This window comes from Pseudomonas sp. 10S5 (assembly GCF_035019745.1).
GTDB lineage: Bacteria > Pseudomonadota > Gammaproteobacteria > Pseudomonadales > Pseudomonadaceae > Aquipseudomonas.
Window position 1 is genome coordinate 1 of sequence record NZ_JASJVL010000017.1, and the last position, 56,863, is coordinate 56,863.

Here is a 56,863-nt window from a genome sequence, read left to right on the forward strand (position 1 = left end):
TTTGTTGTAAGCGCCGCGAATTTTGAACGAGAACACCGGCTGCAAGTCTTCGCGCTTAAGCAGTACCGCATTGCCCAAGCGCTCGGAAAGCTGGCGAGCGGCCTGCAACGGGGTTTCAACGGCTACGTCGTAAACGCGCGAGGTGAGGATTTTTTTGACGTAATGCTTGAGCAGGTCGGGATCGAGGGGCGGTGACATGTCTGACTCCAGATGCGAGCTGTGTGGCTCAGGAGACAGAAGAAAAACCCGCCTCGTGGGCGGGTTGGGTGCGAACGTCGGCTAACCCGCCATGACTGGAATGGCGGTAATAATAATCTTGCCGACGAAATGCTGAGTTGAATTCATGGCCCGAAGGTATTCCGGATACGGTGGGCGAGTCAAGCCAGGATGGGGTTCACCGCAAGATCCTTCGCGAAGACGTCAGATCAGGCGTATTCATTTTTTCGTCACGTTGGCACTTTAAGGTGAAAGCCGTGGTCAGTCATTTCAGCGATTTTAAATTCAATAAAAAGGTGAGCGCGATGGATGAATACCAAGAAGAACTGCTTGAATACCGGGCTTCAGAACTCGACCCAGTAGAACCTGCCGATGACGCTACCGAGCTGTAAGCGTCAACCGGCTTGACGTTGGCTGCGGCGGAACTCTCCGGGTGTTTGCTCGTTCCAGCGTTTGAACGCACGTTGAAACGCCTCGGCGGAGGCAAAGCCCAGCAAATAAGCTATTTCTCCAAAAGCCAGTTCGGTGTCGCGGATATACGTCATCGCCAAGTCGCGACGCGTGTCATTCAAAATAGCTCGAAACTGCGTGCCTTCTTCGGCCAGCTTGCGGCGCAAGGTCCAGGTCGGCAGCTTCAGCCGTGCGGCCACTTCCTCCAGATCCGGTTCTCGTCCTCCGCTCAACAATGGCCCAAGTAATTGAGTGATGCGTTCACGCAAGCTCCGAGTGCGAGTCAATTGCTCTAATTCCTTTTCGCACAACACCAGCAAATGCCGCCACGTGCTGGGGCAATGTTCCGGATTACGCAACGCCAGGCTTGTTTGGCTTAAGCGTAACTGGTTCAGTTCAGCTCCAAAACTCACTGCGTTGTCGCTTAAATAACCGTACGCCTCCACATAAGGTGGCTCCGAAAATTCGATTTCGATTTTTTCAGCCAACAAAGGGTGGCCTGAAAGGGTCGACAGTTGCTGAATCCAACTCGCCAGAATCGAGTCCACGACGAAGCGGTTGTAGGCGTTGTAGGGGCTGATGGAGTAAAAGCGCAACCACGCGCCACCGGCATCCTCATGAAAGCTGGATTGCCCGCGATAGTTGGAGCCATACAATGCTTCAAAGCGAATAAGGCAGCGAGCCGCCTCACGCACGGTGGGCGCTTGGGCGGCGGTAACGCCGGCCAATCCGACTTGGCTGATACGGCTTAATTGACCCATGCGTAAACCCAATCCTGGCTCACCCGTCAGTTGGATCGCAGCATGGCCCAAACGCATGTAACGCGGGATCGACAGTCGCGCGCCTAGCTCAGCCAAGCGCGCAGGGTCCAGGCCGTATTGCTCGAGCAGTGGCTGCGGGTCTTGGCCATAGCATCGCACGGCGTCTGCCAGGCTATGAACAAAGCCGACAGACAAGTCCCCTAAACGCACCCGTAGTGACGTCATTAACCTATAGCCACAGGTTGATCAGGCGAGCGATATGCCCTGGCTGATCGTCGCTGAATTGATCGCCACCGGTCAGGCTATGGCGACTGGCGAAACTATGACCGGAACTGCCTTTATCCCAGAACTGACCACGCATGAAGACACTGAGTCCCGCATGTGCAGTGCTGGCTGGCTCAACCCCAGTTAGCGTTAGTTGGTGCCAAGCGTCACCTTCGCTGATTTCTCCTGGTTTGAGGCTGGTGCTGGCGGGGGTCGATGCGCTGCGAAACCCCCTCCACGGTTTGGACCACAGACCGTTGCCAGCCACAAAAGCAGGTACCGCGATCAGCTCGGCACCTTTGGCGTTCAATTGTGCGTAGTTGTCTGGGTACCAGCTGTCGCTACCCACCAACACTCCAAGTCGTCCGGCAGGTGTGTCAATGACATTTAAATCGGTGTTTGCTGCCGGTTTGATGTAGTCGCGTTCGGTGAAGCTTGGGTATACCTGGCGCTGGGGTTGGCCGATAGGCAAGCCGTCACTGCCAAATACTACGCTGCTGTTGTAAAGCGCACCGGACCCGATATGCAGTTGGCCCTCGCTGATACTGGGGTCTGGCAGCACAATAGAGCCCGCCACCAAGGTCACACCAAACGTTTTAGCCAAGCCACCAAATAGCGTCTGGTAATCCCTCGCCATGGCCTGGGCATTCATCCGCAAATAAGCATCATCGAATCGGTTACGTCCCTTGGCCTGATAAAGCGCGTAAAGGAATCGCAGCGGATTACTCACCGATAGCCAATTCATTGCCTCCTTGACCGTGGTCGATTGATACAGCTGATCCTTTTCGCCGCTGACAAACAGCCAAGTGCCTACATGCTCGGGCAGAATCACGATGGTTTTGCTGTTGATCAGTCCTAGATCGCGGGCTTGCTGAAGATAGGCAGCAAGTTTGCGTCTTAAATGGTCGCGGCTTTGATAGTCACTGGGCGACAGTTCCGTCTGGATACCCAACAAGTTGCCGTGCTCGCGGGGTTGACCTTCATTCACCGTCAGTTGAATGCGCAAATCGGAGAGATAGAGGCCCACCGGGCGCTGCCCGGTCCAGACGGCGTAGCTGATGATCATCGCGATCAGCAGCAGGCCAACGAGAAAATTGAAGGTTTTATGCAAGGGGGACACAAAGAGCAGCCGTGTGCAGAGTTCGCCGACTAGGTTAGGGCGCTTGGTGGCGCTTGCCAACCCTCGCTGTACGATTGGATCAATAAGTTGTCACTTTCAGCCATTGAGTGTGTTCCGTTAGCTCTTTAATGTCAGCGTTATGAACCAGTGAGGTACGCGTGTACAGTTTTCGCACGGTTACGTAAGACCAATAATTGACGGTGGTCTCATTGAGGCTCCCGCATCCCGTGATCCCGCTCGATGGAGTCTCTATGTCCGCCGCCTTGTACCCGCATCTGTTGGCCCCGCTGGACCTCGGCTTTACCACGTTGCGCAACCGCACGTTGATGGGTTCGATGCACACCGGGCTTGAGGAAAAGCCCGGCGGATTTGAACGCATGGCTGCTTATTTTGCCGAACGCGCGCGCGGCGGTGTCGGCCTGATCGTTACCGGCGGTATCGGTCCCAATGACGAGGGCGGGGTATATTCCGGCGCGGCCAAGTTGACCACGGTCGAGGAGGCTGCAAAACACCGCATCGTTACCCAAGCGGTGCATGAAGCGGGCGGCAAGATCTGCATGCAGATTCTCCACGCTGGGCGTTATGCCTACAGCCCGAAACAAGTAGCGCCGAGTGCGATTCAGGCGCCGATCAATCCGTTCAAGCCCAAAGAGCTGGACGAGGAAGGCATTGAGAAACAGATTCAGGATTTCGTCACCTGTTCGACCTTGGCGCAAATCGCCGAATACGACGGTGTCGAAATCATGGGCTCGGAAGGTTATTTCATTAACCAATTTCTTGCCGTCCACACCAACCACCGCACCGACCGTTGGGGTGGAAGTTACGAAAATCGCATGCGCCTACCGGTGGAAATCGTCCGCCGGGTGCGCAAGGCGGTAGGCCCGAATTTCATCATCATTTTTCGCCTGTCGATGCTGGACCTGGTCGCTGGCGGTAGCGTCTGGGAAGAAGTCGTGCAGCTGGCGCAGGCCATCGAGCAAGCGGGCGCCACTATTATCAACACTGGTATTGGCTGGCACGAAGCGCGGATCCCGACTATCGCCACTAAGGTGCCGCGCGCGGCCTTCAGCAAAGTCACGGCCAAATTGCGCGGCTCGGTGAAGATCCCGCTAATCACCACCAACCGTATCAACACCCCGGAAGTCGCTGAGCAGATCCTCAGTGATGGCGACGCTGACATGGTTTCCATGGCGCGACCCTTCTTGGCGGACGCAGATTTCGTCAACAAGGCCGCGGCCGGGCGCAGCGACGAAATCAACACCTGTATCGGCTGCAACCAAGCCTGTTTGGACCACACCTTCGGTGGCAAGCTCACCAGTTGCCTGGTCAATCCACGGGCGTGTCACGAAACGGAACTCAATTACTTGCCGACAAAGCTAATTAAAAAAATCGCGGTGATCGGTGCCGGTCCTGCGGGATTGGCGGCGTCAACGGTGGCTGCAGAGCGCGGGCATCAGGTGACGTTGTTTGATTCGGCCAGCGAAATTGGTGGGCAGTTCAACATTGCCAAGCGTGTACCGGGCAAAGAAGAGTTCTCTGAAACCCTGCGTTATTTTGCGCGCAAGCTGCAAACCACCGGGGTTGAGGTGTGCCTGAACACACGGGTAGCGGTCAGCGATTTAATCGGGGCTGGCTATGACGAAATTATTCTGGCCACAGGTATTGCGCCACGTACACCGGCCATTCCCGGTGTCGAGCATGCCAAAGTGCTTAATTACCTCGACGTGATTCTGGAACGTAAACCCGTCGGCAAAAGCGTCGCGGTGATTGGTGCCGGTGGGATTGGCTTCGACGTCTGCGAATACCTGGTGCATCAAGGCGTCTCCACCAGTCTTGACCGCACGGCATTCTGGAAAGAGTGGGGCATCGACGTTGCTCTGGAAGCCCGAGGTGGCGTGGCCGGTATCAAAGCCGAGCCGCATGCGCCTGCACGTCAGGTGTTCCTGTTGCAGCGCAAGGCCTCCAAAGTCGGCGACGGCTTGGGTAAAACCACCGGCTGGATTCACCGCACCGGCTTGAAGAACAAGCACGTGCAAATGCTCAACGGCGTCGAATACCTGAAAATTGACGACGCTGGCCTGCACATTCGCATCGGTGAAGGCGAGCCGCAGATTTTGCCTGTGGATAACATCGTCATCTGTGCGGGGCAGGACCCGTTGCGTGAACTGTATGACGGGCTCATTGAGGCCGGCCAGAATGTGCACTTGATCGGCGGCGCAGACATTGCCGCTGAACTGGATGCCAAGCGGGCGATCAATCAGGGCTCGCGTTTGGCTGCGGAGCTGTAAGACTCCGCACCAAAATCTGTAGGAGCCAACGTGTTGGCGAGGCGCCGTGTCAGGTTGACCGCGTAAAACCTCTCGCCAACACGTTGGCCCCTACAGATGGCCGCTTTCTGTAAACTCCGCCACTATGTTCCCAGCAATTCCCAACCCGCCCAACGCACCCCTCGAACCCTTGCATCTGCCGTGGCTAAAGCGAGCAGGCATTGAGGTGGCGGTTTTGCGCCTGGACCTCATCGACCCGCTGATCTGCGGCAACAAATGGTTCAAGTTGACCCATCACCTGACCGCCGCTGCACAGGCCGGGGCCGAGGGCGTGATCAGTTTGGGCGGTGCGTATTCGAACCATTTGCACGCCTTGGCCGCTGCAGGCAAACGTTTCGGCTTTCCCACGGTGGGCCTGTTGCGCGGGCATGCGCTGGACTCGCCGACGGTCAACGATTTGATGGCGTTCGGCATGCGCGTGCATTGGTTGGGTTACGCCGGTTATCGCGAGCGCCACGCGCCGGGCTTTTGGTTGCCATGGCAAAAACGCTATCCGCAGTTGCATCCGATTCCAGAAGGCGGCGGTGGCCTGCCCGGTGCCTTGGGTTGTGCGTCATTACTGAATCAGGTACAGGAGCAGATCAGTCAAGTAGGCTGGAGCGACTACCATGGCTGGTGGCTGGCGGCAGGTACCGGCACTACGTTAGCTGGATTAGTATTGGCCGAAAATGGTGCGCATCCGGTTTACGGCGCGCTGGCCGTGCCGGATGACCACGGTGTGGCTGAAAACGTCGTTGCGATGCTTGGACAAGCCAACGCGGGTTATTACCTGCTCGACGCCAGTCGCGGCGGATTTGCCAAAACCGATCCGGCCCTGCTGGACTTCATCGTCGCCAGCGAAGCGGAAAGTGGCCTGCCGTTAGAGCCGCTGTATACCGGCAAAGCGCTGCTGGCGCTGCACGATCAGGTCGCGGCGGGAATGTTTCCCTCTGGCACGCGATTGATCTTCGTGCACACCGGTGGTTTGCAGGGGCGAAGGGCGATGCAGGTTTACGAATGAATCCGAGTTTCTGCGATTTGCACCTCAACAAAATGCTGAATCAACGAAACCTGCGGCTCTTTGCGCGCAGCTCTTTGAGTTTTTTGTTCATGCGTTGAAGCTTCTCACTGGGTTTGGCCCATATCCCGGTCGGATTTATGGATCTCGCCCTATCGGGTGTATAGACGCCATCCTCCGTTTACGAGGGCGGCGGTCATGATGCGTTGGCAAGGCCCGAATAGCGCAGAGTCTGCTGATTCAAACAGGGAATCTGCTACGTCCGTGGAGGCACTCCGCAGCAGCATCTCTTGGCCCGAGGGATGTTCGATGCTGATCAACCAGCGTAAATGTGCCACCAGCTGTACCCATGGCCCCTCACTGATCAATAGATAACCCCAGTGTCGATCAAGGTTTTCCAGGAACTGAGCAAGTATTGGATCGTATTCCCCTTTGATCTGAACCAGACACGGCGACACGTCCTTGAGCGCACCAAAGCGGGTACCGAGGTAAAGTACGTTGACGCAAGGAGAGTCAACCCACTGATACAGACGCTTCAATAGATCCTCGACCTGCACCGCGTCCAGCAGCAAGCCAACAGTTTGATGCCAAGGGATATCGTCAGGCAGCGCAGTTCGTGAGTGTGTGCCGGGGCCGAGTTCATGCGCACAATCCTTCGCGTTTGACGAAAACAGCGACTGTGGCTGGATTCCTTATCTAACGATGTCGGTAGGGTGCGATACGATATGTAGGAATTTTCCGAACAAAAAAAGCCCCGCCGATCAGGGCAGGGCTTAGTCAGCAGAGCGAAACAATCAGATCGTTTCAGCCCACAAGTCGTACTCGTCAGCTTCGGTCACCCGGCACATCACTTTATCGCCCGGCTTAAGGTCTTGGTCGCTGTCGATGTACACGGTGCCGTCGATTTCCGGGGCATCGAAGAAGCAGCGACCGACGGCGCCGCCGTGTTCGTCTACCTCATCAATCAGCACTTCGATTTCGCGGCCGACTTTCATTTGCAGGCGAGCAGCGCTTATTTCTTGCTGATGCGCCATGAAGCGATCCCAGCGATCTTGCTTGATCTCATCCGGGACGTGATCGCCCAGGGCGTTGGCTGACGCGCCTTCAACCGGCGAGTATTGAAAGCAGCCTACGCGGTCGAGTTGCGCTTCGGTCAGCCATTCAAGCAGGTATTGGAAATCTTCCTCGGTTTCGCCCGGGAAGCCGACGATAAAGGTCGAGCGGATGATCAGGTCTGGGCAGATTTCACGCCAGTTTTTGATCCGCGCCAGGGTTTTATCTTCAAAGGCTGGACGCTTCATGGCCTTGAGAATTCTAGGGCTGGCGTGCTGGAACGGGATGTCGAGGTACGGCAGAATTTTTCCCGCGGCCATCAACGGAATCAGTTCGTCCACGTGGGGGTAAGGGTAAACGTAGTGCAGGCGCACCCAAACGCCCAAGGAACTGAGGGCTTCGCACAGCTCCGTCATCCGGGTTTTCACTGGTTGGCCATTCCAGAAACCGGTGCGGTACTTGATGTCGACGCCATAAGCGCTGGTGTCTTGAGAAATGACCAACAGCTCTTTTACGCCGGACTTGACCAGGCGCTGAGCTTCGTCCAACACATCGCCCACCGGGCGGCTGACCAGTTTGCCGCGCATGGACGGGATGATGCAGAAGCTGCAACTGTGGTTGCAGCCTTCGGAAATCTTCAGGTAGGCGTAGTGGCGCGGCGTCAGTTTGATGCCTTGCGGCGGCACCAGATCAATCAGCGGGTTGTGATTGAGGTTAGGCGGCGCGGCGTCGTGAACGGCCATGACCACTTGTTCGTATTGTTGCGGCCCGGTGACGGACAGCACGCTTGGGTGGACCAAACGAATCGCGCTTTCTTCGACGCCCATGCAGCCAGTCACGATCACTTTGCCGTTTTCAGCCAGGGCTTCGCCGATGACTTCCAGAGATTCTGCTTTGGCTGTGTCGATAAACCCGCAGGTGTTGACCACCACCACGTCGGCGTCTTGGTAGGTGGCGACGATTTCGTAGCCTTCCATGCGCAACTGGGTAAGGATACGCTCGGAATCGACCAGAGCCTTCGGGCAACCCAGAGAAACGAAGCCAACCTTGGGGGCGGACGGCGTGGTGACGGTGGACATGGCGAACCTCGGCATTTGGGATGACGCCGGGCAAACGGCCGGGCGTCGACGGGCGCTTGGTGCGCCTCTGATCAAAAAGTGCGCAATTCTAGCGGTGAGACTGAAGATTGACCAGCTTTATGCAGAGAATTACGACGAGTGCTGCGCTATGCTTCGCGGCGTTGCGTCCAATCATGGCGATGGCGTTAATCAGTGTTTGTAAAAACGGAGCTTGCTTAAGCACATCACTGTGTTTTAGGGGCCCAGGTCTTGGTGGTAGGAGTGGTTAATGGGTCAGGCAATTAGTCAGGTAGAGGCGGAGCATCATCCGGCAAAGCCGTTGAGTTTGTTGATTGCAGCCGTCGGGGTGGTCTACGGCGATATCGGCACCAGCCCGTTGTATACCCTTCAGCAGGTATTTACTGGGGGGTATGGGGTTCAAGTCGACCATGTGGGTGTGCTTGGTATTCTGGCGCTGATCTTCTGGTCGCTGATTTGGGTGGTTTCGCTTAAGTACGTGTTGTTCATTCTGCGTGCTGACAACCAGGGTGAAGGCGGAATCATGGCGTTGACCGCGCTGGCGCGTAGGGCGTCGTCTTCGTATCCAAAGTTGCGCAGTACTTTAGTGGTCTTCGGCTTGTTCGGTGCTGCGCTTTTCTACGGCGACAGCATGATTACCCCGGCCATCTCGGTACTGTCTGCTGTGGAAGGCCTGGAACTTGCGTTCAAAGGCGTCGAGCATTGGGTTGTGCCGCTGTCGCTGGTTGTGCTGGTTGGACTATTTTTAATTCAGCGGCACGGTACGGCGCGGATCGGAATTTTGTTCGGTCCGGTGATGGTTATTTGGTTCCTGGTCTTGGCAGCGTTGGGTGTCTACGGAATCATGCAGAACCCCGAAGTGCTCAAAGCGCTTAACCCAATTTGGGCGGTGCGGTTCTTTGTGGCTCATCCGGGCATTGGCGTCACCATTCTGGGCGCAGTCGTTCTGTCACTGACGGGCGCTGAAGCACTGTATGCCGACATGGGGCACTTCGGTCGCAAGCCTATCGCCCGCGCATGGTTTGCATTGGTGTTGCCAGCGCTGGTGTTGAATTACTTTGGCCAAGGTGCGCTGTTGTTGGACAATCCCGAAGCCGCACGTAACCCGTTCTATCTGTTGGCGCCGAGCTGGGCGTTAATTCCGCTGGTTTTTTTATCGACATTGGCCACCGTAATTGCTTCGCAGGCAGTGATTTCGGGGGCTTTTTCCATGACGCTGCAGGCGATTCAACTCGGTTATATTCCCCGGATGCACGTTCAGCACACGTCCAGTTCCTCCCAAGGACAGATTTATATTGGTGCGGTGAACTGGTCACTGATGATCGGCGTGATTTTGCTGGTGCTCGGTTTTGAGTCCTCCACAGCGTTAGCCTCTGCCTACGGTGTTGCGGTGACTGGGACAATGTTGATCACCACGATTTTGGTCGCGGCAGTCGTTCTATTGTTGTGGAAATGGCCACCGCTGTTGGCGATACCGGTTTTGCTCTGTTTTCTGCTAGTCGATGGGCTGTTTTTTGCCGCAAACGTGCCAAAAATCGTACAAGGTGGCGCGTTCCCGGTATTGGCTGGGATTGTATTGTTCATCCTGATGACTACGTGGAAGCGTGGTAAGCAGTTGCTAGTCGAGCGGTTGGAGGAGGGTGGCCTGCCTCTGCCCATCTTTATCAGCAGTATTCGCGTACAGCCGCCCCATAGGGTGCAAGGAACGGCAGTGTTCCTGACTGCCCGTCCCGATGCTGTACCGCATGCCCTGTTGCATAACCTGTTGCACAACCAAGTACTTCACGAGCAAGTGGTTCTGCTGACGGTAGTCTATGAGGACTCCCCGCGAGTGCCGGCGAGCCGCCGATTTGAAGTTGAGGCCTACGGCGAAGGCTTTTACCGTGTGGTATTGCACTTTGGGTTCATCGATGAGCCGGACGTGCCAGCGGCGCTTAAGTTATGCCACCTGGCCGAGCTGGATTTCGCCCCGATGCGCACAACCTACTTCCTCAGCCGCGAGACGATCATTGCCTCCAAGTTGGATGGCATGGCCCGCTGGCGTGAGGCGCTGTTCGCCTTCATGCTGAAGAACGCCAACGGTAACCTTCGCTTCTTCAACCTGCCGTTTAACCGAGTGATTGAACTGGGTACCCAAGTCGAGATGTAGGGCCTTCGGCAGCTGCGAGCTTCAGGCGGTAAGCCCCAAGTTAGAAGCGGCAGGATTCATACTTGCCGCTTGAAGCTTGAAGCTGCTTTTAAGCCTTCGGCCCTTTCCCTTGCCGCTTATCGATAGCATTAGTCATGCGTTTGGCTAGCGCAGGGTAGTTCTCATCGAAGTGGTGGCCGCCTGGTAGCATGAGTTTTTCGCCCACGGCTGTTGTTTCAGTGCAGCCACTTTCAGCCGTTTCTTCAGCGCCATACACGCATAGCACTTTCTCAGGTGGCAGTTTGGCCATCTCCGGACCGGTAGGCGCTTCTTTACCTGCTGTACCCAACCAGCCTTGTACCTGAATCTCAAAGCTGCCACTGCGCGCAAAAGCCAACAATACGATGGAGTCGACACGCTTTTGCTCATCCGGCGCCAATCGGTTGTAAATTGCGGGCAGTACATCGGCACCGAACGAGTAGCCCATTAGTACGAAGCGCTTAGTGCCCCATTTCTGGCGGTAGTGATCCATCAATTCGGCTAAATCCAGGGCGGTTTGCTCCGGCGTTTTGTGCTCCCAGTAATAGCGCAGTGTATCTATGCCTACTACGGGGTAGCCCATTTTGGCCATTTCTCCTGCCACGTCTCGGTCGAGGTCACGCCAACCTCCATCGCCTGAGAGGAAAAGTGTCACCGTGTCGGTCGTAGCTCCTGCCGGAACCTCGACTACAGGGATCTTCAAACCGCCGTTCTGATCATCCAAGACCAATTGTCGGCGCAGTTGGCTGTTGAATAGTTGCGGCAGGTGCACATCGTAATCGCTGATGCTGTTTTCAGCGTTGGGCTGATCACGCACCAAAGTTGCGGCCGCGTCATCCGGTCCATCGTTCCATGCAACGAACCAGTGACCGTGCGCCGCACTTTTTGGCACGTTGTCTACACATGCAGGCGGGTCAAGGCTAAAACCTACAGATACGGCTTTTGCATTGTCATCGTTTTGCCCTGCCAGCCAACGCCAGGCTAAGGTCGCGCCCGGTCCGACTCCCCCTACCAGCGTCGCCGGACCGTCTAGCTTCGTCAAAGCGGCAGCTAGCGTCTTTTCCTGCAGTGCGCAATTGTCCTTGGGCAGCGTGACTTGAACGACCTGTGCGGTGCCGTCAAGGCTCAGCGCCAGCAGCTGTTTATCGGTCAGCCCTTCATCGGCCAAAACAGCCAGACCTACCAACGCTTTGGGCTGGGTGCCGGGGGAAACACGGGTCAGCGCCGAACCATCTTCAAGGGTCAGATGTTCCAGAACCGGCTGAGGAGCAGGGCGGTTCCACAGCCAAAAGCCAAGTACCAGTGCGAGAACAATCAGGGCTGCAAGCAAAAAGCGCCAGTAGCGTTGAATCATTAGCGTTTCACCAATCCAGTCAGGCCGCCTGCAATCAGGGCGGCGGTGTCAGCCAATGCCACGAGCGGATCAAGTCCGGCGGGTACGGCCATATAGCGAGGTTCCCAGTCAGGCTGGAATTTATCTTTGAAGCGGCGCAGACCTTGGAAATTGTACAGTTGTTCGCCACGGCGAAAGACCATCGACCCAAGCCGCTGGGTTAGAGGAGCGCCACGACGAGGTTGCAAGCCCGATAGTGGCACCATGCCCAGGCTGAAGCGACCATAACCCTGTTCTTTGTAATGCAAAATCAAGCCGACCATCATGAACTCCATGGTTAGCTTTGGTGCGTCTGGGTGTGCGCGCATCAAATCCAGGCTGGCCAGTTCGTGCCTTGAGGTTTCCAACAGATTAGCGAATGCTACTGGCTTGCCTTCGAAATGGATAATCGCAATGCGGAAATGTTGTAAATAAGCTGCACTGAAGCGTCCTAGAGAGAAGCCTTTTTCCCGAACATTCTTACCGGTCAGCCATGCGTCGGAGATCACCTTCAGCTCCTCCAGGGGTGCCTGGCCGACCTCATAAATCTTCAGCGACAAACCGTCACGGCCACCTCGGTTCCAGGTATAACGCAGGTCTTTCATCTCTTTGCCCTTTGACTCGATGTCAAAACGCTGCAAGTCGACGCGGGCCTCCTCACCCAACTTGATCGCGGTCAGGCCGATATCCATATAGAAGGGCAGATTCTCTGCGCGTACCTGATAAAACACTGGGCGGGCATGGTGCAGATCGCACAAATCGCGAAATTGCCAGATTAGTTCTGCGCGTTGTTGCGTAGGGCCAATAGGGTCGTACAGCGCCACCAGGCTTCGACCACGACGGGCGTACATCATAAATGCCTTACCGCTAGGGTGAAGAAGTAACGCCTTATCGCCGGTCATTACAAGCCCGCCGTCCGGCTGGTCGGAAGCATTCACGATTTGTGCAGCCTTGGCCAGTTCCTCTACGCCGGGTAACGTAATCACGGGACGTGCGGTTCGCAGTAGCCAGGTCAACGAGACGACGACTAACAATACCGCGCTGCCCAGCGCAGATCGCAAGGCGCGCGGTGCATCCGAGTTAAGCGTGAATTGCCACCACAGCTCCTGACTGTAAGGCACGTCTTGGTAGGCAAACAGCAGTAACCAGATTGACGCTGCGAGCACGCATACGCTTGCCACTAGATAAAGCGGTGAGAACGGAAGTTCTAGCAGTCGGCTTTGGCGATAGAACGAGCGACGGAAGATTGCCAGCAGCACGGCTGTGGAGACCAGTAGACTCGCCTCCTCCCAATCGAACCCTTTAAGCAATGACAGCAGAGCACCGGCCACCAGCAGCACAGTGGTGAGCATCCACGCCGCAGAAAGGCGCCGACGTAAACCTTGGGCCAACAATAGGCACAACACGCCAATCAGGCTGGCACCGAAGTGGGAGGCGTCAATTAAACGATGCGGAATCAAGAAGCCCAGGTGGCGCAAGCGTGAGTCAATTTCTGGCGTGGCACCCGAAAACAGCAGAACCACACCAGACAGAAAAACCAATAGGGCCAGGATGGGTGCAGCCAGACCCGACGCGACGCGCATTGCTTGACGGGTAGGCAGCAAGCGTTGTGCTTCGGTGTACAGCAATGCCAGACATGCCAGCAGCAGAGGCAACACCACGTAGATCAGGCGATAGAGTAACAAGGCTGCAGCCAGCGGTGCAGAGCCCAACTGGTCGGCAAAAGCGGCCAGTAGAATCGCTTCGAACACGCCTACGCCACCTGGAACATGGCTAAGTACGCCAGCCGCTAAAGCCAATAGATAAACCAGCACAAACGCGCCAAATGGAGGAGCGTCGGGCAGCAGCAAATAAAGCACTGTCGCGGCGGCAGCAACGTCCAGCGCAGTGATAACCAGCTGCATCAAGGTCAGGCGCAGACCCGGCAGGCGGAGCGTCCGGCGTCCGGCACGAACCAGTAAGTTATGGGGGATCGGTTGCTCTGGCAGGCGACGGCGATAAATACCGACTGCCAGTAACGCGCTGAGTAACAGGATACTGATCGCGACTACCGCCAGCAGCGTCACGGACAGGTGCAAGGCAGCCGATGCAGCTGGCAAATTGCTCAGCGTTGCCAGCGCTGCCAGCGGCGGCAGTGCGCAGCCCAATGAAAGGCTCGCAAACAAAGTCATACGTGCGACTTCTGTCGCACCTAACCCATGGCGCGCATAAAGCCGATAACGGACAGAGCCCCCTGAAAGCAATGACAGGCCAACGGCGTTGCCGATTGCGAATGCGGTGAAACCGCCAAGGATCAGGGTTTTCGTGGGCAGTTGTATGTTGGCGTATCGGCTAGCCGACCACTCATAGCCCAGCAGCACAGTAAATCCGACAACGGCCGCAGCAAAAGCACCGGCAAGCGCAACCTTGGGCACGCTCAGCAAGGAATCGTGCAGTGCATACAGGTCGAGCTCGCTCAGCAAGTGGCGGCAGGCGATAAGTGCGATGGTGAACAATAACAACGTCACCGCCAGCCCCAATGGCTGGCGATATTTGCTCATCAGCTCCAGCCAGCCTAGGCGCGCGGGCGCGATTGGATGGGGGGGCGTGACAGTTTCATTGGTTTCTTCGGACGAGGCGCGCATCAATCACTCCTTGGATCGTGCGCGACAGGATGGAGGTATACAGCCAAGTTACCAATCCCTACGCAAAAAATACTTTCGAAATATTAGCGCGTCATAGTTTAACGAGCGAATGTAGCGGATTCGTTTCAGTCGACACTTTAACCGATGGTAGACGCCTATCCTTGGAATCGACACTCTGACAAGCTTTTTGGGCTGCTGTTCCTGAGACTTTCCGGCAGACACAAAAAAGGCCACTCTTTCGAGCAGCCTTTTTCGATGTTTGGTTGCGGGAGCCGGATTTGAACCGACGACCTTCGGGTTATGAGCCCGACGAGCTACCAGACTGCTCCATCCCGCGTCTGTGTGGCGGCATTCTACAGCCCAATTGCAGGGTGTCAATCAATAATGCTAAACAAATGATAAATAAATGAAAACGAGCTGACTGGACGGTTAAATTGGCTGCTTGGCAATCGTAAAAAACCGTCGGCTTTATATTCTTTCAGTTGGAACCGAGTCGCGTATCGGGATCGCTTCGTATTTCATTGCGAACAGGTTCACTCCCACTTTATGGACTCCATCCAATTCCAGTTAGTCATTAGCTCAATGGCGTATGTATTGCTTGACGGGGAGGCTGCCAAATCGCAGATACAAAAAAGGCCACTCTTTCGAGCAGCCTTTTTCGATGTTTGGTTGCGGGAGCCGGATTTGAACCGACGACCTTCGGGTTATGAGCCCGACGAGCTACCAGACTGCTCCATCCCGCGTCTGTGTGTCGGCATTCTACAGTGGAACGATTGAGTGTCAATGGTTAATTTTAGAAAACTGCTTTTCCTTCAATTGCTTAGCTCGGATGTCTATGTTCGAGAGCAGGCTTTGAGTCTTGCTACTAAGCTGTGTCAGATAATTCATGGCCCATTGCAGCACTCTGACAGGTCGCTCGTAGCATCGTGGATGCCAGCGTCCTCTCTGGGTGAGATACTGCCCGGCCCACAGCCTGCAAACCGCATCCCATGACGCAGCGCAAAATTATTCACGTCGACTGTGACTGCTTTTATGCCGCCATTGAAATGCGTGACGACCCCCGTTTAGGCAATAAACCTTTAGCGGTCGGCGGGTCAGCGGATCAGCGAGGAGTCATTGCGACGTGTAACTACGAAGCGCGTGCTTATGGGGTTCGTTCGGCGATGTCGTCTCGGCATGCGTTGAAGTTGTGTCCCGACTTGACCATCGTCAAGCCCCGAATGGAAGCTTATAAAGAAGCATCTCGCGAGATCCACATGATTTTTCGCGATTACACGGATCTGATTGAGCCCTTGTCGTTGGACGAAGCGTTTCTTGATGTATCAGAAAGTGGTTTGTTTGCAGGCAGCGCCACTCGTATCGCTCAAGAAATTCGCCGTCGAGTCTCTAACCAGCTACACATCACAGTGTCGGCGGGCGTAGCCCCCAATAAATTTCTGGCGAAAATTGCCAGTGACTGGAAAAAGCCCAACGGATTATTTGTGATTACGCCGGACCAGGTAGAAGATTTTGTCGCCATCTTGCCGGTCACTAAGCTGCATGGGGTGGGCAAAGTAACTGCGGACAAAATGGGCCGATTGGGAATCGTAAGTTGCAACGATCTGCGCGATTGGAACAAATTGGCATTAGTGCGCGAATTTGGCGCATTTGGTGAACGGTTGTGGAATCTAGCGCGGGGTATCGATGAGCGACCTGTTCAAAACGACAGTCGGCGCCAGTCCGTCAGCGTAGAAAATACCTACGACACGGATTTGCCCGATCTGAAAAGTTGTCTGGAGAAACTTCCAGGCCTACTCGATACCCTGGCGGGGCGAATTGCGCGAATCGGTGAGGGCTACCGGGCCGGCAAGCCCTTCGTCAAAGTAAAATTTTACGACTTTACCCAGACCACCTTGGAGCAGTCCGGGGCAGGGCGTGATCTTGTGAGTTTTGAGCAATTGCTAACACAGGCCTTTGCTCGAGGTGCCAAGCCGGTGCGTTTGCTTGGTATCGGAGTGCGTTTGCAGGACTTGCGGGGGGCTCACGAGCAGTTGGAGCTGTTTGCCGTTTAATCGTCTGCCTGTGGGTCTGCAACCAAACGGCCTGCGTCTCGAGTTAGCGATCTGAGGAATTGCTTTTGCAGCTCTGGGTCGTTGTGGGTCAATTCAATGAGGTTTTGTTCCAGCTCGCTGGCCTGTTCTTCTAGACCTAATTCTGAAAGCCGTTTAACCCTATGAACCCATTGACTGACGCCGTCTTCTTCAAGGTCGTCGTAAATTAGAGCGTGAGCTTCGAACAGTTTGCCCCGCAGCGAGCTGCTGATCGGTAAGGTCGCATCGGCTCGGACGCTGTCGCGCTCATCTTCGACGTTGATTTGTAAGCGAGCGAGGCGAGTAAGGTCTTGCTCGGCAAACGGAGCACTCAGCAGATTCAAGCGCAATCCTCCGTTGCGATCAGTCGCCAACCTAAAGGTTTGCGCGCTGGCCATAATTTCGACCGGACGTTCATTCCATGGAAGGCTCGTGTGTTCGATGCGTTTATTGCGCCGAGTTTCATCGATATTGGCGAGATTTTGTTGCGCTCGTCCATAGGACTGCACGTTCATGAACGGATTGACTCCAGCTACACCGAAATCGATCCAGTCTTTGGTCACCGTGCCGGGCAAGTGGCCGAACATGAATACATTGAGAATATTAGCTCCCGTGCCTGCGACCAAGGCCAGGGCGCCCAGCGGAATCTCATACAGTTCACGCCAGGGCTGGTACGGCGTGTAGCGATCATAATTGCGGGTGACTTCGAACTCAGTGACTTCGAACGTCTTTTGTTCAGTGATCCGAATACGGCGTTGTGGTAACTCCAGCAACTTGGGTTCGCCGATGTCGACATGCAGAGTGTGCTCAAGCAATTTTCGCTCAACGCGCTCTTCGTGTTCGCTACGTTGAGACAAATGATTGGCGCAACCGCTAATGACCAGAGTGCCGCAGAGTGCGGCGCAGCGTAGGCTTAAAGTGCTTCGCTTGAGCATGTGATCTCTTGATGCATAAAGGCGAGTCTTGATTCGTCATGCTAATAGCCGAGACGCGCACGTTGTGGACGTGCGCGTCGTCAGCGCTTATCGGCGGATACGAGCTTGAAGAAAGGACAGTGCATCAGCGACAGGCAGTGCTTGAGGTTCGGCTTCGGTACGACCCTTGTATTCAAGATTGCCTTCCGCTAAACCACGGTCGCTGACGACAATGCGGTGCGGAATGCCGATCAGTTCCATATCGGCAAATTTGTTGCCCGGACTGGTTTTTTTATCCCGATCGTCCAGCAACACTTCAAAGCCAGCGGCGGTCAGTTCGGCATACAGCGTGTCTGTAGCTTCTCGAACAGCCTCGGTTTCATAGCGCAATGGCACCAAGGCAATCTGGAAAGGTGCCAAGGCATCATTCCAGATGATCCCGTTTTCATCGTTGTTCTGTTCGATGGCAGCAGCCACCACGCGAGAAACACCGATGCCGTAACAGCCCATAGTCAACGTGACAGGCTTTCCGTTTTCACCGAGCACTTGGCACTTCAGGGCTTCGCTGTATTTCGTCCCGAGCTGGAAGATGTGCCCGACTTCGATGCCGCGTTTGATTTCCAACGTGCCGTTGCCGTCAGGGCTTGGATCGCCGGCCACGACGTTACGCAGGTCGGCTACCGCTGGAACAGGTAAGTCGCGTTCCCAGTTGACTCCGAAATAGTGTTTATCGTCGATATTGGCACCGATGCCGAAGTCGCTCATCAGTTCGACAGAGCGGTCAATGACACAGGGCAATGGCAGATTCAATGGGCCAAGTGAACCCGCGCCCGCGCCAATGGCGTCGCGCAGCTCGGACTCAGAGGCCATGACCAGAGGGCTGGCGACTTGGGGCAGATTGGCGGCTTTAATTTCGTTGAGTTCGTGATCGCCACGAATGATCAGTGCAATCAGCTTGCCTTCTTCTGCCGCATGCACCACCAGGGTCTTGATGGTTTTTTCGATGGGCAGATTGAAGCCCTCGACCAACTGCGCAATGGTTTTTGCATGTGGCGTATCGACCAGGCGCATCGCTTCAGTGGGGGCCTGACGCAAGTGTTCGCGAGGAACGGCCTCGGCTTTCTCGATGTTGGCGGCGTAATTGGAGCTGTCACTGAACACGATGTCGTCTTCGCCAGAGTCAGCCAATACATGGAACTCGTGAGAGCCCGCGCCGCCGATGGAGCCGTTATCGGCCTCAACCGGGCGAAAATTCAGGCCCAGTCGGGTGAATACGTTGCAGTACGCCTGATGCATTCGATCATACGTGGCTTGCAATGACGCTTGATCGGCGTGGAAGGAGTACGCATCTTTCATGATGAATTCGCGACCGCGCATTAAGCCGAAACGGGGGCGGATTTCGTCACGAAATTTGGTTTGGATCTGATACATGTTGATAGGCAACTGTTTATAGCTATTCAGCTCGTTACGCGCCAGATCCGTAATGACTTCTTCGTGGGTTGGGCCCGCGCAGAATTCTCGATCATGTCGGTCTTTCATGCGCAGCAGTTCCGGGCCGTATTGCTCCCAGCGGCCAGACTCTTGCCACAATTCGGCGGGTTGAATACCGGGCATCAGTATTTCAAGCGCGCCAGCAGCGTTCATTTCCTCACGAACGACCGCTTCGACCTTGCGTAATACACGCAAGCCCATGGGGAGCCAGGTATAGAGGCCAGAAGCAAGTTTGCGAATCATGCCAGCGCGCAGCATTAGCTGATGGCTGACGACAACTGCGTCGGAAGGCGTTTCTTTCTTTGTGGCGAGCAAATATTGACTGGTGCGCATGGTAGGCCGTTATCGGTTGCTGAGACTAGAAATGACCGAGCATTGTACGGTGGTGATTTGATCGCGTACAGGGCGCGGCGGGGCAGCGAAACCGGAAAAGCGAGGTTTTAAGCCCATAAAAAAACCCGGCATTGCCGGGTTTTTTTCGAAACGAGTTAGCTGACTGCGATTACAAGATCGAGATCGGGTAGTCGACGATCAAGCGGAACTCTTTGGTGTCGCCGTCGATCTGGCCAGCGTCGGCAGTGTGCCAAGCTTGACGGATACGGAACGAGAGGTTTTTAACTGGACCAGTCTGAACAACGTACTTGGCTTCCAGGTTGGTCTCGTGGTGCGACACGTCAGTTGCATTGGCGTTGAAATAACCGCCGTAACCGCCGTTCGGGTTAACTTTGCTGTAGTCGATATCCCAACCGTATACGTAACGAGTCATGAAGCTCAGACCTGGAACGCCATAGGAGGCTAGGTTGATGTCGTAACGCAACTGAGCAGATTTTTCACCCGGGCTGTTAAAGTCGGAGTACTGGATCGAGTTGGCAAGGAAGATCGAGTCGCCACCACGGTTGTTATCGCCAACACCAACGTAGTCAAATGGCGTGTTGCCATTAATCTTCTGGAACGCCAAGGTTACGGTGTGTGCAGTCATGAACGAGTAAGCGGCTTGCAGCGAGAACGAGTTGTTGTCGATGCGGCCAAGTTTGGCGCTGCCGGTATCACGCGTCAGGTAGTAGTTGAAGTCAAACGCTACCGACTGAGTATCAGTGATTGGCAATACGTAGTTTACGTTGGTGTAGTACTGGTTCCAGATATCTTCCAGCTTACCGGCATACAACGAAGCCGAAAGGCTGTCACTGATGGCGTACTTGCCACCTGCGTAGTTTATAGAATTGGCGTGTGCGCCAACTGTGCCGTATTCGGACCACAATTCGCCGTCGCTATTCATCTGGCTTTCGCTGGATGCCGAGGTGAAGTGACCTGCTTCTAAGTCAAGGCCCTTGATCTCGCTGCTCATCAGCGTGATACCAGTCGCGGTTTGCGGCAAAACGCGCGAGCCGCCGATAGCGAACACTGGAGAGGTCGACGGTTGCTGCTGGCCGATTTCCAACAGGGTTTTGGAAACGCGCACTTTCAGTGCTGCGCCCGCTTTACCCATGCTGTTTTGAGTCTTGCCATCGGCGCTGAGAGCTGTGTTGTTTGTACCCGTTGTGCCGTCGCCACCATCAAGCTTGACGCTCAGGTAACCAAACGCGTCAACGCCAAAACCTACAACGCCCTGAGTGAAGCCAGAGCTCAAGTTTGCGCGGAAACCTTGAGTCCAGTCGACGGAGTCATGGCTGCCGTTTTTGTTGTCGCGGTTAAAGTAGTAGTTCCGCAGCAACAGATTCAGCGATGTATCTTCTACAAAACCCTTCGCATCAGCTTGGTCAGTGACGAACGCTGCCGCCGATGCCAATTGAGTCATACCCGCAGTAACTGCTAAGGCGATTGCGCTCCACTTCATCACTTTCATCGTGACTTGCTCCTTTGGTTTTTAATAAGTTACCGCCATCCCACCTGTTTTTTTATCTGGGAGGCTCTTTCTTTTTTGTGTCGGCGCAAACTTATATCACGCTGACCATGTTGGCGATAGTTGCAAATCTATCCTTTCGTTATCTTTACGGCGATGTCGCAAATGTAGGTTGTACATGTCGCAAATACACAGATTCCCGCTAACAAGCTCCGCAACTACAACAGCGATTTTTGAACGCTTAAGCATAGGTACAAACAATCTATGAACAGCCATTCGACACACTCCTGCAGCCAGCGTTTCCGTTACTTGCCGTATCCAAGGCTTCGCTTTAAGTCGGCACCTCTTCAAACTCTTATGTGTGACATAGCAACAACCGTGCACAAAGTTCCTAAGCATTCACTTTTTTTTCACATTTGGTCAATCCACTAATAAATATATTTTCTAAGTTGTTGTTTTTAAACAGTATTATTTATTTTTTCTGTGATATGAAAATTTCACAAAGCCGCCATGATTTTGAAAAAAAGACGTTGAAACGTTACCTAAGTGACGTTTGAACTGGGTAAAACGCGGATGGGGTAGCACTGCTCCACTTCGGATGTGAGTCGTTTTGGTGCGTAGTCCGGTGGTTGTGCTTGATGTTGGGCTATGGTCATGGGGACAGCCGGATCAATGATGGGCTAACAGTTTTCCGTACAGCGAAAACGACCGGTTCGCTTTCAGGTGGTCGCTTGCGTAGGGATTGCACCGTTCTCAGAAGCGTATCGCGCAGTGTCCTGGAGAGTAAAAATTGATCTATATCGGTGCAGCCGTATCGCTAACGTGCAGTGCTGGTGCGTGAAGGGCTCACCCCACCTCGGTGGCTTGTCAGATTGCCAGTGATCAATGAACTATACGCGAGTATCCTGCTCGGCATTGTTCAGTGTTGCCTTGCTTCAAAAAGTCGGGCTCAAAACTAACCGATTGATCAGGAGTCCTGCGGTGTTCGTCTTAGATCCGCGTCTTGCGCAAGATACAGTGGCCATCGGAGACTTTCCGTTGTGCCGTTTATTATTATCCAACGATTCAAATTACCCATGGTTCATTCTTGTACCGCGTCGGTCGGGTATCAGCGAATTATTTCAGTTGGCGGCATCTGATCAATTACAGCTGTGGCAAGAAGCGACGTTGCTGGCACAGTTACTCAATGACGCTTTCAGTGCCGACAAACTCAACGTGGCCACACTGGGTAATGTCGTCAGTCAACTCCACGTGCATGTTATCGTGCGCCTTCGCAGTGACCCGGCTTGGCCTGCCCCTGTTTGGGGTAAGCACCCAGCGCAACCTTATAGTCGTGAAGAACTCGCGGCTGTTCGGCATCGGCTGCAGAGTGTGTTGACGACTGATTTTCGTTTTGAAGAGGAGCGGGTATGAGTCTTGAGCAACGTATCAATGAGCTGGAAAGTCGTCAGGCTTTTCAGGACGATACGATCCAGTCTCTAAATGATGTGCTGGTCAGCCAGCAACGGGTGGTCGAGCGCCTGCAATTACAGATGGCTGCATTGCTCAAGCGTCAGGAAGAAATGGGCAGCCAGTTCGATACGTTCGAGGAAGAAGCTCCCCCTCCGCATTATTGACGCACTTGCTCGGTGCGATAAAAAACCCGCTCTCTCTCGAGATAAGCGGGTTTTTGTGTTTCTGTTGATACGTTAAAAGTTTTAGCGGCGGGGTAAAGCTGCGATTACATCTTCAGCCTGCAGGCCTTTGTCGCGGTTCATTACCGAGAATTCCACACGCTGACCTTCTACCAGAACGCGGTGGCCCTCGCCTCGGATGGCACGGAAGTGCACAAAAATGTCGTCGCCAGAGTCTCGGGAGATAAAACCGAATCCCTTGGATGTGTTAAACCACTTGACTGTTCCGGTATCTCGGTTGGTCATGTCATGGCTCAGCGCAGACGGCGAGGGGGACGATTGGTAGAAGCTGACGGCCAGATGCAGCACGACGCCAATGAAAACGCTGAGCAGACTTACTGTGATTGCCGGTTGCCCAGCAATAGTCTGCAGCGGAACGAGCAAGGTCAAGGTTTGGAGGATGACGGCGAGCACCAGTAGCGCGCTGACCAAATTTTGTAGCTGATGACGTGGGCCCCGGTTCCAATAAGGAATTACTGGAGCCAGCACCAGGTTGAGCAGACCGAAAAGCGCCAGATAAAGAGCATCGGGTTGCAGGAGGTACGAAGACAGCGCTTCGCTACGCAGGCTTGGGATAAAGGAAAGCAGCAGGGCCGCTGCTCCCGTTAGCAGATGGACAATTTTCAACATTTTAATAACTCACATTGAGACGGATCACGAGGAAATAGCTGATTACGCTCGGTACGCTTCTAAATAAAAGGAGGCGTGCTGCACGAGCGATGGGGTCAGCCTATGCGCTACATCAAAACGGCAGGTCAGTAGCGACACGCGTGTATTTAACAGCAAAGCTGTGGGCTACTCAAATCAAGCGCTAGGCGCAGGCTCAGTGCTGTTCTATAGATCCATAAATGTAAGACGGCAGTTGGTCACCAGTGCCCGCCCTAGAGCGGCAGTTCGCTTTAGCGTCCGTTGAGCGCCAAGGCGAAAACGTCAGTTCAAAAATGACAAGCGCTTTCGTCGTTTGGCCGACTTCGCTGGCGGTGTAAGCGGCATGACGACGTTTTGGAGGTGGGCGATAGTCTAATCGGTGGCTGCGTTGCCTGGGTTCTCTTGGTAGAGTGGTGCTGCATGTGTCACGTTACACCATCATATAAAGGGGAAAAGCATGGCAATCGATATCGGTATAAGCGAAGAAGATCGCAAAGAAATTGTAGACGGTCTTGCTCGTCTACTGGCAGATACGTATGTGCTTTATATGAAGACTCACAACTTCCACTGGAACGTGAGTGGTCCAATGTTCCGTACCTTACATTTAATGTTCGAAGAACAATACAATGAACTTGCTCTGGCGGTAGATCTTGTTGCTGAGCGAATCCGGGCACTGGGCTTTCCCGCACCCGGTACTTATGCGGCCTACGCGCGCCTTACTTCTATTAAAGAAGAAGAGGGAGTGCCAAGTGCTGAAGACATGATCAAGCAATTGGTTCAAGGACAAGAAGCCATTTCACGTACCGCTCGCAGTATCTTTCCCTTGGTCGACAAGGTGAGCGATGAGCCGACTGCCGATCTCTTGACCCAACGTATGCAGGTTCATGAAAAAACCGCATGGATGCTTCGTTCGTTACTTGAAACAAAGTAATAAACAATTCGCGAGTGACACCCTGATGTCACTCGCCACCTTTGGCGCTCTGACTGTGTTCGCTTCGTCTTCAACTGCCCTCAACCACCTTCAGCCTGAGGGTCTGCAGCTTTTGTCACTAATGGCGGCACCTCGTTGCACGAACCGGCAGCCCCTCCGTATCGCAGCCGTCAAAATATAACTATTGATGACATCGACCTTAATGATTTGAGTTAACGATTATCGACTTTCTATAATCCTCTTAGAAATGTCGCACTGTCCTACACATCTGAAATGCATCTTCGACTGGCTAGAAATCGTTCGTTGGCTTTACATGCAAGTGGATTTTGCATTTGTTTGTGCTCAAGGGAATTGTTTGCTAACTACAGGGGAGAGTCGAAAATGGTTCAGCGCAGCGGGTTTCACAATAAAGATTTCAGTCGTTACGGGAAGATACAAGATGATCCCTTTGTTGAAGATTTTAATATGAATCTAGCACGGCCTCATTCCAAGTCCGTTCGCTTGAATGGACTAGCAACGTGTTTGCGCCTAGAGGAGGTGTATTGGAATATTCTAGCTAACATTGCCCGTGCCAATAGTTGCTCAGTTAATGCGGTACTCTCGTATGTCGATCGAGAAGTGCATCTGCGCCATGGTGGAGTAAAAAATTTTAGCGGCCTGATTCGAGTGGTCTGCGTGGCCTACCTGTTGAAGGCCGAATCGATGTCCATGTCACCAGCCTGAGGGCAGGGCTATGGTCTGGGGAGCAGTTATGTCGTGGCGATCAGGTTGGGCGGGCTGCGCAGTGTCAATTTACCCTATATAATCCCCCGCCTTACTATGGGGCGCAGGCCGTCGGGTTGAACTGCACGCCAGGGTTCTTGCAGTATTGAGCGAAAGCTAAGGGCGAGAGCTCCACCGAATTCCGAATTCCGAGAAGTGAAAACACGATCATGATGCGCAGCCATTATTGCGGCCAACTAAACGAGAGCCTGGAAGGTCAGGAAATTACCCTTTGTGGATGGGTTCACCGTCGCCGTGATCACGGCGGGGTGATTTTCCTCGATATACGTGATCGTGAAGGCTTGGCTCAGGTGGTGTTCGATCCCGATCGCGCTGACACTTTCGCCGCCGCCGACCGTGTGCGCAGCGAATACGTGGTCAAAGTCACTGGCAAGGTTCGTGCGCGTCCAGCAGGTGCGGTAAACGCAAACATGGCTTCTGGTGCTATCGAAGTGCTGGGCTATGAACTTGAAGTACTGAACGAATCGGAAACCCCGCCGTTCCCGCTGAATGAATTTTCTGACGTGGGCGAAGAGACGCGTTTGCGCTATCGATTTATCGATTTGCGCCGCCCCGAGATGGCTGAGAAGCTTCGTCTGCGTTCGCGCGTAACTACCAGCATCCGTCGCTATCTGGACCAGAATGGCTTCCTCGATGTCGAGACGCCAATTCTGACACGTGCCACCCCGGAAGGCGCTCGCGACTATTTAGTGCCTAGCCGTACACACCCAGGCAGCTTTTTTGCGTTGCCGCAATCGCCGCAGCTGTTCAAACAATTGTTGATGGTTGCCGGTTTTGATCGCTACTACCAGATCGCCAAGTGTTTCCGCGACGAAGACCTGCGTGCCGACCGTCAGCCGGAATTTACCCAGATCGACATCGAGACCAGCTTCCTCAATGAAGCCGACATTATCGGCATCACTGAAAAGATGATCCGTCAGCTGTTCAAGGAAGTTCTGGATCTTGAGTTCGGTGACTTCCCACACATGACTTTCGCCGAAGCCATGCGCCGTTATGGTTCTGACAAGCCTGACCTGCGTAACCCGCTGGAATTGGTAGACGTTGCCGACCAGTTGAGTGCCGTGGAATTCAAGGTGTTCAGTGGCCCGGCCAACGACCCGAAAGGCCGTGTTGCCGCGTTGCGAGTACCGGGCGCCGCCAGCATGCCGCGCAGCCAGATCGACGACTACACCAAGTTCGTCGGCATCTATGGCGCCAAGGGCCTGGCCTATATCAAGGTCAACGACCGCGCCAAAGGGGCCGAAGGCCTGCAGTCGCCAATCGTCAAGTTCATCCCTGAGGAAAACCTCAAGGTCATTCTGGATCGCGTTGGCGCCGTCGATGGCGACATTGTGTTTTTCGGCGCAGACAAATCCAAGATTGTCAGCGAAGCATTAGGCGCGCTGCGGATCAGGATCGGTAACGACCTGAAGCTGCATACCTGTGAATGGGCGCCAATGTGGGTTGTTGATTTCCCAATGTTCGAAGAGAACGACGACGGCAGCTTCACTGCTTTGCACCACCCGTTCACTGCACCGAAATGCAGCCCGCAAGAGCTTGAAGCGAACCCGGCGACCGCGCTGTCGCGTGCCTACGACATGGTCCTTAACGGCACAGAGTTAGGCGGCGGTTCGATCCGTATTCACCGCAGGGAAATGCAACAAGCGGTGTTCCGTCTGTTAGGCATCAGTGAAGATGAGCAGCAAGAGAAATTCGGCTTCCTGCTTGATGCTCTGAAATACGGCGCGCCACCCCATGGCGGCCTGGCTTTCGGCCTGGACCGCCTGGTGATGTTGATGACAGGCGCCCAATCGATCCGTGAAGTGATCGCATTCCCGAAAACCCAGAGCGCTGCTGACGTGATGACCCAGGCACCGGGTGTTGTTGATGCCAAGCAACTGCGTGAGCTGCACATTCGTCTGCGCGAACAGCCTAAGGCTGAGTAGTAGCCGAGCGGGCGCATCGCATGGCTAAAAGTCCGTGTCGATGCGTCCTTAATATGTCCGGCTACAGAGTATTTAAGCTATTCGCCTGCCTTTAGCGGGCAAATAGAGCACGCGTTTCAAAGAATTCGGAGCGAGAGATGGCAGGTCATTCTAAGTGGGCGAACATCAAACACCGCAAAGAGCGTCAGGATGCCAAAAAAGGCAAGATTTTCACCAAGTGGATCCGTGAGCTGACCGTCGCAGCACGTCAGGGTGGTGGTGATCCGGGAACTAACCCACGCTTGCGATTGGCATTGGACAAAGCGTTGGGCGCCAATATGACCCGCGACACTATTGATCGTGCTGTCGCTCGCGGTGCTGGCGCTGCCGAAGGTGACGATGTCGAAGAGCTTGGCTACGAAGGTTATGGCCCGGGTGGGGTGGCAATCATGGTCGAAACCATGACCGACAGCCGTAACCGCACGGCGGCTGCGGTACGACATGCATTCGTTAAATGCGGTGGCAACCTTGGGACCGATGGCTCGGTGGCCTATCTGTTCGACCGCAAAGGGCAAATCTCTTTCGCGAAGGGCATTGATGAAGATGCCCTAATGGAAGCCGCAATGGAGGCGGACGCCGATGATGTGGTTAACAACGACGATGGCTCCATCGATGTCTTCACCTCGTTCATAGGTTTCTATGCTGTGCGCAATGCGTTGGAGGCTGCAGGTTTCAAGGCGGCCGACGCAGAGATCGTCATGTTGCCCACCACCAGCGCCGTGCTTGATCTCGACACTGCGGAGAAAGTGCTCAAACTGATCGACATGCTTGAGGACCTGGACGACGTGCAAAGCGTCTACTCCAATGCTGAAATCCCAGACGACGTTCTGGAGCTGCTTGGCTGATCAATTGCTCTCAGTGCGTTTCTTGAGGCCGGAGGCACGACGCCTTAATACTTACGCCGCTATCGGCTTCCGGTTTCTGCCTTTATGCTGCGCTAATTATGCGTTGCTTCTTAAGCTGCAGGCGTTATGACTCTTATCCTTGGTATCGACCCCGGTTCGCGAATTACCGGCTATGGCGTGGTGCGGGACACGGGGCGCGGCTGCGTGTACGTGGCATCGGGTTGTATTCGGACCGGCAGTGGTTTGTTGCATGAGCGCTTACAGATTGTCTATCGGGGTGTTCGGGAAGTCATTCAGACGTACGGTCCGGTGACCATGGGCATCGAAAAAGTATTTATGGCGCGTAACGCGGATTCGGCGCTCAAGCTTGGGCAGGCGCGAGGCGCTGCAATTGTGGCAGGCGCCGAAGAAAGTCTGGAGATCGCCGAATACACGGCTACCCAAGTCAAGCAGGCTGTCGCTGGCACGGGTGGGGCAAACAAAGAGCAAGTGATGATGATGGTCATGCATTTATTGAAGCTGACTCAAAAGCCTCAGGTTGATGCTTCGGATGCCCTGGCAATTGCGCTGTGTCATGCGCATACCCGTTCGAGCCTCATCCCCCATGGATTAACTGCCGCCCGCAGTCGCAGCGGTCGGTTGCGTCTCTGATACATCCTCTGCTTACTTTTTTCCCATGGTCCTGTTACTCCTGTAATGATGGCGACCATTATTTGTGTCAGCGTGATAGCTGCGGCTGACCATTAGAAAGGAACTGATACGTGATTGGACGGTTACGCGGTTTTCTGGCTGAAAAACAGCCGCCGCACCTGGTTCTGGATGTCAACGGCGTCGGCTATGAGCTTGAAGTGCCGATGAGTACGCTGTATCGCCTGCCACATGTGGGTGAACCTGTGACCTTGCACACCCATCTAGTGGTTCGTGAGGATGCTCATCTGTTGTACGGCTTTTTTGAAAAGCGTGAGCGTGAGCTGTTTCGTGAGCTGATCCGTCTTAATGGCGTTGGACCGAAACTGGCGTTGGCGCTGATGTCCGGGCTGGAAGTGGATGAGTTGGTTCGTTGCGTTCAAGCGCAAGACACATCTGCTCTGACTCGAATCCCAGGGGTTGGTAAAAAAACCGCCGAGCGCTTGTTGGTCGAACTCAAGGATCGATTCAAAGCCTGGGAATCGGTGCCTGGTAGTTTCACTCTGGTCTCCAATGGTCCTAGCGCCGCGCCACAGGTGGCGACTGCGGAATCGGATGCGGTCAGTGCCCTGATCTCCTTGGGCTATAAGCCTCAGGAAGCGAGCAAGGCCGTGTCGGCAATCAAAGACAAGAACTTGAGCAGCGAAGACCTGATTCGGCGTGCTTTGAAGGGAATGGCTTAAGTGATCGACGCTGACCGCTTGATAACCGCTACCGGCCGCGACCGGGACGAACAGTTGGACCGTGCAATTCGTCCGCTGAGTTTAGCCGACTATATAGGCCAGCCAGTGGTGCGCGAGCAGATGGAGTTGTTTATCCAGGCTGCGCGTGGACGCAACGAAGCGCTGGACCATACTTTGATTTTCGGACCTCCCGGTCTGGGCAAAACTACGTTGGCGCACATTATTGCCCAGGAAATGGGCGTCTCGATCAAGAGTACCTCCGGCCCGGTGCTGGAACGCCCCGGTGATCTCGCGGCAATTCTGACCAATCTCGAACCGAACGATGTGCTGTTCATCGACGAAATCCATCGGCTATCGCCCATCGTCGAGGAAGTGCTGTACCCGGCGATGGAAGATTTTCAGCTCGACATCATGATCGGCGAAGGCCCTGCCGCACGCTCGATCAAGCTTGATTTGCCGCCGTTTACGCTGGTTGGGGCAACCACTAGGGCAGGCATGTTGACTAACCCGTTGCGTGACCGCTTCGGTATTGTCCAGCGTCTTGAGTTCTATAACACCGCAGACTTGGCCACGATTGTCACCCGTTCGGCGGGCATTTTGGGTTTGCCAATTGAAGCGGAGGGCGCTTTTGAAATTGCCCGTCGGGCCCGAGGGACGCCGCGAATTGCCAACCGATTGCTGCGTCGGGTGCGAGATTACGCAGAAGTGCGCGGCAATGGTCATATATCCAAGGCGACTGCTGACCTGGCATTGAACCTGCTGGATGTCGATGAGCGTGGTTTCGATCATCAGGACAGGCGTCTGTTATTGACCATGATCGAAAAATTCGACGGTGGTCCGGTGGGCGTCGACAGCCTGGCTGCGGCCATCAGCGAAGAGCGCCATACCATCGAAGACGTTCTTGAACCCTATTTGATTCAACAAGGCTATATCATGCGTACCCCGCGTGGCCGGGTTGTTACTCGGCACGCGTATCTGCACTTCGGTTTGAACATTCCAACGCGAATGGGCGAAATGCCCGTCGTCAGTGATTTTGTTGATGACGAAGACGATTAAATAAAACGCACAAGGTGCTGATTTATTCAGGATTTTGGTGGTCTGACAGGCAGGCGTATTGATCGGGCCGACAATAAGCGGCAAAAAATGAAAAACAGTTGTCTGGCGGATTGGAATTCCGAGGAGTAAGCACTAGAGTATGCGCGCGCAAAACGGGCTTCAGTCATTCGTCCATCGCTGTCGCGTTTATTACGAGGACACCGATGCGGGCGGCATCGTTTATTACGTCAACTATCTGAAATTCATGGAGCGAGCTCGAACCGAGCAGCTTCGAGTGTTGGGTTTTGCCCAGTCACAATTGGTAGGCGAGAATCTGCTGTTCGTCGTACATTCCTGCGAGGCGCGTTACCACAAGCCGGCGCGATTGGATGACGAGCTGTTGATAAGCGTTGAAGTTATTGAGTTAAACCGCGCCAGCCTGCGATTTGTTCAACGGGTGAGATTGGCTGTAGACGATAAGCTGCTTTGCGAAGGACAGTTTTTGGTGGCGTGTGTGAGCGCCGACAGTTTGAAACCCCGGGCCATTCCCGAAGCTTTGCGTACGGCCTTTGCCGGCCAGAGCGGCGCGGGTACACATTTAGAGCAGGAGATAGCGCGTGGAAGCTAACGTAGTCGACCATTCCTCCATGTGGAGTATGGTCAGCAATGCCAGCATTGTTGTTCAGTTGGTTATGCTGATTTTGGTAGGTGCCTCAATAACCTCCTGGATCATGATCTTTCAGCGCAGCAATTTGATACGCGCAGCTCGTCGAGCACTAGAAAGCTTTGAAGAGCGCTTTTGGTCGGGTATCGATCTGTCCAAGCTCTATCGTCAGGCTGGCAGCAACCCGGATCCTGATTCGGGAGTTGAGCAAATCTTCCGTGCAGGTTTCAAGGAGTTCTCTCGGCTTCGTCAGCAGCCAGGCGTCGATCCTGATGCAGTGATGGAAGGCGTAGCTCGGGCTATGCGTGTCGCCATCTCGCGCGAGGAAGAAAAGCTCGAACAAAGTTTGCCGTTCTTGGCGACAGTGGGCTCCACCAGTCCTTACATTGGCTTGTTCGGTACTGTCTGGGGGATCATGAATTCCTTCCGCGGGCTGGCTACTGCTCAGCAGGCCACTTTGGCGACCGTTGCTCCGGGTATCTCGGAAGCCCTGGTTGCTACTGCTATTGGTCTGTTCGCCGCTATCCCGGCAGTAATCGCCTACAACCGTTTCTCTGCTCGCAGCGAGACGTTGATCAGCCGTTACTACACGTTCGCCGATGAGTTCCAGGCGATCCTGCACCGTAAAGTGCACACCAGCGAAGAGTGAGCAGGTAATCCTTCATGGCTTTAATCGCTCGAGTTCGTCGCAAACGCCGCAAGCCGGTCGCCGAAATGAACGTAGTGCCTTACATCGACGTGATGTTGGTACTGCTGGTCATCTTTATGGTCACCGCTCCGATGCTCAATCAGGGTGTGAAAGTTGACCTGCCCAAAGTGTCCAGTGCGGCCCTGCCGCAGGATAACAACACCCAGGTTTTGACCATTTCGATCAAAGCTGACAAGACCTATTACTGGAACCTTGGCAGTGAAGTCGATACCGAAAAACAGCAGGACAAGGCCATGACCTTGCCGCAGATGACTGACGCGGTGACCAAAATCATCAAGGCCGGTCGTGAAGGCGGCAAGCAGACGCAGGTCTTTATCCGTGGCGACAAAACCGTTGATTACGGCTCTGTAATGGGCGCAATGGGTGGGCTGCAGAAAGCAGGGGTCGGTAATGTTGGCTTGATTACCGAGGCGCCCTGATGCACCAACAGCGAGAGCCGTCCGCCTCGGAGAGCTTCTTCTGGCCTAGCGTTTGGGCCGTCGCCCTGCACATTCTGATATTTGGCATGCTCTTCGTCAGCTTCGCCATGACTCCGGATTTGCCAGAGGCCAAGCCCATTGTGCAAGCGACTCTATATCAGTTGAAATCCAAAAGTAGAGCGACAGTCCAGACCAATCAGAAAATTGCGGGTGAGGCGCAAAAAACGGCCGCCCGACAGACTGAAACCGAACAGTTGGAAAAGAAAAAAATCGAGCAGTTAAAACAAGATGCTGTGAAAGCTGCGGAACAAACCGCAGAAGACGCGGCTCAAAAAGCCGAAGATCAAAAAGCTGAAGAGTCGAAAAAAGCCGACGCAGCCAAAGCTGAGGCGAAAAAGGCAGACGACGCCAAGAAAGCCGATGAAGCCAAAAAGGTAGCGGACGCTAAAAAAGTTGAAGAGAAGCAAGCGGCGGATATAGCCAAGAAAAAAGCCGAAGACGACGCCAAGAAAAAAGCTGAAGAAGACGCGAAAAAAGCCGCGGTTGACGACGCTAAAAAGCAGGCTGCAGACGACGCGAAGAAACAAGCAGTGGAAGACGCGAAGAAAAAAGCGGCTGACGATGCGAAGAAGAAAGCCATAGCGGACGCCAAGAAAAAGTCCACAGCCGATGCGGCCAAGAAACAGCAAGACGCTGCTCGTAAATCTAATGAAGATCAAAAAGCGGCAGCCTTGGCTGATTTGCTTTCCGATAAAACGGAACGGCAACAGGCATTGGCAGATGAGCAGGGCGACGAGACGGCGGGCAATTTTGATGACCTGATACGTTCCCGCGCTGCCGAAGGCTGGGCTCGACCGCCTTCAGCAAGAAAAGGCATGGTCGTTGTGTTGCACATTGGGATGTTGCCTGACGGAACAGTGACTTCGGTCAGTGTCCTTAAGTCCAGCGGAGACGCGCCGTTTGATAGCTCAGCGGTGGCGGCAGTTAAAAATATTGGTCGATTGACAGAAATGCAGGGTCTGAAACCGAGTGATTTCAACCCCTACCGTTCATTCAAGATGACATTCACACCTGAGGATCTAGCCTTGTGATTAACATTTTTCGAGGACTGCTTATCGTTCTTTGCTGTATGGCGGGAATGGCCGCAGCAGATGAAAAGAACATCATGGTCACCACCGGTAGTGACCGCGCTGCGCCAATAGCGGTTGTTCCGTTCGGGTTGCAAGGCGGTGCCGTCTTGCCCGAGGACATGGCCGACATCATCAGTAACGACCTGCGTAACTCAGGTTATTACTCGCCGTTGGCAAAGCAGAACATGATCAGCTTGCCGACCCAGGCCAGTGAAATCATTTATCGCGACTGGAAAGCGCTTGGTGCCCAGTATTTGATGGTGGGTAGCATTGTTCCCTCGGGCGGCCGTTTGCAGATTCAGTACGCGTTGTTCAACGTGGCGACTGAGCAGCAAGTGATGACCGGTAATGTTTCTGGCACCACCGATCAACTGCGTGATATGGCGCACTACATCGCGGATCAGGCATTCGAAAAGCTCACGGGCATCAAGGGTGCGTTTTCAACGCGCATGCTTTACGTGACTGCAGAGCGGTTTTCGGTCGACAACACGCGTTATACCTTGCAACGATCGGATTACGATGGCGCCCGTGCCGTAACGTTGTTGCAATCGCGCGAGCCTATTTTGTCGCCACGATTCGCACCGGACGGTAAGCGTATTGCCTACGTCTCGTTCGAGCAAAAGCGCCCGCGTATCTTTATCCAGCATATTGATACCGGCCGCCGCGAGCAGGTGACTAATTTCGAAGGCATCAATGGAGCGCCGGCATGGTCGCCGGACGGCAACAAGTTGGCGTTCGTGCTTTCCAAAGACGGTAACCCGGAAATTTACGTAATGACGTTGGCCACTCGCCAAATCACTCGTGTGACCAATGACTCGGCCATCGATACCGAACCATTTTTCGGTAAGGACGGCTCGACGCTGTACTTCACGTCAGACCGTGGTGGCAAGCCACAGATCTATAAAACCAGCATCAATGGTGGCGGCGCTGAGCGTGTAACGTTCATCGGCAACTACAACGCCAACCCGAAATTGTCGGCTGATGAAAAGACGCTGGTAATGATTCACCGTCAGGACGGCTTCACAAATTTCAAGGTGGCAGTGCAGGATTTGCAGCGCGGTACATTAAAAATCCTCACAGACAGCAACCTTGATGAGTCGCCTACTGTCGCGCCCAACGGCACCATGGTAATCTACGCCACCCGCCAGCAGGGCCGGGGAGTCTTGATGCTCGTGTCCATTAACGGACGCGTAAGGCTCCCGCTTCCTACCGCTCAAGGCGAAGTCAGAGAACCTTCCTGGTCCCCTTACCTGAACTGACGCGGCGCTACACGTTTTGCTTAACACACTTGGGGTTCATTAGGAGTTTCACGATGGAAATGCTGAAGATTGGTAAATTTGCTGCTCTGGCTCTGGCCATGGCTGTAGCTGTAGGTTGCTCGTCCAAAGGTGGCGACAACGCTGGCCAAGGCGCTGCTGTAGATCCAAACGCTGGCTACGGCGCTAACACTGGCGCTGTTGATGGCAGCATGAGCGAAGAAGCTGCTCTGCGCGCTATCACTACTTTCTACTTCGAATACGACAGTTCGGACCTGAAACCAGAAGCTATGCGCTCGCTGGACGTTCACGCTAAAGACCTGAAAGCAAATGGCGCTCGCGTCGTTCTGGAAGGCAACACCGACGAACGTGGTACTCGTGAGTACAACATCGCACTGGGCGAGCGTCGCGCGAAAGCCGTTCAACGCTACCTGGTACTGCAAGGTGTTTCCCCAGCACAGCTGGAACTGGTTTCCTATGGTGAAGAGCGTCCTGTTGCTACTGGCAACGACGAGCAATCCTGGGCTCAAAACCGTCGCGTCGAACTGCGTAAGTAATTTGACATGCGAACGTGCCGTCGTGCTCTAACCGTTTTGACTCTCGCCCTTCCGCTTTTTGCGTGGGGTGCGGTTCCTGTGGTCGATAACAATTCTGGCTCTGGCAGCAGCAACAGTTATCCGCCAGCGGGTTATGGCACGTCCGGCGCCTATGCCGGGGGAGGGGTTGCGACCCCTGCCTCGGCACAGGGTCAGCTGTTCATGCAGTTGCAACAAATGCAGGACGAGATCGCGAAATTACGCGGTACGGTCGAAGTTCAGCGCAACGATATCGACCGGATGAAGCAGGAGGCATTGGAACGTTATCAAGAACTTGATCAACGGATCACTGCTGGAGCTGGGTTAGGCGGCACACCTGCCGCAGCAGCTACCGATAATTCTCAAGCCAGCGGTGATGTAAATACCGGTGGTGCTCCTACGGCACCTGCAGCGCAGGCTCCGGCGGCAAGTGCCGAGCCAGGCGATCCGGCGAAGGAAAAGATCTATTACGATGCTGCCTTCGATCTGATCAAAGCCAAGGATTTCGACAAAGCGAGTCAAGCTTTTACGGCTTTTCTACGCAAATATCCAAACAGTCAGTACGCGGGCAATGCCCAGTACTGGTTGGGTGAAGTGAATTTGGCCAAAGGTGACCTTCAAGGTGCCGGTCAAGCTTTCGCCAAAGTAAGTCAGCTGTATCCGAAACACGCCAAGGTCCCGGATTCGCTGTACAAACTTGCAGACGTCGAACGTCGTCTCGGCCATCTCGACAAGGTAAAAGGGATCTTGCAGCAAGTGGTTTCTCAGTACCCAGGCACCTCCGCTGCGCAGTTGGCGCAACGTGATTTGCAGCGCATGTAAGGCGCTGCTAACCAGGCGGGACTGACCACCGATTAAAGAAAGCCGCGCTTGTCGCGGCTTTTTTCGTTAGAATCTCGCACCCGAAATCCCGGTAATACATACGCTTCTATGGGCCATGCGTTTGCAGGCTCGTTGAAGTGCCTAACGGAGGCGGATGGCCTGTTTAGCTATTACGCCCGTGGCTCATATGCAAGACACATTAAGAATCACCGAAATTTTCTACTCGTTGCAGGGTGAAACTCGCACCGCAGGCTTACCTACCGTGTTTGTCCGGCTTACCGGCTGTCCGTTGCGGTGCCAGTATTGCGACAGCGCTTACGCGTTCAGCGGAGGCAGCATTCAAGCGTTAGACGCTATCGTTGAGCAAGTAGCCCGTTATCGGCCGCGCTATGTGTGCGTGACCGGCGGGGAACCGTTAGCTCAGCCCAATGTGATCGCGCTGCTCAAGCTTCTTTGTGACGCAGGTTATGAGGTTTCTCTTGAAACCAGCGGCGCTCTGGATATTTCAGCAGTGGACCCACGCGTCAGTCGTGTGGTCGACCTGAAAACCCCAGGCTCCAATGAAGTTGGGCGCAATCGCTACGAGAATATCGAACTGCTGACGCCGAACGACCAGGTCAAGTTCGTGATTTGCTCCCGCGAAGACTACAACTGGGCTGTCTCCAAGCTGATTCAGTACGGTTTAGAGCGTCGCGCGGGTGAAGTATTGTTCTCCCCTAGCCATCATGATTTAAACGCCCGGGATTTGGCCGATTGGATAGTTGCTGACAACCTGCCGGTACGCTTGCAAATGCAACTGCACAAGTACCTCTGGAACGATGAGCCGGGACGCTAAGGTGAATGAAAATGACTACTATCGAAAAACGCGCAGTAATTTTGTTGTCGGGCGGCCTTGATTCAGCCACTGTGCTGGCCATGGCCCGCGCGGACGGCTACACCTGCTATACCATGAGTTTTGATTATGGGCAGCGACACCGCGCCGAGCTCGATGCTGCGGTACGTGTCGCCCATTATCTGGGCGTGGCTGAACACAAAGTCGTTGGTCTGAATCTGAATGGAATCGGCGGATCAGCACTGACCGACAGTTCCATCGCAGTACCTGAATCCCCCGTAGAAGGAATCCCGGTCACCTACGTGCCTGCGCGTAACACCGTATTCCTCTCGTTGGCGTTAGGTTGGGCTGAAGTGCTGGGTGCGCGAGATATCTTTATCGGCGTCAACGCGGTCGATTATTCCGGTTATCCAGATTGCCGCCCGGAGTTCATCGAAGCGTTTGAGCGTATGGCCAATCTGGCGACCAAGGCCGGTGTTGAAGGTAATGGCTTCCGAATACAGGCACCGCTGCAAAACATGAGCAAAGCGCAGATCGTCTCGTCAGGAATGCGCCTGAATGTTGATTACGCAATGACAGTTTCCTGTTATCAAGCCAATGACCAAGGACAAGCATGCGGCAAATGTGACAGCTGTCGTTTGCGCGCAGAAGGCTTTGCGACGGCGGCTGTAGCCGACCCAACCCGCTATTTTTGAATTAAATTCACTTAAGTGTTGAATTAATCATAGAAATCAGTAATATACGCGCCACGTCGGGTCGTTAGCTCAGTTGGTAGAGCAGTTGGCTTTTAACCAATTGGTCGTAGGTTCGAATCCCACACGACCCACCATTTTCAAGTTCGACGGTTTTGAAAAGCTGTAAGGCCCATGCAAATGAGGCTTTACGGCTTTTTTTTTGCGTCGATATTTTTACTTTCGACCGCTCAACGCTAGCCTATGGCTTTCAGTTAAGCCGGCGTTCTCCCACATGGATATTCAGTTGATCTACATAACAACCCGTAGATCCGCGACAGAACTGCCTTTTTTGCTCCCGCGGCGCGTTTAAATAGTCGCTTTATATATACAACGAACGTTGACCGATCAACCTACGGACACAATCATGATGTCATATAAAACGGATACTCCTTAAAACATGCTGTTCACACTGCACGTTGCTCGGCTGTGGCTGGCTTGGATTGTTGATAGCCATACCGCCTGAGCCTCAAATGAGTCTGTCCTGATAGCTTGAGATTTCTACGCCGTCATGAGCCATTCTGCGAAGGACGAAAATGCCGTGTCACTGCGCGGCCCTTGGCAGATGTAGTGCGTCCGAGGCAGGAAGGTAATATGTTCATTGCTGCATCAGACACATCAGACTTCATCGACGGTTTTGTCCCCGAAGCGGGTGAAGCTCATGCGATCAAGGGCAACTACTTTTCATTTTCTTCGCCCAACTTGGCGGCGTTGTCGTCGCCGAATCCTTTGCGTCCTAAGTTGAAGCCTCTGCGTAAAAGCGCAATTCTCATTAAGGGATTCAGGAGTCCGCGCCGGCGGTGTAAACTTCGACATCCGCGCACAAGCGCTTTTAGGTCCAGCGAACATGACGCAGATTTCTGAACGCCTTCTGGTCCAGGCCCATCTCGATGCCAAGCAGCCAAAAACGCTAAACCTCGAAGAGCAGGCCCACTACCGCTCGGCGATTGCTACCGAGTTAAAAGCGCAAGACGCTGTCCTGGTTGCTCACTATTACTGTGATCCAGTTATCCAGGCCTTGGCTGAGGAAACCGGTGGTTGCGTGTCCGATTCCTTGGAAATGGCACGCTTCGGAAATCAGCATTCGGCGAAAACCGTGCTGGTTGCTGGCGTGCGTTTCATGGGCGAGACGGCGAAAATCCTTAACCCGGAAAAACGAATCCTGATGCCGACGCTGGAGGCGACCTGTTCGTTGGATTTGGGTTGCCCAGTTGATGAGTTTGCTGCCTTCTGCGATCAGCATCCCGAGCGAACGGTAGTCGTCTACGCTAATACCTCTGCCGCTGTGAAGGCTCGTGCCGACTGGGTGGTGACGTCGAGTTGCGCGCTGGAAATCGTCGAGAGCTTAATGGACAACGGCGAAAAAATCATTTGGGCACCCGATAAACATTTGGGTCGTTACATTCAACGTGAAACCGGCGCCGACATGTTGTTGTGGGATGGTGCGTGCATCGTCCACGAGGAATTCAAGTCCAAACAGTTGGAGGACATGAAAGCGCTCTATCCCGACGCCGCAATTCTTGTTCACCCTGAATCGCCCGAGTCAGTGATTGATCTGGCAGATGCTGTCGGGTCGACCAGTCAACTGATCGCTGCTGCGCAGTCGTTGCCCAATAAAGTGTTTATCGTTGCGACCGATCGGGGCATTTTTTACAAGATGCAGCAGTTGTGCCCGGACAAAATCTTCATTGAGGCGCCCACTGCCGGTAACGGCGCTGCGTGCCGCAGCTGTGCACATTGTCCATGGATGGCGATGAACACCCTTGAGCGCACCTTGCAGTGCCTGCGCGAGGGTAGCAACGAGATATTCGTCGACCCGGCATTGGTTCCCCGCGCGATCCGTCCGTTGCAGCGTATGTTGGATTTCACCCAAGCTGCTCGTATAAGGCTGGCGGGTAATGCCTGAGGGCATCGCAGCGCTGGCCAAAAATGTGTGGGGCCCAATTCATTTGGGTAGCGGACGGCGCGGTTTTTCAAATGGACCGCGTTGCCGCTAATCTCGAATGAATCGTTCCCTATAAGCTAGTTCATCATTTCTTTCAGCAATCGCTCTTGCTCGGCAAATTCTTTCTGCCGGGCATCAATGCGCGATGCCAGCTGGAAGTTGTTATTGGCGCGACGCTTGGCGATTTCGAGCTGCTGTTGAGCCTTTGTGTAATCACCGGTCAGGGCAAAGTATTCGGCCCGCGCCTGATTAGACCCAATCATGTTGCCAGACAGGCCCCGCACGTCTGCGACCAAGCTCCAGATATCCGGATCGGATGGCCGATTTTTCAGCAATTGATCCAACACTTTTTCCGCTTGCGCAGGCTTGTTTTGTTTGATCAACAGGTCGACGCGGGCCTGGTTCAGTGGGTAGTTGTCCGGAAATTGCACGTTCATGCGGTCTAGCCGTTGCTGGGCGTCGACCGTCTTGTTATTGGCGACATCAATTTCTACCTGCGCAAGGTTGTAAGTAATGTTGTTTGGATCTTTGGCTAACAGTGGCTTGAGAGTTTCGCGGGCATCATTGAGTTGTGAGCCCTTGATTTGAGCGATCGCCAACCCATAGCGTGCGTATTCGGATTTTGGATTTTCACCCAACAACGCGCGAAAACGTTTTGCAGCCAGGCCCGCCGACTCTTCGTAGTACAGGGCAACACGTGCGCGCATCAATTGGTACTGCAGGCTATCTTCTTTGCCGCCGACCTTTTCCTGCTCTGCGCGGTTACGGGTGTCGGCGATCCGAGACTCGGTGATCGGGTGATCCAGTAAGAATTCGGGTGGCTTGGCGTCGAATCGGTATTGGCGCATCAGCCGCTCAAACATATTGGGCATCGCTCGAGGGTCATAACCGGCTTTTTGAAGGTTGATGATGCCGATACGGTCCGCCTCCTGTTCGTTTGCCCGCGAGAAACGCGTTTGCTCCTGGATGGCAGCGGCCTGAGTTCCCGCAATTGTTGCTATACCTGCGTCACCGGCACCCGCTGCGGCCATGACAATACCCGCTAACATGGCTGCCAAGACCGGTATCTGCATGTGTTGCTGCGCCTCAATGCCTCGTGCGAAATGGCGTTGCGACAAGTGAGCGAGTTCATGCGCCAACACCGCTGCATATTCGGCTTCGTCTTGAGCGTAAAGAAACAGGCCTCCGTTGACTCCGACAATTCCGCCTGGCGCGGCGAATGCGTTCAACTGGCGACTGTTGATCAGGATGAATTCCAGCCGAGGATTATGCACCTGACTGGTCTCGGCAATGCGATACACCGTGGTCTCCACGAAATCCTTGAGCTGCGGGTCGGACAGTTGCGATACCTGGCCGCGAAGCATGCCGAGCCAAGCGCGGCCCAATTGATATTCTTGTTGCGGGGAGACGATGGCAGAGCTGGCATCGCCCAGTGATGGCAAATCGTCAGCAAAACTCGGAGAAGTGAGCAGGCAAGCGAGCGTCAACAAGGTAGGGCGCAAAAATTTCATGCACAAGGCTCTAGGCGTTAAAGAGCCCTTACTGTAGCTGGCTCAATGGCTTGCTGACCAGAGTCAGGTATTCTTGTGGTTTGATTGAGGCATCCGCCGCGTCACTAGGGTGGTTGCAATGCCTTCGATGTGCCTGTTTGGAGAGAACTGATGTCTGACGCTGTAGAGCGCCCCGATGCCTGCGATGCCGAAGTAGACGCCAGTGGCCTGAATTGTCCGCTGCCGTTACTTAAAGCCAAGCTTGAACTCAACCGTTTGGCCAGTGGCTCGGTGCTAAAAGTGATCGCTACGGATGCAGGTTCACAACGCGATTTCCGGACTTTTGCCAAACTGTCCGGCCACATCTTGTTACATGAAGAGTTTGAGGCGGGTGTTTATTTTTACTGGTTACGGAAAGCCTGATGCCGCCGGCTTGAATCTTCCCCTCTGAATGAACGTTACTGACGATGACTGCCTGAAGGATTTTTGATGTTCAAGGTGCTTGAGGTAGCTCGCGGAGAAACCGGCAAATTTGGTCAATGGCGCTGACGTTTTCGCTGTCCAGCCTGCCGCTGTTGGTCAACGTCATGTCGTTTGGCGGGTTGTGGGGTTTCTGGGGGCGTGTTTTTCGCAATTCCTTTGGGCACCCTGTTCAAAGCCGTGCTCGACGCTGGGCCTCGAAATGAGCCAACAGTATCACCGCTTTTATAGGGTTTCTGACATAAGGGATGTAAGGTGCTTTCGCTGCAAGCTACTTCAATGTGTGCCGGCAGCGAATCCCTGGACAACAATTAACTGTTGTTTAACCCCTGCGCTTGTTCCAGTACCGCAGCCACATGGCCGGGTACCTTTACGCCGCGCCATTCCTGGCGTAGTACGCCTCCTTTGTCGATCAAAAATGTACTGCGATCTATGCCCAGATATTCTTTGCCATAGAGCTTTTTCAGTTTGATCACATCGAACAGCTGGCACAGCGCTTCGTCTTTGTCTGAAATTAGCTCAAACGAAAACGACTGTTTGGCCTTGAAATTTTCATGGGACTTCAAGCTGTCGCGCGAAACGCCGAACACCACGGTATTGGCCGCCTCGAACGCAGCGTGTTGATCCCGAAAACCTTGACCCTGGGTCGTACAGCCCGGCGTGCTGTCTTTTGGGTAAAAATAAATTACCACCTGCCGGCCCTTAAGCCCGGTCAGACTAATCGTCTGCCCATTGGTGGCCTGCGCCTCAAAGTCGGCAACAGGTTGGTTCAAAGCAACGGCCATTAATGTTTCCTTACATGGGAGCCTGTGGACGCCAAGGTTCGATCAACGCATCAAGGTTCAGTGCGTCAGCGAAATCCAAGAACTGATCACGCAGCCAGCTGATCTGAATACCGGCAGGCAATGTGACGGTAAAGGTCGCATTAAGCATCGTGCCGCCTGTTTGCGGCGCCTGGTAAGTGTCGCAAATGAGGTTTTCCAGCTCGACGTTATGATCAATGAAGAACTGACAAAGCTCGTTGATGATGTCCGGACGATAAGCCGAGCTGACGTAAGCCACATAAGGCAGAGCCTCAGGGCGGCTTTCGAGACTGGCGCTACGCACGACACTGACGGTGAACGCGTGTTTCTTAGACAGGCTGGGCAAGCCGGTTTCCAGACGAGCAAGGGCATCCCAGCTGCCAGAAATCTGAAGAATCAGCGCGCTGTATTCACCATGACGAGTCAGACGTGAACTCACCACTGAACAGCGGTTTTCATGACTGGCGCGGCACAGCACGTTGGTCAGCTCCATTGGGTTGGCGCCAAGGGCACTGATTACAAGGAATTGTTCGCGAACTGTGGGGGTGGACGACATGCAGCATTCCTAGGCGATGAGCGGTGAGTACATACGTTGGGCTTGCACGGCTGATTCGACAACCAATTCGTTTCGACCGCAACTCAAACCCCGGTGCCGCTTGCCTTCATGGCGAGGCCAAGAGAGCGCGCGACCTCGTTGGAACAAGGGTTTGAACGGTAAAATCGATCATTTGAACGAGCTGCACAGATGACCCGTACTGACCAAAGAGCAAAGGGTAGCGAAAAGCATCGCTCAGGGGAATGCTCGCAGCACGGTACTTCGCTTGTGCAAGCCTGATAGCGCCAGTACCATTACGGCTCTCTTTTTCCGGCAGGAGCGGTCGCATGATTGCGGGCAGCATGGTGGCACTGGTCACACCAATGGATGCAAATGGTCGTCTTGACTGGGACAGCCTTAGCAAACTGGTGGACTTCCATCTGCAAGAGGGCACCAACGCGATTGTTGCGGTCGGCACCACTGGTGAGTCGGCCACACTCGACGTCAGCGAGCACATAGAAGTGATTCGCCGCGTGGTAGCCCAAGTTGCAGGGCGTATCCCCGTCATCGCGGGAACAGGCGCGAACTCTACTCGCGAAGCGATCGAGCTGACGCGCAACGCGAAAACGGCGGGGGCAGATGCGTGCCTGCTGGTTACACCGTATTACAATAAACCAACCCAGGAAGGGCTTTATCAGCACTTCAAGCTCATCGCTGAATCAGTCGATATTGCGCAGATTTTGTATAACGTGCCAGGCCGAACGGCGTGCGACATGTTGGCAGACACCGTTGTACGTCTGTCGACGGTGCCGAATATCATCGGTGTCAAAGAAGCAACCGGCGACCTGCAACGCGCCAAAGACATACTAGCGCGGGTCAGCAGCGACTTTTTGGTGTATTCCGGTGACGATGCAACGGCTGTTGAGCTCATGTTGATGGGTGGTAAAGGTAATATTTCGGTTACGGCAAACGTGGCGCCACGTGCTATGGCCGATTTGTGCGCCGCCGCCATGCGTGGCGATGCAAGCTCGGCTCGGGCGATTCACGAAAAGCTGATGCCGCTTAATAAAACCTTGTTTATTGAATCCAATCCTATTCCCGTGAAATGGGCGCTGCATGAGATGGGCATGATGCCGGACGGTATCCGTCTGCCGCTCACCTGGCTCAGCGAGCCCTGTCATGAACCGCTGCGTCAGGCCCTGCGCCAGTCCGGTGTATTGCTTTAATGAGGAAGTATTACGCAATGAAGCGATTGGCCGGATTTTCCGCACTAGCCTTGATTATCTCCAGCACCAGTGGTTGCGGCTGGATTTGGGGTCCAGATGGCTACTTCCGTGATCGCGGCAGTGATTACCTGGACGCGACTCAAGTAGCGCCTATGCAGTTGCCACCTGACATAACGGGTGCAAAACGGCTTGACCCATTGCTGCCTATCCCACGCAATGTGGCCAACAATACGACCAAGGGTCAGTACATCGTACCTCGTCCGCAGCAGTTGGCAGTGACCGCGACCGCCAGCGATTTCAGTCTGCAGAAAACGGGTGATTCGCGTTCGATCCTGGCTCAGCGCTCCCCTGCCGAAGTCTGGCCGATTGCGCATCAGTATTTTGAAGACAACGGTTTCCGTATCGGAGACGAGCGGCCGCAAACCGGCGAATTCAACACTAGCTGGCAGCGTATCGACGAGCTTTCTTCTGCAATGGCCAAGCGCCTGACCGGCAGCGGTGCGAGCGCCGACACCGAAACTCGCGTGCGTGTTCGTATCGAACCGGGTGTGCAGCGCAACACCAGTGAAATCTACGTCGTCAGCATTACGCGGCCTGCGGGCAGTAAAACCGACGGCGACTTCCCAGCGAATACCGCCAACTTGGGCCTCGACTCAGCGCTCACTGACGATTTGCTCGCCAGCATGAGTCGTAGCGCAGAAAAAGGTGGTTCGGTTTCCCTGCTTGCCGCCCGTGACTTCGATACCCCGAAGCGCGTTGCGTTAATCGTTGATGGCAGTGGTAACCCGGTGCTAAACGTTGCTGACGACCTGGACCGTGCGTGGTCCAGCGTCGGTCGTGCCTTGGATCAAGGCGACTGGCGCGTAGAAGATATCAATCGCAGCCTGGGTCTTTACTACATTAACCTGGCTGAGAAGGCGAAGAAGCCTGGCAACGAGCCTGGATTCTTCAGCCGCCTGTTCAGCAGCACTCCGGATAAAGAACAAATCGAAGCCCGTGCCGAACGTTATCAAGTCCGCTTGAGCAAAGTGGGTGACAACGTGCAAGTGACGGTTGAGAAAAATATCAACACCGTAGCGCCTCCTGATGTAGCGCGCCGCGTGCTGGGTATCATTCAAGACAACCTCGGTTAAGTGCGTTTCGCTGTTTTAGGCAGTGGTAGCCGAGGGAACGGCACGTTGGTCGCCAGTCACGACACGTATGTGCTGGTGGATTGTGGTTTCTCCTTGCGGGAAACCGAGCGGCGTCTGGCGCGTATAGGTGTTAGCCCGCATCAGTTGAGCGCGATTCTGGTGACCCACGAACATGCCGATCACGTGCATGGCGTGGGTTTGCTGTCGCGGCACTACAATCTACCGGTCTACCTCAGTAACGGCACGTTACGCGGGATGCGCAAACCTGTGGAGGCCACAGGGTTTCTGTCAGGCGGTCAATCGTTGCAAGTAGGCGCATTGAACATCGATGTGGTGTCCGTCGCGCACGACGCCCTTGAGCCGACGCAGTTTGTATTCAGCGACGGCCGGCGCCGATTCGGGTTGCTGACTGACCTTGGTTCCTACGGCCCTGCGGTGTTACAGAGTTATCACGGACTGGATGCATTGATGATCGAAGCAAATCATTGCCGTGACATGCTGGCCAGAGGTCGCTACCCGTATTTCTTGAAAGAACGGGTAGGCGGCGAACTGGGACATTTGAACAATCATCAGGCTGCCAACCTGGTGAGCGAGTTGGGATGGCAGTCGTTACAGCATTTAGTGCTGGGCCACCTCAGCAGCAAAAACAACCTGCCGCAGCTGGCCCGGCAATGTTTTGTCGACACCCTCGGGTGCGACCCGGACTGGCTGCAATTGGCCGATCAAGATTCAGGGCTCGACTGGCGACACATCGCCTAGCCCAACTACTTAGCAAGCGGAGCCCATCATGGAAAAACGTGAAGAACTCTACCGCGGCAAAGCCAAATCGGTTTACACCACCGATGACGCTGACCGCTTGATTTTGTTGTTTCGCGACGACACCTCGGCGTTCGACGGCAAGCGCATCGAACAGCTTGATCGCAAAGGCATGGTGAACAACAAGTTCAACGCCTTCATCATGCAAAAGCTCGAAGACGCGGGTATTCCTACCCAATTTGATGCGCTACTGAGCGACACCGAATGTCTGGTCAAGAAACTTGAGATGATCCCGGTCGAGTGCGTCGTGCGTAACTACGCAGCGGGCAGCCTGGTGAAGCGCCTGGGCGTGGAGGAGGGCATCAAGCTCAACCCTTACACCTTCGAACTGTTCCTCAAAGACGACGCCAAAGGCGACCCGTTCATCAACGAATCCCACGTCGTGGCGTTCGGTTGGGGCACGGCAGAAAACCTGGTCCGCATGAAAGAGCTGTCGCTCAAGGTCAACGAAGTGCTGACCAAATTGTTCGACGACGCGGGTCTGCTGCTGGTCGACTTCAAGCTTGAATTCGGCACTTTCCACGGCGAAATCGTCCTCGGCGACGAATTCAGCCCAGACGGCTGCCGTCTGTGGGACAAAGAAACCCGCAAGAAAATGGACAAAGACCGCTTCCGTCAAGGCCTCGGTGGTGTCATCGAAGCCTACGAAGAAGTCGCCAAACGCCTCGGCGTCCCGCTTTAACGCAAAAAGCTACGCAAGCGCCTGATAGCACGCGAAAATTTCCTCCGAAGGGGGTTACGTTCGGCAGATGAACTGTTATCATGCGCGCCGTTGGAGAGATGCCAGAGTGGCCGAATGGGACGGATTCGAAATCCGTTGTACTGGCGACAGTACCTAGGGTTCGAATCCCTATCTCTCCGCCATTATTGATACAAGATAAACCCCTGAAATTGTTAAAAATTTCAGGGGTTTTTTCGTTTCCGGTGTACTGATTAGGGCATTTTAGGGCATAAACAGCTAGCTACAGCTGGCAGAACGTCTGACGGGGGCCTGCTCGACACTCTGCGCTACCAGCATTATGGCCATCTAAACGGCACGATTGAGGCTGTGCTGGCCGCCAATCGGTTGCTGGCTGATGAGCTGCAGCCGTTGCGTACGGGGTTGCTTATTACCTTTCGCGACAAAGATGCAGGTGGTGGGGGAGATGCGATTGTCGGATTGATCTAGAAAGAGGGTGTAGTGTCGGTAGAGTTTAAACTAAACTAATGCAACTTAGTTTACTTGGGGGCCGGTCATGCTCACTATCAATATCCACGAAGCTAAAACTCACTTATCGCGCCTGATTGATCTGGCCGTTCGGGGTGAGCCTTTTATCATCGCAAAAGCCGGTAAGCCATTGGTCAAAGTCATGTCGTTAACGTCCCCCGAGCCAAGTCAGGTAAAGCGTTTGGGGTTCATGACGGGACAGATAGCTGTTCCCGATGATTTTGATCGGATGGGTAACGATGACATTGAGCGCATGTTCGGTGGCGATGCATGAAGCTGCTGCTAGACACCCACCTACTGCTGTGGGCTGCGGGTGAACCTCATCGTTTGTCAGCGGCCGCCAACGCTTTGATCAGCGAACCTGAAAACGAACTCTTCTTCAGCGCCGCCAGTCTTTGGGAAATTGCCATCAAACAAGGTTTGGGACGTGCGGACTTTAAGGTGGATGCCCGTGTATTACGACGTGGTTTGCTAGACAACGGCTACAGTGAACTACCCGTTGGCAGTGAGCACGCCGTTGCCATCGTCAGTTTACCGCCGATCCATAAGGACCCTTTTGATCGCATACTCGTGGCTCAAGCCACAGTCGAGGGAATTACATTACTAACCGTCGATGCTTTGGTAGCGCAGTACCCTGGTCCCGTGCAGCAAATTTGATAATCGATTTAAAAATAGACCCCGCTAAGCGCGCTCTTACAATTTAAATATTTATAATTCAAGCGGTTATAGGTTTTTATCCGACACTGGTGCCTCGATGCCATGTTGCACTACGCCACCTTCTTAGAGCGAATCTCAGCCATAAATGGATTCGGCTGTAATTACCCGTAACACTAGCCCCCGCAGAGCAAGCTGACCTTCCGAGCCTGACGGAGGATGATCAATAATCTTCCGCAGCCATTCGAGTGTCTCCTCAATGATCAAACGCTGCACTTTGCTCGACCATAACGGTTGGCTTCCCCTGCGTGTTGCCCTATGGCCTGATTCTGCCCCGGACAATGACCATGAAAAACAGATTCTACTGAGCGCGCCAGAGCGCTATCTGGTGCTGATCTTCGTTAGTGAGAACGGCAATGCTGTTGGGTTTGCCGAGGCGTCGATCCGAGTGGATTACGTCAACGGTACCCGTTCCTCGCCTGTGGCTTTTCTCGAAGGTCTTTACGTCCGGCCCACCAGCCGGGGCCAAGGCATAGCGCGGCAACTCGTGGTGGGCGTTCAACAGTGGGGCGTAGAAATGGGCTGCACCGAGCTGGCTTCGGATGCACTGCTGGATAATCAGGGAAGCCATGCCATGCATGAAGCATTGGGCTTCGCAAAGACCGAGCGAGTGGTTTATTTTTTGAAGTCTTTGGGTGCCTAACTTAATCAGCGCAGATTGGGGCGCATCATCAATACCGTCGCATACCGGGTTGGGTTTTCGTAACAGACGGTTTGTTCTTCATTACTGCAGCCTGTGCCGGTGTAGGGGATCGCGAAATAGATCTCTGCGCCTTAAACAGAAAGCTTCGCAGATTGACGTTTGCGGAGTTTTTCGCTTTTGCGTTGTGCGGGGGTTAAGGTTGGCTCTGCGCTCTGAGGAAGGTCTCCCTTGGAGCTGATGTAATCCGCGTTATCAATATCAACACCGGTTAAAGCTCCACACCCAGTGCGCTGTCGCGCCTCTGCGATGACTTGTCACCACCGCAGAGTATTAGGTAGCCGCCCTCGGCACGGCGCGTGTAGTACACGCGATAGCAGGGAACGGTAAAGATCGGTATCTCAGATATGCCATCGCCAACGGACCCACAGTCTCAACACGCTGTTTCATTTGATCAAATATGCAAATACGCCAGCGTCCCCAACACCACGGCAACCCCGGCCGCGCCATACGCCACCTTTTTCAGCCACTCTTTACGCGTCAGTAACGTGATCGCCGCCAGCGAGATGGCGATCTGAATCGCAGTCATCGCCTGCGCCCAGCGGTGGTGCTGATGCAGCGCGACTTCTGATTTTTCATCCCACGCCGTCACTTCTTCTTCGAGCTGTTCAGCTTTCTTGCGGACCACTTCTTTTTCAGCTTTGTAGCGTTCAGCTTCAGCGGTGTAATGCGCCGCGTCGACGCCGGGGATGTGCGTCGCCAGTTCCGACAGGTTTTGGCGGCTGGATTTGGCCTGGTAGTAATTCCACTGATTGGAGGCTTCGGTTTTCTTAATGGCGGCGTTGTTTTTGTCCATTGCCGCTTCGCTTTCCGTCGACCCGGCCTGATAACTGAGCAGGGCACCTATCGTTGCCATGATCGCTGTCATTACCGCGATTTTTCCGGCGAAGTTATCCCCGCGCGCCTGAGCATGCTCGGTCGCGTGTTCCAAATGGTGCTCATGCGGGCTCGGGACTTCGAAGTTTTCAGACATGGGGAGTGATCTATGGAGGGGTGGAGACGCGGAGTGTAATCCAGTCTGTGTAAAACTATCGCAGGCTGATCGCCTTTGGTCTTATTCGCACACTGTATGATGCGTGAACTGCAGCGCGGGTCGGGAGCATTGTCATGAATTTCGAAAGACTCGTTGCGCACTTGCAAGCGCACATTCCCGGATTATTGGCGGTTTACATTTTTGGCAGCCAAGTTACCGACCATGCCACTGCGCAGAGCGACTTGGATGTGGCGGTGCTTTTGGCTGGCAAGCTCGACCCAATGCGGTTATGGGAAATGTCGGGAGAGCTGGCTGATATCGCCGGGATCCCGGTCGATTTGCTAGACATGCGAGCCGCGTCGACGATTATGCAATATCAAGTGATTACCACCGGCTTACGGGTCTGGGGCGATGACGTGCAAGTGGGGCTTTTCGAATGCTTTGTATTGAGCGAAAAAACTGAATTGGATACCGCTCGGGCTGGATTGCTCGCGGATATTCAAAAGGACGGAAGCATCTATGGCCGATAATGTGCTGATCAACAAGGCTGCAACGATTGAGCGCTGCGTCGCTCGAGCTCGGGAGGAGTACGACAAAGACCCCGCCAGCTTTGCGACCGACTTTACTCGACAGGACGCCGCGATCCTGAATATTCAACGCGCATGCGAAGCCGCGATGGACATGGGCCAGCATTTGGTGCGTCGCGAACGGCTGGGTATTCCGCAAAGTTCGCGCGATGTGTTTGAGTTGTTGTCTCGTAGCGGATGGGTGGACACGGTGTTGGTGTCTGGGCTTAAAAATATGGTCGGCTTCCGCAATATTGCCGTGCACGAATACCAAACCCTTCAGTTGCCCATTACCGTCGCGATCATCACGAAGCACCTTGGCGACTTTTTGGCCTTCAGCGCCTACATTCTGCGCAAAGATGCGGATCCGGCAAAAAAGCCCGTCTAATCACTGATATGCCGCAACACCCCCAGCGCGAGTAAGATAGCCCCCGCGATATCGTCTTACGATCCTCGCTGAGTCGGGTTGAATAGAGAACTGTCGAGCTGCGCCCCCAAGTTCCGACTGCCCGCCTCGGTTTCACCAAGAAATTTCAGAGTAAACGAAAAAAGGCGAACACTGAAAATGACCAAATCCTCGCGTCCTTTATACATTTCCTACGCTGGCCCTTCGCTGTTGGAGATGCCCCTGCTGAACAAGGGCAGCGCCTTCACGCCGCAAGAGCGCGTCGAGTTCAACCTCATCGGCCTGCTGCCACAAAACGTGGAAACCATCGAAGAACAAGTCGAACGGGTCTTTAGCCAATACAACCAATGCGCTAGCGACCTGGATAAGCACATCTACCTGCGTTCGATTCAGGACAACAATGAAACGTTGTTCTTCCGCCTGCTCGACTCGCACCTCGATGAAATGCTGCCGATCATCTACACCCCGACGGTCGGTCAGGCGTGTCAGGAATTCTCGAAGATTTACCGTACCCACCGTGGGTTGTTCATCTCGTATCCAGAACGCGACCGCATTGATGACATTCTGCGCAGCGCGACCAAAGATCAGATCAAGATTATCGTGGTCACTGACAGCGAGCGCATCCTTGGCCTGGGTGACCAAGGCATTGGCGGCATGGGTATTCCCATAGGCAAACTGTCGCTTTACACCGCGTGCGGCGGTATCAGCCCCGCTTACACCTTGCCGATCGTGCTAGATGTCGGCACCAATAATCAGGGATTGCTTGACGACCCGATGTACATGGGCTGGCGCAATAAGCGTGTAACGGGTCAGGAATACTACGATTTCGTTGCGTTGTTCATCGACGCCGTACAACGTCGCTGGCCTGAAGTGTTGTTGCAGTTCGAAGACTTCGCCCAGCCCAACGCCATGCCGTTGCTTGAGAAGTACCGCGACGAGCTGTGCTGTTTCAACGACGACATTCAAGGCACGGCTTCGGTAGCCGTCGGCACCTTGCTCGCAGCCTGCAAAGCCAAGAACGAAACCCTGGGTCAACAAGTGGTGGTGTTCGTTGGCGCAGGTTCGGCAGGTTGTGGTATTGCCGAACACATCATTGCGGCGATGACGATCGAAGGGCTGAGCGAGAGCGAAGCACGTAAGCGCATCTTCATGGTCGATCGCCACGGTTTGCTGACAGACAAGATGGACGGTCTGTTGGACTTCCAGTCGCGTCTGGCACAGAAAACCGCAGATGTAACGAGCTGGGGCGCTGAAGGCTTCCCGACCTTGCTGGATGTTGTCAGTCACGCCAATGCCACCGTGATGATCGGTGTTTCGGGGCAGCGCGGTCTGTTCACAGAACAAGTGGTTCGTGAAATGCACAAGCATTGCGCCAAGCCATTGATCATGCCGATGTCCAATCCGACATCGAAAGTCGAAGCCACCCCGGAAGAAATCCTGCGCTGGACCGACGGCAATGCATTGGTTGCTACCGGCAGTCCGTTCGCACCGGTGGAGTTCAACGGCCGCACGATTCACATCGCGCAGTGCAACAACTCCTACATTTTCCCAGGCATCGGTTTGGGCGTGATCGCCAGCAAAGCATCGCGCATCACCGATAAAATGCTGATGGCCGCATCTAACGCATTGGCAGAGTGCTCGCCGATGGTCACCGGTTCGGGAGACGCAGTATTGCCGCCGTTGACGGACATTCAAGCGGTTAGCCGCAAAATCGCATTGGCCGTCGCCAAAGAGGCTCAGGCTGAAGGCCTGGCGCTGGAAACCTCGGAAGAGATGTTGCTGGCAGCGATCGAGCGTAATTTCTGGATGCCTAACTACCGTACCTATCGTCGTCGTTCGGTCTGATCATCTTCTGATCTAACCGGCTTCGATTAAGAAGGCCGCCGCACGGCAACGTGCAGCGGCCTTTCTTTTTGCGCAAAAACACCTTATAGCTTGCCCCGGATAACAATAAAAAATCAGCGGGGAATTCATGCAAGCAACGGCTGAGCTCTACGATTATGTGATTGTCGGCGCCGGACCGGCCGGTTGTTTACTGGCCAATCGACTGTCACAAAACCCTGCTCATCGGGTGCTGTTGCTCGAAGCGGGCGGGCAAGACAATTACCACTGGATTCACATTCCTGTGGGATACCTCTACTGCATCGGCAATCCACGGACTGACTGGTGCTTCAAAACCGAGGCCGAACCAGGCCTGAACGGGCGCGCGCTGAATTATCCCCGAGGGCGAGTGCTGGGCGGCTGTTCCTCAATCAACGGCATGATCTACATGCGCGGCCAAGCCCGCGATTACGATGAGTGGGCAGCCCAGGGCAATACCGGTTGGGATTGGGATGCCGTTTTGCCGCAGTTCAAACGCTCGGAAAACCACTATGCCGGCAATTCGGATATGCACAGCGCAGACGGCGAATGGCGCGTGGAGCAGCAGCGTTTGTCGTGGGGCATTCTCGATGCATTTCGCGATGCTGCTGCCGAGACCGGAATTGCGTCAGTCGAGGATTTCAACGGTGGCGACAATGAGGGTTGTAGCTACTTTCAAGTCAATCAACGACGCGGTGTGCGCTGGAATGCGTCGAAAGCGTTTTTGCGGCCGGTTGCCCAGCGTAAAAATCTGACAGTGCTGACCGGGGTTGAAGCGTCGCGCATCGAACTTGAAAACGGTCGCGCCAGTGCTGTGATCGCGCGGGTTGAGCAACGAGAAGAACAGTTTCGCGCGCGCCGGGAAATTATTCTGTGCTGCGGGGCAATTGGCTCGCCCGCGTTGTTGCAACGTTCCGGGGTTGGGCCACAGCCGTTGCTGGAAAAACTCGGCATCGGCGTGCGCCACGAGTTATCGGGTGTGGGCAGCAATCTGCAAGATCACTTGCAGTTGCGCTTGATCTACAAAATCAGCAACGCCAAGACGCTCAACCAGATGGTAGGCAGCCTCTGGGGCAAGATGAACATGGGCTTGCGGTACGCGATCAATCGAAGCGGTCCGCTGGCCATGGCGCCGAGCCAATTGGGCGCTTTTGCGCGTTCGGGCCCCGAACAGTTGTCGGCCAACCTTGAATACCACGTGCAGCCATTATCCCTGGAGCGCTTCGGCGAACCGCTGCATACGTTCGCCGCGTTTACTGCCTCAGTGTGCAACCTTCGTCCACAAAGTCGCGGTACGGTAGAAATTCGTTCTGCACGGATGGAAGATGCGCCGTCGATTAGACCGAATTACCTCAGTCATGACGAAGACCTGAGGATCGCTGCCGACGCCATCCGCCTGACCCGACGCATCGCGGCAGCCCCGGCGTTGGCCCGCTTTCAACCGGTGGAGTATTTACCCGGCGTGAGCCTGCAAAGCGAGGACGAGTTGCGCCAGGCCGCACGCAGTATTGGTACAACGATTTTCCATCCGGTCGGCACCTGCAAAATGGGGCAGGGCAGTGATGCGGTGGTGGATGAGCGTTTACGCGTGCACGGTATTGCGGGTTTAAGGGTGGTAGACGCATCAATCATGCCGAACATCGTCTCGGGGAACACTTGCTCGCCGACCTTGATGATTGCGGAAAAGGCCGCTGAAATGATCGTGGCCGATTGCGAAACTATGTACCAGCTTGATGTTTAACAAACCCATCAATCACGGTCTGCCCAAGGATATCCATGGCGCGTTTAAGATTGCCCACCTGATGGGGGTGAACTAACCAGATGTCCAGGCTAAGGGAGAAACTCTTGACCTCAACCACTGTGAGGTCGCTGTAAGAACGGCTCTGGCGCAGTACGTTTTTAGGGATTAACCCCAATCCCAAACCCGCGGCGACCATCCTCAATTGCATCTCGGTGCCGTGGGTATCAACGCTCAATCTAATGGTTTTCCCTGTGTCACCGATGGCACGCTCCAGCGCCGCACGATAACCACAGCCTTCAGGGTTTAAGATCCACGGCTGGCTGGCGAGAGCTTCAACCTCGCAAAGACGATCTATCAATGGCTTGTGTTTGCTTTGCACCACCAGCACTTCAAGAGTGGAGATGAATCGCCCGGTCACCCCTTCAGGAAGGCGGCTGGGGGAGGCCAGCATTAATGTCGCGGCATCGAGGGTGCCGTTATCAATCTGCAACTGAAGCTCGGAACTCCAATCGGTATGAAGCTGCACTTCCAGTTCGGGAAATTGCGCTTTCATTTTCATGACCACCTCGAACATCACCACGTCCGCCACCACTTGCGTAAACCCCAAGCGAAATGGGCCACTGGGGGCGGCTCCCTCGCGTGGCACGTCCAGTAGATGCTCGGCATCGCGCAATAGGACAACCGCGTGCTGATATATCCGTTGAGCCAAGGCGGTGGCTTTCGGCGGGCGACTGGTGCGATCAAACAGATTGGCGTCAAGAGATGCTTCTAAATGCTGAATCCGGCGCGACACCGCCGACTGCGTGAGGCAGAGCGCCTGGGCGGCGCGGGTTAGCGAATTGTGGTCAATCACCGAAACGAATGCTTTCAAGTTTTCAAATAGCATGCGTATTCCTCATAATTAGCGGAATAATTATGCGCTTGTAGAGAGCCGTCGGCGAGATTAGATTTGGCGCTTGAATAAAGCACCTCTCTTACTGCCCATGACTTGAAGGCCCACCATGCCATTAGCCAGAATTGATTTAGCCGCAGATACATCGCCTGAAATTGTTAAAGCAATCGGCGATGTGGTGTACGAGGCCATGACCGAAACCGCCCATGTCCCAGAACACGATAAGTTTCAAATCGTGAACCGGCACGCCGCAGATGAACTGGTGTATCCCCACGCCGGTTACTTGGGGGTGACCTACACCTCGGGCATCGTATTTATCCAGGTGACATGGAATAGCGGACGCAGCGTTGAGGTCAAAAAGGCATTTTACAAAGCCGTTGCGCAGGGTATTCACGAGAAAACCGGCATTCGCAAAGAAGACGTATGGATCAGCTTGGTCGAGGTCAACCGTGAAGACTGGTCGTTCGGCGGCGGCGAGATGCAGTACGCGCCTAAGTAACGCCGGCTCGCAGCCATCGCGGCGGCGTTGCAAGAGCCGCCGCATTCAAAAAAGGACCCTTTATGAAATTCACCAACATCCAGACCTCCGACGGCCAGTGCGTGCCGGTCATGGTCGACGCGCCTCCGCGGTTTCTGAAATCGGGGGACAGCCGTGCATATCGAAATCGAGGGCATTGGTACGCTAGAAAATAAAATCGCGATGTAGCGGTGACTGGGTAGGAAGCCGTTTTACAGAAAAGTAAGTATCGCGTAGATAGGTTAGCGTTTTTTTCACAAAAAATTGATGCACAGCTAATTAAGGTTTGTCACTTGGAGAAGTATTAACTCGGTCATTCTAACGGGCTCTTACTTCATTAAACGGTACCTTAAAGCAGAGTGTCATGCTGAACGTTAAAGCTTTAGGCTCTGAACCTGACCACAGCAAGCGTGCGCCACCGCACGGCTTCTACGGACGCCTTGCACACTGGCGTGACGAACAGTTGGCTCGACGAGCGCTGAAAGTCGCGGGGGAGCCGGGATTGGTGCTCGACTTGCCCAGTGGCGCAGGTCGTTTTTGGTCGGTTTTGACCGAACACAGCAACCGGGTCGTTTTGGCTGCTGACCATTCGCCGGAAATGCTCGCCTTGGGGGAGGCTAGTTCTTCAGCTGAAAAGCTTAAACGGATCAAAACATTCCAGACCTCTCCACTCTCCATTGAGTTGTCTGCAAACGCAGTGGATTGCATTTTTTGCATGCGCTTGTTCCACCACCTCGCCGACCGGGATCATCGTGCGGTTATCTTGCGAGAGTTCCACCGCGTTACCCGCGACACTGTGATCATTGCGTTGTGGGTCGATGGCAACATCAAATCATGGCGACGTAAGCGCCTGGAGCGGGCTCGTGCGTCTGTTGAGCCTGAAGTGATGCGGATGAATCGCTTCGTGGTGAATCGTTCGCAAATAGAGAGTGAGTTTGCTGCTGCTGGATTTCAAATCCTTGGCCATCACGATGTATTACCTGGTTACGCCATGTGGCGAGTTTATGTGTTGCAAAAAGCCTGATACTTAACTCGATGACCGGTTTTCTGTCCGGCGTATAGCAGGAAGTTGCTCAAGACTTGCAGTGTGAATGCCCGGTTATCGATGATGCGATATATACTGCGCGCCATTCTTCAAGGGAGAGCCGTGTGGCCATTGATATTCACTGGATTCGTGACGACGCTAGCCTCGCCCGACATTGCGTCGAATGGCAGACCTTGCCATTTGTCGCCCTCGATACCGAATTCATGCGGGTCGACACTTTTTATCCCATCGCCGCGTTGTTGCAGATTGGAGATGGTGCTCGTGCCTTCCTGATCGATCCGCTGCTGATCAGTAATTGGGCGCCGCTGTCGGCACTGCTGGAAAACCCCAACGTCATCAAGGTTGTCCACGCCTGCAGTGAAGACCTCGAAGTTTTATTGCGTTTGACCGGCAGTTTGCCCGCGCCATTATTTGACACACAGCTAGCTGCCGCGTACCTCAATCTCGGTTTTTCAATGGGTTATTCGCGTCTGGTTCAGGAAGTGCTTGGGATCGACCTGCCCAAGGGCGAAACCCGCTCTGATTGGCTGCAGCGCCCTCTGACCGAAACACAAATTAGTTACGCCGCTGAAGATGCCGTGCACCTGGCCGAGGTTTACAGCATTCTGCTACCGAAACTAACTACAGATAAACACGCTTGGTTGCTCGACGACGGCGCTGAACTG

Annotated in this window: 56 protein-coding genes, 4 tRNA genes and 1 pseudogene (1 of these 61 cut by a window edge); 43 read left to right on the forward strand and 18 right to left on the reverse strand. The window is 54.4% G+C overall.

The window, feature by feature from the left end; genetic code table 11:
• The coding region (locus QN378_RS17795) for a pyridoxal-phosphate dependent enzyme (RefSeq protein ID WP_323570709.1) at positions 1-174 on the reverse strand (174 nt) is incomplete at its 3' end.
• Between the two features lie 161 nt (positions 175-335).
• On the opposite strand from QN378_RS17795, the gene QN378_RS17800 reads away from it, so the two are divergent.
• A complete protein-coding gene (locus tag QN378_RS17800; RefSeq protein ID WP_322204849.1) occupies positions 336-608 on the forward strand; it encodes a hypothetical protein in 273 nt (90 codons plus the stop codon).
• A 3-nt stretch (positions 609-611) separates the two neighbouring features.
• Here QN378_RS17800 and QN378_RS17805 read toward each other — a convergent pair whose 3' ends face one another.
• Positions 612-1,652 (reverse strand): AraC family transcriptional regulator, encoded by a 1,041-nt coding sequence (locus QN378_RS17805; protein ID WP_322204848.1) that lies wholly within the window; start codon positions 1,650-1,652, stop codon positions 612-614.
• Between the two features lie 4 nt (positions 1,653-1,656).
• A complete protein-coding gene (locus QN378_RS17810) occupies positions 1,657-2,802 on the reverse strand; it encodes a carbon-nitrogen hydrolase family protein (protein ID WP_407074078.1) in 1,146 nt (381 codons plus the stop codon).
• Between the two features lie 260 nt (positions 2,803-3,062).
• Between QN378_RS17810 and QN378_RS17815 the strand changes: the two genes are divergently transcribed.
• On the forward strand, positions 3,063-5,099 hold the full coding sequence (locus tag QN378_RS17815; protein WP_322204847.1) for an NADPH-dependent 2,4-dienoyl-CoA reductase: 2,037 nt from the start codon (positions 3,063-3,065) through the stop codon (positions 5,097-5,099).
• 124 nt (positions 5,100-5,223) lie between these two features.
• Entirely contained in the window at positions 5,224-6,138 is a 915-nt protein-coding gene (locus QN378_RS17820; protein WP_322204846.1) for a 1-aminocyclopropane-1-carboxylate deaminase/D-cysteine desulfhydrase, read from the forward strand.
• Positions 6,139-6,287: 149 nt separating this feature from the next.
• Here the strand turns inward: QN378_RS17820 and QN378_RS17825 are convergent, their stop codons facing one another.
• Both QN378_RS17825 and rimO read right to left on the reverse strand, forming a co-directional pair.
• Positions 6,288-6,707 carry a DUF4123 domain-containing protein gene (locus QN378_RS17825; protein ID WP_323547331.1) on the reverse strand — a complete coding sequence of 140 codons (420 nt, stop codon included), beginning with the start codon at positions 6,705-6,707 and terminating at the stop codon, positions 6,288-6,290.
• A 222-nt stretch (positions 6,708-6,929) separates the two neighbouring features.
• Positions 6,930-8,267 (reverse strand): 30S ribosomal protein S12 methylthiotransferase RimO, encoded by a 1,338-nt coding sequence (gene rimO, locus QN378_RS17830; protein WP_322204844.1) that lies wholly within the window; start codon positions 8,265-8,267, stop codon positions 6,930-6,932.
• A gap of 268 nt (positions 8,268-8,535) precedes the next feature.
• On the opposite strand from rimO, the gene QN378_RS17835 reads away from it, so the two are divergent.
• Positions 8,536-10,434, forward strand: coding sequence for a potassium transporter Kup (locus QN378_RS17835; RefSeq protein ID WP_322204843.1), 1,899 nt, complete (start codon positions 8,536-8,538; stop codon positions 10,432-10,434).
• 88 nt (positions 10,435-10,522) lie between these two features.
• Here QN378_RS17835 and QN378_RS17840 read toward each other — a convergent pair whose 3' ends face one another.
• The 4 genes from QN378_RS17840 to QN378_RS17855 form a co-directional block, all read right to left on the reverse strand.
• On the reverse strand, positions 10,523-11,806 hold the full coding sequence (locus QN378_RS17840; protein WP_322204842.1) for a virulence factor family protein: 1,284 nt from the start codon (positions 11,804-11,806) through the stop codon (positions 10,523-10,525).
• Complete coding sequence (mprF, locus tag QN378_RS17845) at positions 11,806-14,364, reverse strand: bifunctional lysylphosphatidylglycerol flippase/synthetase MprF (protein WP_407074079.1); 2,559 nt, start codon at positions 14,362-14,364, stop codon at positions 11,806-11,808. The genes QN378_RS17840 and mprF overlap by 1 nt, the downstream gene beginning before the upstream one ends.
• A gap of 344 nt (positions 14,365-14,708) precedes the next feature.
• A tRNA-Met gene (locus tag QN378_RS17850) sits at positions 14,709-14,785 on the reverse strand.
• A 329-nt stretch (positions 14,786-15,114) separates the two neighbouring features.
• Positions 15,115-15,191 (reverse strand) — tRNA-Met (locus QN378_RS17855).
• Between the two features lie 246 nt (positions 15,192-15,437).
• Between QN378_RS17855 and dinB the strand changes: the two genes are divergently transcribed.
• Complete coding sequence (gene dinB, locus QN378_RS17860) at positions 15,438-16,499, forward strand: DNA polymerase IV (protein WP_323547329.1); 1,062 nt, start codon at positions 15,438-15,440, stop codon at positions 16,497-16,499.
• Here the strand turns inward: dinB and QN378_RS17865 are convergent.
• From QN378_RS17865 to QN378_RS17875, 3 genes are all read right to left on the reverse strand, one after another.
• Positions 16,496-17,452 (reverse strand): hypothetical protein, encoded by a 957-nt coding sequence (locus tag QN378_RS17865; protein WP_323547327.1) that lies wholly within the window; start codon positions 17,450-17,452, stop codon positions 16,496-16,498. The genes dinB and QN378_RS17865 overlap by 4 nt on opposite strands.
• 87 nt (positions 17,453-17,539) lie before the next feature.
• Entirely contained in the window at positions 17,540-19,255 is a 1,716-nt protein-coding gene (locus tag QN378_RS17870) for a proline--tRNA ligase (RefSeq protein ID WP_322204838.1), read from the reverse strand.
• Positions 19,256-19,424: 169 nt separating this feature from the next.
• On the reverse strand, positions 19,425-20,765 hold the full coding sequence (locus tag QN378_RS17875) for an OprD family porin (RefSeq protein WP_323547325.1): 1,341 nt from the start codon (positions 20,763-20,765) through the stop codon (positions 19,425-19,427).
• 978 nt (positions 20,766-21,743) lie between these two features.
• Here QN378_RS17875 and QN378_RS17880 point away from each other — a divergent pair.
• Together QN378_RS17880 and QN378_RS17885 are read left to right on the forward strand one after the other, a co-directional pair.
• Positions 21,744-22,175, forward strand: a complete 432-nt coding sequence (locus tag QN378_RS17880) for an HIT domain-containing protein (protein ID WP_322204836.1) — start codon at positions 21,744-21,746, stop codon at positions 22,173-22,175.
• A complete protein-coding gene (locus QN378_RS17885; RefSeq protein WP_322204835.1) occupies positions 22,172-22,378 on the forward strand; it encodes a SlyX family protein in 207 nt (68 codons plus the stop codon). Before QN378_RS17880 ends, QN378_RS17885 begins: the two co-directional genes overlap by 4 nt.
• An 81-nt stretch (positions 22,379-22,459) precedes the next feature.
• Here the strand turns inward: QN378_RS17885 and QN378_RS17890 are convergent, their stop codons facing one another.
• Positions 22,460-23,065: a cold-shock protein gene (locus QN378_RS17890; protein WP_322204834.1), complete on the reverse strand. Its 606-nt coding sequence runs from the start codon at positions 23,063-23,065 to the stop codon at positions 22,460-22,462.
• 475 nt (positions 23,066-23,540) lie between these two features.
• Here QN378_RS17890 and QN378_RS17895 point away from each other — a divergent pair, with 475 nt between their 5' ends.
• The 18 genes from QN378_RS17895 to nadA all read left to right on the forward strand — a co-directional run bounded on the left by QN378_RS17895 (position 23,541) and on the right by nadA (position 39,055).
• Positions 23,541-24,014 (forward strand): Dps family protein, encoded by a 474-nt coding sequence (locus tag QN378_RS17895; RefSeq protein WP_322204833.1) that lies wholly within the window; start codon positions 23,541-23,543, stop codon positions 24,012-24,014.
• A 381-nt stretch (positions 24,015-24,395) separates the two neighbouring features.
• On the forward strand, positions 24,396-24,737 hold the full coding sequence (locus QN378_RS17900; RefSeq protein ID WP_322204832.1) for a ribbon-helix-helix domain-containing protein: 342 nt from the start codon (positions 24,396-24,398) through the stop codon (positions 24,735-24,737).
• A 209-nt stretch (positions 24,738-24,946) separates the two neighbouring features.
• Positions 24,947-26,722, forward strand: coding sequence for an aspartate--tRNA ligase (gene aspS, locus QN378_RS17905; protein WP_323547323.1), 1,776 nt, complete (start codon positions 24,947-24,949; stop codon positions 26,720-26,722).
• 137 nt (positions 26,723-26,859) lie between these two features.
• On the forward strand, positions 26,860-27,606 hold the full coding sequence (locus QN378_RS17910) for a YebC/PmpR family DNA-binding transcriptional regulator (protein WP_322204830.1): 747 nt from the start codon (positions 26,860-26,862) through the stop codon (positions 27,604-27,606).
• A gap of 126 nt (positions 27,607-27,732) precedes the next feature.
• On the forward strand, positions 27,733-28,257 hold the full coding sequence (gene ruvC, locus QN378_RS17915; protein ID WP_322204829.1) for a crossover junction endodeoxyribonuclease RuvC: 525 nt from the start codon (positions 27,733-27,735) through the stop codon (positions 28,255-28,257).
• A gap of 110 nt (positions 28,258-28,367) precedes the next feature.
• Positions 28,368-28,976, forward strand: coding sequence for a Holliday junction branch migration protein RuvA (gene ruvA / locus QN378_RS17920; protein ID WP_323547320.1), 609 nt, complete (start codon positions 28,368-28,370; stop codon positions 28,974-28,976).
• Positions 28,977-30,032, forward strand: a complete 1,056-nt coding sequence (gene ruvB / locus QN378_RS17925; protein ID WP_322204827.1) for a Holliday junction branch migration DNA helicase RuvB — start codon at positions 28,977-28,979, stop codon at positions 30,030-30,032.
• Positions 30,033-30,171: 139 nt separating this feature from the next.
• Positions 30,172-30,639, forward strand: a complete 468-nt coding sequence (gene ybgC / locus QN378_RS17930) for a tol-pal system-associated acyl-CoA thioesterase (protein ID WP_322204826.1) — start codon at positions 30,172-30,174, stop codon at positions 30,637-30,639.
• Positions 30,629-31,324, forward strand: a complete 696-nt coding sequence (gene tolQ, locus QN378_RS17935; RefSeq protein WP_322204825.1) for a protein TolQ — start codon at positions 30,629-30,631, stop codon at positions 31,322-31,324. The genes ybgC and tolQ overlap by 11 nt, the downstream gene beginning before the upstream one ends.
• A 23-nt stretch (positions 31,325-31,347) precedes the next feature.
• A complete protein-coding gene (gene tolR, locus QN378_RS17940; RefSeq protein ID WP_323547336.1) occupies positions 31,348-31,803 on the forward strand; it encodes a protein TolR in 456 nt (151 codons plus the stop codon).
• Positions 31,803-32,894, forward strand: coding sequence for a cell envelope integrity protein TolA (gene tolA / locus QN378_RS17945; protein ID WP_322204824.1), 1,092 nt, complete (start codon positions 31,803-31,805; stop codon positions 32,892-32,894). Before tolR ends, tolA begins: the two co-directional genes overlap by 1 nt.
• A 38-nt stretch (positions 32,895-32,932) precedes the next feature.
• Complete coding sequence (tolB, locus tag QN378_RS17950; RefSeq protein WP_322206901.1) at positions 32,933-34,192, forward strand: Tol-Pal system beta propeller repeat protein TolB; 1,260 nt, start codon at positions 32,933-32,935, stop codon at positions 34,190-34,192.
• Positions 34,193-34,245: 53 nt separating this feature from the next.
• Positions 34,246-34,746: a peptidoglycan-associated lipoprotein Pal gene (gene pal / locus QN378_RS17955; protein WP_322204823.1), complete on the forward strand. Its 501-nt coding sequence runs from the start codon at positions 34,246-34,248 to the stop codon at positions 34,744-34,746.
• A 6-nt stretch (positions 34,747-34,752) separates the two neighbouring features.
• Entirely contained in the window at positions 34,753-35,586 is an 834-nt protein-coding gene (gene ybgF / locus QN378_RS17960) for a tol-pal system protein YbgF (protein WP_322204822.1), read from the forward strand.
• A 187-nt stretch (positions 35,587-35,773) separates the two neighbouring features.
• Positions 35,774-36,421: a 7-carboxy-7-deazaguanine synthase QueE gene (gene queE / locus QN378_RS17965; RefSeq protein ID WP_322204821.1), complete on the forward strand. Its 648-nt coding sequence runs from the start codon at positions 35,774-35,776 to the stop codon at positions 36,419-36,421.
• Positions 36,422-36,432: 11 nt separating this feature from the next.
• Positions 36,433-37,113: a 7-cyano-7-deazaguanine synthase QueC gene (gene queC, locus QN378_RS17970; RefSeq protein WP_322204820.1), complete on the forward strand. Its 681-nt coding sequence runs from the start codon at positions 36,433-36,435 to the stop codon at positions 37,111-37,113.
• A gap of 58 nt (positions 37,114-37,171) precedes the next feature.
• Positions 37,172-37,247, forward strand: a tRNA-Lys gene (locus QN378_RS17975).
• 749 nt (positions 37,248-37,996) lie between these two features.
• Positions 37,997-39,055, forward strand: coding sequence for a quinolinate synthase NadA (gene nadA, locus QN378_RS17980; protein ID WP_322204819.1), 1,059 nt, complete (start codon positions 37,997-37,999; stop codon positions 39,053-39,055).
• 116 nt (positions 39,056-39,171) lie between these two features.
• On the opposite strand, the gene QN378_RS17985 is transcribed toward nadA, so the two are convergent.
• Positions 39,172-40,605, reverse strand: coding sequence for a M48 family metalloprotease (locus QN378_RS17985; RefSeq protein WP_322204818.1), 1,434 nt, complete (start codon positions 40,603-40,605; stop codon positions 39,172-39,174).
• A 150-nt stretch (positions 40,606-40,755) separates the two neighbouring features.
• Between QN378_RS17985 and QN378_RS17990 the strand changes: the two genes are divergently transcribed.
• Both QN378_RS17990 and QN378_RS17995 read left to right on the forward strand, forming a co-directional pair.
• The gene (locus tag QN378_RS17990) at positions 40,756-41,007 is read left to right on the forward strand and encodes a sulfurtransferase TusA family protein (protein WP_323547317.1); all 252 of its coding nucleotides are present in this window, start codon (positions 40,756-40,758) and stop codon (positions 41,005-41,007) included.
• 161 nt (positions 41,008-41,168) lie between these two features.
• Positions 41,169-41,295: pseudogene (locus QN378_RS17995) on the forward strand (AI-2E family transporter); the annotation flags it as partial.
• An 80-nt stretch (positions 41,296-41,375) separates the two neighbouring features.
• Here QN378_RS17995 and QN378_RS18000 read toward each other — a convergent pair.
• Both QN378_RS18000 and QN378_RS18005 read right to left on the reverse strand, forming a co-directional pair.
• Positions 41,376-41,849 (reverse strand): peroxiredoxin, encoded by a 474-nt coding sequence (locus tag QN378_RS18000; protein ID WP_322204816.1) that lies wholly within the window; start codon positions 41,847-41,849, stop codon positions 41,376-41,378.
• A 10-nt stretch (positions 41,850-41,859) separates the two neighbouring features.
• Complete coding sequence (locus QN378_RS18005; protein ID WP_322204815.1) at positions 41,860-42,423, reverse strand: glycine cleavage system protein R; 564 nt, start codon at positions 42,421-42,423, stop codon at positions 41,860-41,862.
• A 326-nt stretch (positions 42,424-42,749) separates the two neighbouring features.
• Between QN378_RS18005 and dapA the strand changes: the two genes are divergently transcribed.
• From dapA to aac(6'), 9 genes are all read left to right on the forward strand, one after another.
• Positions 42,750-43,628: a 4-hydroxy-tetrahydrodipicolinate synthase gene (dapA, locus tag QN378_RS18010; protein ID WP_322204814.1), complete on the forward strand. Its 879-nt coding sequence runs from the start codon at positions 42,750-42,752 to the stop codon at positions 43,626-43,628.
• 17 nt (positions 43,629-43,645) lie between these two features.
• Positions 43,646-44,761: an outer membrane protein assembly factor BamC gene (gene bamC / locus QN378_RS18015; protein ID WP_322204813.1), complete on the forward strand. Its 1,116-nt coding sequence runs from the start codon at positions 43,646-43,648 to the stop codon at positions 44,759-44,761.
• Positions 44,762-45,520 (forward strand): MBL fold metallo-hydrolase, encoded by a 759-nt coding sequence (locus tag QN378_RS18020; RefSeq protein WP_322204812.1) that lies wholly within the window; start codon positions 44,762-44,764, stop codon positions 45,518-45,520. It begins immediately after the preceding gene.
• 28 nt (positions 45,521-45,548) lie between these two features.
• Positions 45,549-46,259, forward strand: coding sequence for a phosphoribosylaminoimidazolesuccinocarboxamide synthase (purC, locus tag QN378_RS18025; RefSeq protein WP_322204811.1), 711 nt, complete (start codon positions 45,549-45,551; stop codon positions 46,257-46,259).
• A gap of 92 nt (positions 46,260-46,351) precedes the next feature.
• Positions 46,352-46,441 (forward strand) — tRNA-Ser (locus tag QN378_RS18030).
• 76 nt (positions 46,442-46,517) lie between these two features.
• Entirely contained in the window at positions 46,518-46,745 is a 228-nt protein-coding gene (locus QN378_RS18035; RefSeq protein ID WP_322206900.1) for a tail protein X, read from the forward strand.
• A gap of 67 nt (positions 46,746-46,812) precedes the next feature.
• The gene (locus tag QN378_RS18040; RefSeq protein ID WP_322204810.1) at positions 46,813-47,058 is read left to right on the forward strand and encodes a type II toxin-antitoxin system prevent-host-death family antitoxin; all 246 of its coding nucleotides are present in this window, start codon (positions 46,813-46,815) and stop codon (positions 47,056-47,058) included.
• Complete coding sequence (locus QN378_RS18045) at positions 47,055-47,441, forward strand: type II toxin-antitoxin system VapC family toxin (RefSeq protein WP_322204809.1); 387 nt, start codon at positions 47,055-47,057, stop codon at positions 47,439-47,441. Before QN378_RS18040 ends, QN378_RS18045 begins: the two co-directional genes overlap by 4 nt.
• A 256-nt stretch (positions 47,442-47,697) precedes the next feature.
• Positions 47,698-48,141, forward strand: coding sequence for an aminoglycoside 6'-N-acetyltransferase (aac(6'), locus tag QN378_RS18050; protein WP_322204808.1), 444 nt, complete (start codon positions 47,698-47,700; stop codon positions 48,139-48,141).
• A 451-nt stretch (positions 48,142-48,592) separates the two neighbouring features.
• Here aac(6') and QN378_RS18055 read toward each other — a convergent pair whose 3' ends face one another.
• Positions 48,593-49,171 (reverse strand): DUF4337 domain-containing protein, encoded by a 579-nt coding sequence (locus QN378_RS18055; RefSeq protein ID WP_323547313.1) that lies wholly within the window; start codon positions 49,169-49,171, stop codon positions 48,593-48,595.
• 134 nt (positions 49,172-49,305) lie between these two features.
• Between QN378_RS18055 and mntA the strand changes: the two genes are divergently transcribed.
• The 4 genes from mntA (at position 49,306) to QN378_RS18075 (ending at position 53,744) form a co-directional block, all read left to right on the forward strand.
• Positions 49,306-49,701, forward strand: a complete 396-nt coding sequence (gene mntA / locus QN378_RS18060; RefSeq protein WP_322168164.1) for a type VII toxin-antitoxin system MntA family adenylyltransferase antitoxin — start codon at positions 49,306-49,308, stop codon at positions 49,699-49,701.
• A complete protein-coding gene (gene hepT / locus QN378_RS18065; RefSeq protein ID WP_322204806.1) occupies positions 49,691-50,125 on the forward strand; it encodes a type VII toxin-antitoxin system HepT family RNase toxin in 435 nt (144 codons plus the stop codon). The genes mntA and hepT overlap by 11 nt, the downstream gene beginning before the upstream one ends.
• Positions 50,126-50,302: 177 nt before the next feature.
• Complete coding sequence (locus QN378_RS18070) at positions 50,303-51,988, forward strand: NAD-dependent malic enzyme (RefSeq protein WP_323547309.1); 1,686 nt, start codon at positions 50,303-50,305, stop codon at positions 51,986-51,988.
• 127 nt (positions 51,989-52,115) lie between these two features.
• Positions 52,116-53,744 (forward strand): GMC family oxidoreductase, encoded by a 1,629-nt coding sequence (locus QN378_RS18075; protein ID WP_323547307.1) that lies wholly within the window; start codon positions 52,116-52,118, stop codon positions 53,742-53,744.
• Here the strand turns inward: QN378_RS18075 and QN378_RS18080 are convergent.
• On the reverse strand, positions 53,722-54,630 hold the full coding sequence (locus QN378_RS18080; RefSeq protein WP_323547305.1) for a LysR family transcriptional regulator: 909 nt from the start codon (positions 54,628-54,630) through the stop codon (positions 53,722-53,724). The genes QN378_RS18075 and QN378_RS18080 overlap by 23 nt on opposite strands.
• A gap of 115 nt (positions 54,631-54,745) precedes the next feature.
• Here QN378_RS18080 and QN378_RS18085 point away from each other — a divergent pair, with 115 nt between their 5' ends.
• From QN378_RS18085 to rnd, 3 genes are all read left to right on the forward strand, one after another.
• The gene (locus tag QN378_RS18085; RefSeq protein WP_323547303.1) at positions 54,746-55,135 is read left to right on the forward strand and encodes a tautomerase family protein; all 390 of its coding nucleotides are present in this window, start codon (positions 54,746-54,748) and stop codon (positions 55,133-55,135) included.
• A gap of 382 nt (positions 55,136-55,517) precedes the next feature.
• Positions 55,518-56,177 carry a class I SAM-dependent methyltransferase gene (locus QN378_RS18090; protein ID WP_323547302.1) on the forward strand — a complete coding sequence of 220 codons (660 nt, stop codon included), beginning with the start codon at positions 55,518-55,520 and terminating at the stop codon, positions 56,175-56,177.
• Positions 56,178-56,302: 125 nt separating this feature from the next.
• Positions 56,303-56,863: the 5' portion of a ribonuclease D gene (gene rnd / locus QN378_RS18095; RefSeq protein ID WP_323547300.1), read on the forward strand. The gene runs 573 nt beyond the window's last position; 561 of the gene's 1,134 nt are visible here — the first part of the coding sequence; it begins with the start codon at positions 56,303-56,305; the stop codon falls past the right edge of the window.

What these genes read in the sequence shown, in the direction of transcription:
- QN378_RS17805 (WP_322204848.1), bottom strand. Translation starts at nt 1,652, where the DNA reads ATGACGTCACTACGGGTGCGTTTAGGGGACTTGTCTGTCGGCTTTGTT.
- QN378_RS17815 (WP_322204847.1), top strand. Translation starts at nt 3,063, where the DNA reads ATGTCCGCCGCCTTGTACCCGCATCTGTTGGCCCCGCTGGACCTCGGC.
- QN378_RS17820 (WP_322204846.1), top strand. Translation starts at nt 5,224, where the DNA reads ATGTTCCCAGCAATTCCCAACCCGCCCAACGCACCCCTCGAACCCTTG.
- rimO (WP_322204844.1), bottom strand. Translation starts at nt 8,267, where the DNA reads ATGTCCACCGTCACCACGCCGTCCGCCCCCAAGGTTGGCTTCGTTTCT.
- QN378_RS17835 (WP_322204843.1), top strand. Translation starts at nt 8,536, where the DNA reads ATGGGTCAGGCAATTAGTCAGGTAGAGGCGGAGCATCATCCGGCAAAG.
- QN378_RS17840 (WP_322204842.1), bottom strand. Translation starts at nt 11,806, where the DNA reads ATGATTCAACGCTACTGGCGCTTTTTGCTTGCAGCCCTGATTGTTCTC.
- mprF (WP_407074079.1), bottom strand. Translation starts at nt 14,364, where the DNA reads ATGAGCAAATATCGCCAGCCATTGGGGCTGGCGGTGACGTTGTTATTG.
- dinB (WP_323547329.1), top strand. Translation starts at nt 15,438, where the DNA reads ATGACGCAGCGCAAAATTATTCACGTCGACTGTGACTGCTTTTATGCC.
- QN378_RS17865 (WP_323547327.1), bottom strand. Translation starts at nt 17,452, where the DNA reads ATGCTCAAGCGAAGCACTTTAAGCCTACGCTGCGCCGCACTCTGCGGC.
- QN378_RS17870 (WP_322204838.1), bottom strand. Translation starts at nt 19,255, where the DNA reads ATGCGCACCAGTCAATATTTGCTCGCCACAAAGAAAGAAACGCCTTCC.
- QN378_RS17875 (WP_323547325.1), bottom strand. Translation starts at nt 20,765, where the DNA reads ATGAAAGTGATGAAGTGGAGCGCAATCGCCTTAGCAGTTACTGCGGGT.
- QN378_RS17885 (WP_322204835.1), top strand. Translation starts at nt 22,172, where the DNA reads ATGAGTCTTGAGCAACGTATCAATGAGCTGGAAAGTCGTCAGGCTTTT.
- QN378_RS17890 (WP_322204834.1), bottom strand. Translation starts at nt 23,065, where the DNA reads ATGTTGAAAATTGTCCATCTGCTAACGGGAGCAGCGGCCCTGCTGCTT.
- QN378_RS17895 (WP_322204833.1), top strand. Translation starts at nt 23,541, where the DNA reads ATGGCAATCGATATCGGTATAAGCGAAGAAGATCGCAAAGAAATTGTA.
- QN378_RS17900 (WP_322204832.1), top strand. Translation starts at nt 24,396, where the DNA reads ATGGTTCAGCGCAGCGGGTTTCACAATAAAGATTTCAGTCGTTACGGG.
- aspS (WP_323547323.1), top strand. Translation starts at nt 24,947, where the DNA reads ATGATGCGCAGCCATTATTGCGGCCAACTAAACGAGAGCCTGGAAGGT.
- QN378_RS17910 (WP_322204830.1), top strand. Translation starts at nt 26,860, where the DNA reads ATGGCAGGTCATTCTAAGTGGGCGAACATCAAACACCGCAAAGAGCGT.
- ruvC (WP_322204829.1), top strand. Translation starts at nt 27,733, where the DNA reads ATGACTCTTATCCTTGGTATCGACCCCGGTTCGCGAATTACCGGCTAT.
- ybgC (WP_322204826.1), top strand. Translation starts at nt 30,172, where the DNA reads ATGCGCGCGCAAAACGGGCTTCAGTCATTCGTCCATCGCTGTCGCGTT.
- tolA (WP_322204824.1), top strand. Translation starts at nt 31,803, where the DNA reads ATGCACCAACAGCGAGAGCCGTCCGCCTCGGAGAGCTTCTTCTGGCCT.
- tolB (WP_322206901.1), top strand. Translation starts at nt 32,933, where the DNA reads ATGGCGGGAATGGCCGCAGCAGATGAAAAGAACATCATGGTCACCACC.
- pal (WP_322204823.1), top strand. Translation starts at nt 34,246, where the DNA reads ATGGAAATGCTGAAGATTGGTAAATTTGCTGCTCTGGCTCTGGCCATG.
- ybgF (WP_322204822.1), top strand. Translation starts at nt 34,753, where the DNA reads ATGCGAACGTGCCGTCGTGCTCTAACCGTTTTGACTCTCGCCCTTCCG.
- queE (WP_322204821.1), top strand. Translation starts at nt 35,774, where the DNA reads ATGCAAGACACATTAAGAATCACCGAAATTTTCTACTCGTTGCAGGGT.
- queC (WP_322204820.1), top strand. Translation starts at nt 36,433, where the DNA reads ATGACTACTATCGAAAAACGCGCAGTAATTTTGTTGTCGGGCGGCCTT.
- nadA (WP_322204819.1), top strand. Translation starts at nt 37,997, where the DNA reads ATGACGCAGATTTCTGAACGCCTTCTGGTCCAGGCCCATCTCGATGCC.
- QN378_RS17985 (WP_322204818.1), bottom strand. Translation starts at nt 40,605, where the DNA reads ATGAAATTTTTGCGCCCTACCTTGTTGACGCTCGCTTGCCTGCTCACT.
- QN378_RS17990 (WP_323547317.1), top strand. Translation starts at nt 40,756, where the DNA reads ATGTCTGACGCTGTAGAGCGCCCCGATGCCTGCGATGCCGAAGTAGAC.
- QN378_RS18000 (WP_322204816.1), bottom strand. Translation starts at nt 41,849, where the DNA reads ATGGCCGTTGCTTTGAACCAACCTGTTGCCGACTTTGAGGCGCAGGCC.
- QN378_RS18005 (WP_322204815.1), bottom strand. Translation starts at nt 42,423, where the DNA reads ATGTCGTCCACCCCCACAGTTCGCGAACAATTCCTTGTAATCAGTGCC.
- dapA (WP_322204814.1), top strand. Translation starts at nt 42,750, where the DNA reads ATGATTGCGGGCAGCATGGTGGCACTGGTCACACCAATGGATGCAAAT.
- bamC (WP_322204813.1), top strand. Translation starts at nt 43,646, where the DNA reads ATGAAGCGATTGGCCGGATTTTCCGCACTAGCCTTGATTATCTCCAGC.
- purC (WP_322204811.1), top strand. Translation starts at nt 45,549, where the DNA reads ATGGAAAAACGTGAAGAACTCTACCGCGGCAAAGCCAAATCGGTTTAC.
- QN378_RS18040 (WP_322204810.1), top strand. Translation starts at nt 46,813, where the DNA reads ATGCTCACTATCAATATCCACGAAGCTAAAACTCACTTATCGCGCCTG.
- QN378_RS18045 (WP_322204809.1), top strand. Translation starts at nt 47,055, where the DNA reads ATGAAGCTGCTGCTAGACACCCACCTACTGCTGTGGGCTGCGGGTGAA.
- QN378_RS18055 (WP_323547313.1), bottom strand. Translation starts at nt 49,171, where the DNA reads ATGTCTGAAAACTTCGAAGTCCCGAGCCCGCATGAGCACCATTTGGAA.
- mntA (WP_322168164.1), top strand. Translation starts at nt 49,306, where the DNA reads ATGAATTTCGAAAGACTCGTTGCGCACTTGCAAGCGCACATTCCCGGA.
- hepT (WP_322204806.1), top strand. Translation starts at nt 49,691, where the DNA reads ATGGCCGATAATGTGCTGATCAACAAGGCTGCAACGATTGAGCGCTGC.
- QN378_RS18070 (WP_323547309.1), top strand. Translation starts at nt 50,303, where the DNA reads ATGACCAAATCCTCGCGTCCTTTATACATTTCCTACGCTGGCCCTTCG.
- QN378_RS18075 (WP_323547307.1), top strand. Translation starts at nt 52,116, where the DNA reads ATGCAAGCAACGGCTGAGCTCTACGATTATGTGATTGTCGGCGCCGGA.
- QN378_RS18080 (WP_323547305.1), bottom strand. Translation starts at nt 54,630, where the DNA reads ATGCTATTTGAAAACTTGAAAGCATTCGTTTCGGTGATTGACCACAAT.
- QN378_RS18085 (WP_323547303.1), top strand. Translation starts at nt 54,746, where the DNA reads ATGCCATTAGCCAGAATTGATTTAGCCGCAGATACATCGCCTGAAATT.
- QN378_RS18090 (WP_323547302.1), top strand. Translation starts at nt 55,518, where the DNA reads ATGCTGAACGTTAAAGCTTTAGGCTCTGAACCTGACCACAGCAAGCGT.